Source organism: Streptomyces sp. NPDC050388 (assembly GCF_040655635.1).
Taxonomy (GTDB): Bacteria; Actinomycetota; Actinomycetes; order Streptomycetales; family Streptomycetaceae; genus Streptomyces.
The window spans coordinates 169,863-221,248 of record NZ_JBFAKH010000002.1 but is presented as its reverse complement, the minus strand read 5'-3'; the positions used below and the strand labels follow the sequence as shown (position 1 = coordinate 221,248).

Sequence of the window (51,386 nt, the reverse complement as noted above, 5' to 3'; positions counted from 1 at the left end):
GGTGTCTACCGCGGGGCGCGCGGGGGGGGGGGCGGGGGGGGGGGGGGGGGGGGCCCGCGCCCCCCCCCCCCCCGGCACCTGGGTCGACCGCCTCGGGGCGCCACCCGCGCGGTTCAGAGCGGCCGTACGGCGATCTTGTCGAGGCCCCCCAGGAGGCCCGGCAGTTCCGGCCCCCTGCCCACCGGGAGGACCTCCCCGGGTTCGTCGTCGAGCAGGACGAACGCGATGTCGTCGGTCCTGGCCACGAGCGACCAGCCGGGTCCGTCGGCACGCAGTGTGCGCGCCTCGCCCGGGGCGAAGGACGAGCGGACCCGGCCGAGCGGTGGTGGCGAGGTGAGGTAGGCGTGCGCCTCCGCCAGAGCGCGCCGGATACCGCTGTGGCCCGGCCGGCCGTCCGGCACATCGGACCTGGCGCCCTCGGAGGTCTCTCCGGAGCCGCCCGCAGCCGAGAACTCCGTGTCGTCGACCTGCTCCCGCCAGACCGCCCACTGGAGCGCGATCTCGTCGGCGCCCAGGCGCCGCTGCGCCGGCCCCCAGGCATCGGAATCGGGAGGCGTCAGCGCGGGCCCGTCAGTCGTGTCCGGATCCGGATCGTGCGGCGCGGGTACGTTCGGCGCCGCGACGGCGACCGCGAGGGGCCAGCCCGGCAGTGCGGCGACGACCGTGCGCTCGTCCGGCGACAGATCGTGCTCCATGCCGCAGTCCCAGGAAGCGATCGCGACGGCGACCAGCGACACGTCGTCGACGACGACGGTCCACCGGGCGCCCTCACCGTCCTGCCCGAGCACGAGCCCGTACCCGTCGGCGAGCGGGGCGAGGCCGAGCACCGCGCACGCCTCCGGATAGTCGTCGCCCAGCACGCTCGGGAACTTCGCCGGCGTCAGCAACGCCGCCGTGAGCACGTAGAGCGCGTCGTCCGCGGTGGTGGCTTCCTCGTCCGTCCCGGCCATGCCGGCCTCCCCGTCGTCTCGTTCACCGGCGCGCACCCTAATCCGACCCCGATCCCCTTGTCACGACCTCGAAGCCCTGCCCGGAGCGGCGGCTCTCCGCCCGGACGGGGCGAACCGGCCACCCGCGGCCGCGCGGACGCGCCCTCGGACGCCCCGGCGGGCCACCGTGACCCTCACCAGCCGTACGGCACCCGCCACGCACAGTAGGATCGGAGTCCGGCGGCAGAAGGGGGCGGCGCGGTGAAGCGCTTCGAGCGACTGGAACGCATCCGGCGGATGGACCCGCACCGGGACGCCACGGAGATCTACCGCCTCAGCGTGGCGTACGAATTCCCCTGGGACTTCACCCGGTCACTCGAACTCGCCCTGTACCGCACGTACGCCGTTCCCCGCATCGGCCGTCTGCTCGCCGAGACCGCGGAGCTCACGGACCGCACCCAGAAGCGCTACGACGACACCTCGCTCCTCCTGGACGCCGTCGTCGAGCACGGGTTCGGCAGCGACCGGGGCCGGACCGCGATCCGCCGCATCAACCGTATGCACCGCGGTTACGACATCCCCAACGACGACATGCGATACGTCCTGTGCACGTTCGTCGTGATGCCCAAGCGGTGGATCGACGCCTACGGGTGGCGCAGGATGTCTCGGCACGAGACCGTCGCCAGTGCCGTCCACTACCGGACACTCGGGCGGCACATGGGCATCCAGGACATCCCCGGCTCCTATGAGGAGTTCGAGAGCTGCCTCGACTCCTACGAGCAGGCCCACTTCGGCTGGGACGAGGGCGCGCGCCGGGTCTCGGACGCCACACTCGGTCTCATGACCTCCTGGTACCCGCGCCCGCTCGCCCCGCTGCTGCGCACCGCCACCCTCGCCCTGCTCGACGACCCCCTCCTGCGGGCCTTCCGGTACACCCCGCCGAGCGCCGCCACACGCGCGTGCGTACGCCGCGCGGTGCGGCTGCGCGGCCGCGCGGTCCGGCTGCTGCCGCCCCGGCGCGCCCCGCACTTCGCCCGGCAGAACTGGGAGATCAAGAGCTATCCGAACGGCTACCGGCTGGAGGACCTGGGCACCCACCCGGTGCCGGGCCTCGCCGGCTGCCCGGTGCGGCACCCGGACGCCACGCCCGCCGACTGAGCGCCGGGACGGCCGGAGAGGTCAGTCCTCCCGGACGGCCAGCGCCAGGAACCGCGCGTCCTCGTCGGCGTACGACGTCATGCGCCAGCCCGAACCGGCCAGCAGCGGACGGAGGTTGTGCTTCGCACGGAGGTCGTCCGGTGTGAGCGAGCGGCCCTGGCGCGCGGCGAGCGCGGCCCTGCCGATCGGGTGGAACAACGCGAGCACCCCACCGGGACGCACCACCCGCGCCAGCTCACGGAGATTTTCGGCCGGGTGGGGCAGATGCGCGATGAGGCCCGCCGCGAACACGGCGTCGAGCGACCCCGAGCGCAGGGGCAGCGCGGCGGCGTCGGTGAGCAGCAGCGTGCCGTCGTCGTCCCGTCCGGCGGCCGCGGCCTCCCGCAGCATGGCCGGCGTCAGATCCGCCCCGAGGACCGTGCCCGAGGGGCCCACCGCGGCACGCAGCGGCGGCAGGGCCCGTCCGGTGCCACAGCCCGCGTCGAGCACCCGGTCGCCCTCGCGCAGCCCGAGGTCGGCGACCGCGGCCGCGTAGGCCGGACCGTCGTCGGGGAAGCGGCGGTCCCAGCCGGCGGCCCGCGCGCTGAAGAACTCCTGGACGTGTGTGTGGTCGTCGCTCATGTCCCGCATGATCCCCCACCGGACGGCCCGGACCGCACCGTCCGGCGGTGGAGAGCTTGCCGGTGGGGTTCTGCGCGAGACGAACTCGGGACACTCTTCGTCGGTCAACTTCTGTCCCATGGCTCCTAACCTCCTTGTCCGGCGCCCGGTCGTGGGGAAGGCTGGCCAAGGGGATCTCCCCGTCAGGGGAAGCACCGCACGGGGGAAGCAAACGGAAAGGCGCACGGACAGGACCACGGGAACCATCACGGGGAAGAGCAAGGGGGAGATTCACGAAATGACGCAAAATCAGGGGCTCGACTGGCTGCTGGACGACCTGACCCAGCGTGTCGAGCAGGTGCGACACGCCCTGGTCCTGTCCAACGACGGGCTGGTGACCGGGACGAGCACGGGACTGCGCCGCGAGGACGCGGAGTACTTGGCGGCCGTCTCGTCCGGACTGCACAGCCTCGCCAAGGGATCCGGACAGCACTTCGGTGCGGGCGGAATGCGCCAGACGATGATCGAGTTCGACGACGCCATGCTCTTCGTCACCGCGGCGGGCGCCGGCAGCTGCCTGTGCGTGCTCAGCGGGGCCGAGGCCGATGTCGGGCGGGTCGCCTACGAGATGACCCTGCTGGTCAACCGGGTCGGAGAACATCTGGACGTGGACGCCCGCCGACCGGGCTCCAACGGTCTCACAGGGAACTGACCCGCACGTTCGTCGACCCCCGCGGAGTTGCCCACAGGGCTGTCGCGGAGAGTGACGGAGTAGATACGGTTTTCTCCGGGTCGGTGCACGCCGCGCCGACCGTGCACATCCCGCGGGGGAGACGAGCATGTCCGCGAACACCGCCATCCACACCATCACCACGACCGTGCCCGCCACGCCCGGCCCGCTGACCTACAACGCCCGGAACAGCCCCTCCTGGACGACGGACACCAGCATCCGCCCCGCACGGTCGTAGATCCGCCCGCGGGCCAGCCCCCGCCCGCCCGTGGCGATCGGTGACTCCTGGTCGTACAGGAACCACTCGTCCGCACGGAACGGGCGGTGGAACCACATGGCGTGGTCCAGCGACGCCATGTCGAAGCCCCGCGGGCCCCACAGCGGTTCCACCGGGATCCGGACGGCGTCCAGCAAGGTCATGTCGCTGGCGTAGGTCAGTGCGCACGTGTGCACCAGTGGATCGTCACCGAGCGGGCCGACCGCGCGCATCCACACCGCGCTGCGCGGCTCGGCGTCCTTGACGTCGTCACGGTTCCAGCGCAGCCGGTCCACGTAGCGGATGTCGAAGGGCTGACGGTGGGCCATCAGCTCCAACTGCTCCGGCAGCGTGCCCAGATGCTCGCGGATCTCGTCCGTGACCATCGGCAGCGACTCGGGGTCCGGCACCGCGCGGGCCGGCGGCAACTGGTGCTCGAAACTCCCCTGTTCAGGTCTGTGGAAGGAAGCGGTGAGATTGAAGATCGTGCGCCCCTGCTGCACGGCGGTGACCCGGCGGGTCGTGAACGACCGCCCGTCCCGCACCCGTTCCACCTCGTACACGATCGGCACCCCGGGGCGCCCCGGGCGCAGGAAGTACGCGTGCAGCGAGTGCACGGGGCGGTCGCCCTCGGTGGTGCGGCCCGCGGAGACCAGGGCCTGGCCGGCCACCTGGCCGCCGAAGACCCGCTGCAGCGACTCCTGCGGACTGCGGCCCCGGAAGATGTTGACCTCGATCTGCTCCAGATCGAGCAGGGCGACGAGGCTCTCGGTCGGATTCGTCATGGAAGGAACGCTCCTGTGCTCACAGCTGGCCGACGTCGGTGACCCGGACGACCGCGCGGCCCTCCGCGTCGGAGGCGGTGAGGTCGACCTGCGCGCTGATGCCCCAGTCGTGGTCGCCGTTCGGATCGTCGAAGATCTGCCGGACCCGCCACAGCCCGTCGGCCGGTTCCTCCTCGATCAGCAGCAGCTTGGGACCGCGGGCGTCGGGGCCGGTGCCGAGTTCCTCGTACTCGTCCCAGTACCCGTCCATCGCCTCGCCCCAGGCGTCCGCGTCCCAGCCGGCCTCGGCGTCCAGCTCGCCCAGCGCGTCGACCTGGTCCAGAGCGGCGAGCTCGACCCGGCGGAACATGGCGTTGCGGACCAGGACGCGGAAGGCACGCGCGTTGGCGGTGACCGGCTTGACCTGGTCGGCCTTCTCCTGGGCCTCCTCGGCGGTCATCTCCGCGGGGTTGGCCAGCTGCTCCCACTCGTCCAGCAGACTGGAGTCGACCTGACGCACCATCTCGCCCAGCCAGGCGATCAGGTCCTGGAGGTCCTCGGACTTCAGGTCGTCCGGGACCGTGTGCTCCAGGGCCTTGTAGGCGCTGGCCAGGTACCGCAGCACGATACCCTCGGTGCGGGCCAGCTCGTAGTGGGACACCAACTCCGTGAAGGACATCGCCCGTTCGTACATGTCCCGTACCACGGACTTCGGCGACAGCGGATGGTCGCCGACCCAGGGATGGCTCTTGCGGTAGGTGTTGTACGCGTGGAAGAGCAGCTCCTCCAACGGCTTCGGGTACGTGATGTCCTGGAGGCGCTCCATGCGCTCCTCGTACTCGACGCCGTCCGCCTTCATCGCGGCGACGGCCTCGCCGCGTGCCTTGTTCTGCTGGGCGGCGAGGATCTGGCGCGGGTCGTCCAGCGTGGACTCCACCACGGACACCATGTCGAGCGCGTACGACGGAGAGTCGGGATCCAGCAGTTCGAACGCGGCCAGTGCGAAGGTGGACAGCGGCTGGTTCAGCGCGAAGTCCTGCTGGAGATCCACGGTCAGCCGGACGATCCGGCCCTCGGCGTCCGGCGCGTCCAGCTTCTCGACGATGCCGCCGTCCAGCAGCGAGCGGTAGATGGCGATCGCCCGCCGGATGTGCCGCAACTGCTGCTTGCGCGGCTCGTGGTTGTCCTCGAGGAGGTGCCGCATCGCCTCGAAGGCGTTGCCGGGCCGGGCGATCACCGACAGCAGCATCGTGTGCGTCACCCGGAAACGGGAGGTCAGCGGCTCGGGGTCGGAGCCGATGAGCTTCTCGAAGCTCTGCTCCGACCAGGCGACGAATCCCTCGGGCGCCTTCTTGCGGACGACCTTGCGACGCTTCTTCGGGTCGTCGCCCGCCTTGGCCAGCGCCTTCTCGTTCTCGACCACATGCTCGGGGGCCTGGGCGACGACGAATCCCTCGGTGTCGAAGCCGGCCCGTCCGGCGCGGCCCGCGATCTGATGGAACTCACGGGCCCGCAGCGTGCGCACGCGGTTCCCGTCGTACTTGGTCAGGGCGGTGAACAGCACCGTGCGGATCGGGACGTTGACGCCCACGCCCAGCGTGTCCGTACCGCAGATGACCTTCAGCAGACCGGCCTGCGCGAGCTTCTCCACCAGCCGCCGGTACTTGGGCAGCATGCCGGCGTGGTGCACACCGATGCCGTGCCGGACGTAGCGGGAGAGGTTGCGGCCGAACTTGGTGGTGAAGCGGAAGTTGCCGATCAGATCGGCGATCCGGTCCTTCTCCTCGCGCGTGCACATGTTGATGCTCATCAGCGCCTGGGCCCGTTCCACCGCCTGCGCCTGCGTGAAGTGCACGATGTAGACCGGAGCCTGCCGGGCCGTCAGTAGATCCGTGAGCGTCTCGGTGAGCGGCGTGTAGCGGTATTCGTAGGACAGCGGCACCGGGCGGGTCGCCGAGCGGACCACCGAGGTGGGGCGGCCGGTGCGGCGGGCGAGGTCCTTCTCGAAGAAGGAGACGTCACCGAGCGTCGCCGACATCAGGACGAACTGCGCCTGCGGCAGTTCCAGCAGCGGGATCTGCCAGGCCCAGCCGCGGTCCGGCTCCGCGTAGAAGTGGAACTCGTCCATGACGACCTGGCCGACGTCGGCGTGCCTGCCGTCGCGCAGCGCGATCGACGCCAGTACCTCGGCGGTGCAGCAGATGACCGGGGCGTCGGCGTTGACGGACGCGTCGCCGGTCAGCATACCGACGTTCTCCGTGCCGAAGATCTTGCACAGCTCGAAGAACTTCTCCGACACCAGGGCTTTGATGGGGGCCGTGTAGAAGGTGACCTCGTCCCGCGCCAGCGCGGCGAAGTGGGCGGCCGCCGCGATCATGCTCTTGCCCGAGCCGGTGGGCGTCGAGACGATCACATTCGCCCCGGAGACCACCTCGATCAGCGCCTCCTCCTGGTGGGGGTAGAGCGTGAGACCGCGTTCCTCGGCCCACGACTCGAAGGCTTCGTACAGGGCGTCGGGGTCTGCGGTCGGTGGCAGCTGATCGATGAGGGTCACACCCCCCATCTTGCCTGCCGTCGGGCCCCGCGTGGGAATCGGATTCGGGAACGAAGATCGCGAAGGCTACGCTGTGGCGCCGAGGAGCGTCAGCGCACCTGGTCAACCGGACAGCTGTACACGAGCGATGGGGCGGGCAACGGGGATGATGGGACCAGCACACTCACTGTCGGGCGCCGCGGCCTGGCTCGGTGTCGGAGCGGCGACCGCCGCCGCGGGAAAACCGATGCCCTGGCCGGTGCTCCTGGTCGGCGCTCTCATCTGCGCCGGTGCGGCCCTCGCCCCGGACCTGGACCACAAGGCGGCGACGATATCCCGCTCCTTCGGGCCCGTCTCCCGGAGACTGTGCGAGATCGTCGACAAACTGTCGTCCGCCGTCTACAAGGCCACCAAGAAGCCGGGCGACCCGCGCCGCTCCGGCGGCCACCGCACCCTCACCCACACCTGGCTGTGGGCGGTCCTGATCGGTGGGGGCACCTCCGTCCTGGCGATCACCGGCGGCCGGTGGGCGGTGCTGGCCATCCTCTTCGTCCACATGGTGCTGGCCATCGAGGGCCTGTTGTGGCGGGCGGCCCGGGGTGCCAGCAGCGATGTACTGGTGTGGCTGCTCGCCGCGACCAGCGCGTGGATCCTCGCGGGCATCCTGGACCAGCCGGGCAACGGCGCCGCCTGGCTGTTCACGGCGCCGGGCCAGGAGTACCTGTGGCTGGGGCTGCCGATCGTCCTGGGCGCGCTGGTCCACGACATCGGGGACGCGCTGACCGTCTCCGGCTGTCCGATCCTGTGGCCCATACCGGTGGGCCGCAAGCGCTGGTACCCCGTGGGCCCGCCGAAGGCGATGCGGTTCAAGGCAGGCAGCTGGGTGGAGATCAAGGTGCTGATGCCGGCGTTCATGCTGCTCGGCGGAGTGGGCGGCGCGGTGGCGCTCAACGTGATCTGAGGCGGCGGCCCCGGCCCGTCCGGAGGCCTCACCCGGAGCCCTCACCGCCGTACCGGCGCTCGAAGCGGGCGACGCGCCCTTCCGTGTCCACGGTGCGTGCCTTGCCCGTGTAGAAGGGATGGCTCTCCGAGGAGATCTCCACCTCCACCACCGGGTAGGTCTCGCCGTCGTCCCATTCGATGGTCTGCTCGCTGGTCGCGGTGGACCGGGTGAGGAAGGCGTAACCGGCGGACCGGTCACGGAAGACGACGGGGTGGTAGTCGGGGTGCTTGTCCTGCTGCATGAAAGCTCCTCGTGCGACTCGTACGACGTGCTCCGCCCGGAGGGCGGTGGCAGGAGGGAACGGCGGGGTCACCCGGGCAGGGTGTCCTCGTCGACGACATGCATGGCGGCCTCCTCGGCCGAGGCCGCCGCCCCGTCGATACCGACGTCCGTGGCCACCAGGGCGGTCTCCTCGTCCTCGTGCGCCCCCTCGTCGGGAGCGACGAGCCGGCCGGAGCGCGCGGCACCGACCTCGTTGTCCAGGAGCTCGCCGTCGGTGCCCTCGCTGTCGCCGAGACCGTCGCCGTCGAAAGCCGCGGGTTCGGGCAGCTCCTCGGCGAGCCGCTGGTCCAGCGTCTCGCCCGCGTGGCCCTCCGCCGCCGTCACACCGCGGTGCTCCACGGCCCACGGCCGCTCGGGAGGGGACCAGCCCCGGTCGAGGGGGTCGCCCACACCGTCGTCCATGAGGGTGTCCTCGGCATCGAGCAGTCCGGCGTCGTCCTGAACCTCGGACTCGTCGGGCTGGTAGACGTCGTCTCCCCAACCGCCGGCACTGTTCACGGGTACCTCCAGGGGTGGCGACGGGCCCGTTCCCGCCGTGGCCCGCTGCGGGCCGCATATGCACGGAGCGCCGGCCCCACCCGCACCCCGGTCCTCCGGAGCCCCCGGATGTTCCCCGAGCCGGTGCCTGCCTCCAGCCTTCCACCCAGGTTCGACTCCGCGCAACGGCACGGCGTCCCCCTGGGCGGGCCGCCGCGGCCTCACCCGTGCCAGGAACGCCACAGCGCCGCGTACGCGCCGTCCACGGCGACCAGCTCGTCGTGGCTGCCCAGCTCGCTGATGCGGCCGTTCTCGACGACGGCGATGACATCCGCGTCATGGGCGGTGTGCAGGCGGTGGGCGATGGCGACGACGGTGCGACCGTCGAGGACGTGGGCCAGGGAGCGTTCCAGATGCCGCGCCGCGCGGGGGTCGAGCAGCGAGGTCGCCTCGTCCAGGACCAGCGTGTGCGGGTCGGCCAGCACCAGGCGGGCCAGCGCGATCTGCTGGGCCTGGGCCGGGGTGAGCGCGAGCCCTCCCGAACCGACCTCACTGTCGAGACCGTCGTCGAGCGCACGTGCCCAGCCGTCCGCGTCGACCGCGCCGAGCGCCGCCCACAGCTGCGCGTCCTCGGCGTCCGTCCGGGCGAGCCGCAGGTTGTCGCGCAGGGAGCCCACGAAGACGTGGTGCTCCTGGTTGACGAGAGCCACATGGCCACGGACCCGTTCCGCGGTCATCCGGGACAGCTCGGCGCTGCCCAGGGTCACCGTGCCGTCCCGGGGCGCGTAGATCCCGGCGAGCAGCCGGCCCAGAGTGGACTTGCCCGCGCCGGACGGGCCGACCAGCGCCAGCCGGGTGCCGGGGGAGACCTCGAGCGACACCTCGCGCAGCACGTCGACGCCCTCGCGGTAGCCGAAGCACACCTGCTCCGCGCGCACATGGCGTCCGTCGGGGGCCAGAGCGGTGTCACCGGCGTCGGGCTCGATCTCCCGGACCCCGACCAGCCGGGCCAGCGACACCTGGGCCACCTGCAACTCGTCGTACCAGCGCAGGATCAGCCCGACCGGGGTGACGAGCATCTGGGCGAGCAGCGTCCCGGCCGTCAGCTGACCGACACCGATCCAGCCCTGCAGGACGAACACACCACCGATCATCAGCACCGAGCCGATCACGGTCACGTGAGTGATGTTGACGACCGGGAAGAGCACCGACCGGAGCCAGAGCGTGTAACGCTCCCAGGCCGTCCACTCCCGTACCCGCTGGTCCGACAGTGCCACTCGGCGCTCGCCGAGACGGTGGGCCTCCACCGTCCGCCCCGCGTCCACGGTCTCCGCGAGTGCCGCGGCCACGGCGGCGTACCCGGCGGCCTCCGAGCGGTACGCCGCCGGCGCCCGCCGGAAGTACCAGCGGCAGCCCGCCACCAGCAGTGGAACGGCCACCAGCACGGCCGGCGCCAGTTCGGGCGCCGTGACGACCAGCCCGCCCAGCAGCAGTGCCACCCACACCACACCGATGACCAGCTGGGGCACGGCCTCGCGCATCGCGTTGCCGAGCCGGTCGATGTCGGTCGTGATCCGGGACAGCAGATCCCCGGTCCCGGCGCGCTCCAGCACTCCCGGCGGCAGCCCGACCGACCGCACCAGGAAGTCCTCGCGCAGATCGGCCAGCATCCGCTCCCCGAGTACGGCCCCCCGCAGGTGGACCTGCCGGACGAACACCGCCTGGACGACCAGCGCGAGCACGAACAGCCCGGCGGTGAGCCCCAGGTGGAGCTCCCGCGTCCGGTCCGACACCCGCTCCACCAGACCGCCCAGCAGATACGGGCCGACCATCGAGGAGACGACCGCGACGGTGTTCACCGTGATCAGCAGTGCGAAGGCCCGGCGGTGCCTGCGGAGCAGTTCGGCCACGTAGGCGCGTACGGTGGCGGGGGCGCCCACGGGCAGGGTGCCGGCCGTGGTGGAGGCCGCCGGGTCGTAGGCCGGTGGCGCCACGCCGATCATGCCGTCTCCTCGATCTCTTCGAGTTCTTCCAGGCCGCTCAGACCGTTCAGCCCGTTCAAGCTGTTCAGGTCTTCGACGTCCTTCAGGTCGTCGTGGTCTTCCCGTGCCACCACGGCCCGGTACCGGGGCTCGGTACGCACCAGCTCGCGGTGGCCGCCCACCGCCACGACCGCCCCGTCGTGCAGGAGGACCACCTGGTCCGCCCGGTCGAGCAGCAGCGGGGAGGAGGCGAACACCACGGTGGTGCGGCCCGCCCGCAGTTCGCACAGGCCCCGGGCGACACGGGCCTCGGTGTGCGAGTCGACGGCGGAGGTCGGCTCGTCCAGTACGAGTACCTCCGGGTCGGTGACCAGCGACCGGGCCAGGGAGAGCCGCTGGCGCTGACCGCCGGAGAGGGACCGTCCGCGTTCGGTGATCAGCGTGTCCATCGGGTCCGAGGCGCCTGGCGAACCCTGCACCAGTGCCGCCAGCACGTCCCCGCACTGCGCGGCCTCCAGGGCCTCGCGCGCTCCGACGGCACCGGACGCGGGTACGTCGAGCAGTTCGCGCAGTGTGCCGGACAGCAGCACCGGGTCCTTGTCCTGCACGAGGACGGCGCCGCGGGCGACGTCCAGCGGCAGTCCGTCGAGCGGCACCCCGCCGAGCAGCACCGAACCCTCCCGTGCGGCGGACGCCGCGTGCCCGCCGAGCCGTTCGGCCAGCCGTCCCGCCGCGTCCGGGTCCCCGCACACCACGGCGGTGAGCCGGCCCGCCGGGGCGAGCAGACCGGTCACCGGGTCGTACAGGTCACCGGTGGGGGTGACGGCAGGCGGCGCGCCCGAGGTGCCCGCGGCCCGCTCCAGCGACAGAACGCGCGCCGCACGAGCGGCCGAAGGCCGTGAGAAGGAGTACGCCATGGCGATCTCCTCGAAGTGCCGCAGCGGATAGGAGAGCAGCATGACCGAGCTGTAGACGGTGACCAGTTCCCCCACCGCGATGCGCCCCTCGCGGGCCAGGTGGACGCCGTAGCAGACCACGGTGATCAGCAGGATTCCCTGCAGCAGCACCTGGACCGCCGCGATGAGGGACCACATCCGGGCACTGTGCACGGCCGCGCGGCGGACGTCCTGGGACGCGCGCCGGTAGCGGTCGAGGAACAGTTCCTCACCGCCGATGCCGCGCAGCACACGCAACCCGGCGACGGTGTCCGAGGCGAGTTCCGTGGCCCGGCCGGCCTTCTCCCGCTGGGTGTCGGCCCTCCGGGTGGCGTGCGGCAGCAGGGGCAGTACCGCGAGCGCCAGCAGGGGCACCCCCACGGCGACGACCACGCCGAGCGCGGGCTGGAGGACGAGCAGGCCGACGCAGACCGCCACGGTGGTGACCGCCGCCGCGGTGAACCGCGACAGGGCCTCCACGAACCAGCCGATCTTCTCGACGTCACCGGTGGACACCGCCATCACCTCGCCGGCCGCGACACGCCGGGTCAGCACGGACCCCAGGGCCGCGGTCCTGCGGGCGAGCAACTGCTGGACGCGGGCGGCCGCAGTGATCCAGTTGGTGACGGCGGCCCGGTGCAGGAAGGTGTCACCGACGGCGTTCCCCGCGCATGCCAGCGCCATGAGTCCGCCGGCCAGGGCCAGCCGGGTGCCGGAACGGTCGACGGCGGCCTGGACGCCGATGCCCACACAGAACGGCAGCGAGGCGATGGCAGCGAAGTGCAGCAGTCCCCAGGCCAGGGACCTGAGCTGGCCGGAGAGCTGGTTCCGGAAGAGCCACCACAGGAATCGGGGGCCCGAGCGGGCATCGGGCACGCCCGGGTCGGGATACGGAAGGTCTTGGATCTGCATGACGTCCCAGTGACTCGCAAAGGCGGAGCCGTGCGTCGTCCGCGGACGACTGCGGCAGCAAACCGTGACAGGTTGACCCCGCTGCGTGTGGGAAGGCAAACGGTTTTCCACGAGACCGCACGGAACCGGCTGCCCGCGTCGCAGGGGTACGGCGCGACGGGCCGCATGACCCCCGTGCGACCCGTCGGACGGTCACGGGGCGAGGCTCCGGACGATCACGGCGCGCTGCCTCAGCAGGACGTGTCGCCCTGCTGCGGTGCGGCCGCCGTTCCGTCGATCAAGGTGTCCAGCAGCCCGCCGAGGGCCTCACGCTGTCGGTCCGTCAGCGGAGCCAGGATCTCCTCGGCGGCGGCCCGGCGCGCGGCGTGCAGCTCCCGCAGGGCGGTGTGCCCGTCGTCGGTGAGCTCGATCCGGATCACCCGCCGATTGGCCGGATCGGGCACCCGCCGTACCTTGCCGTTCGCCTCCAGTCCGTCGACCAGCGTCGTCACCGCTCGGGGCACCACCTCCAGCCGCTCGGCCAGGTCGGCCATGCGCGGCGGCGAGGCGTAGTGGGCGAGGGTGCGCAGCAACCGGGACTGGGCCGGGGTGATGCCCAGTTCGCGCCGCACCAGATGACGCTTCTGGATGCGGTGCACCCGGCGGGTCAGCCGAAGCAGCTGCTCGGCCAGCAGGCCGTCGGGGTCGGGGGTGGTCATGCGCGGAACAATATCAGGATGCCGTTCATTGTGAGTATAGGTAACAATGAGCTAGGCTCCGCTGATCCCGGCGTGCCCGGTGTCAGGCAGCCGTTCCCGGCTCCTTGTCGCCCCCTGTTCCCTGCTGCCAGTTCCCGAAGGAGACCATGCATCCCGACCGCGAACCCGTCTGGAGCGCACCCGCGGGCGCCGGGGAACAGCCCCGGCAGGTGCGCCGCATCCTGAAGCTGTTCCGTCCCTACCGGGGCCGTCTCGCGATCGTCGGCCTGCTCGTCGGGGCGGCGTCCCTCGTCTCGGTCGCCACCCCGTTCCTGCTGAAGGCGATCCTCGACGTGGCGATCCCCGAGGGCCGGACCGGGCTGCTCAGCCTGCTCGCCCTCGGCATGATCCTCAGCGCCGTCCTCACCAGCGTCTTCGGAGTGCTCCAGACGTTGATCTCCACGACCGTCGGTCAACGTGTCATGCACGATCTGCGCACCGCGGTCTACGACCGGCTCCAGCGCATGTCGCTCGCCTTCTTCACGCGCACCCGCACCGGCGAGGTCCAGTCCCGCATCGCCAACGACATCGGCGGTATGCAGGCCACCGTGACCTCGACGGCGACCTCGCTGGTCTCCAACCTCACCAGTGTCGTCGCCACCGTCGTCGCGATGCTCGCCCTCGACTGGCGGCTGACCGTCGTCTCGCTGGTCCTGCTGCCGGTGTTCGTGTGGATCAGCCGCCGCGTCGGCAACGAACGCAAGAAGATCACCACCCAGCGCCAGAAGCAGATGGCCTCGATGGCCGCCACGGTCACCGAGTCGCTGTCGGTCAGCGGCATCCTGCTGGGCCGCACCATGGGTCGCTCCGACTCTCTGACCAGCGCCTTCGCCGACGAGTCCGAACGCCTGGTGGACCTGGAGGTGCGGTCGAACATGGCCGGCCGCTGGCGCATGGCCGTCATCACGATCGTCATGGCCGCCATGCCCGCCGTCATCTACTGGACCGCGGGCATCGTCCTGCAGACGGGCGGGCCCGGCATCTCCATCGGGACGGTCGTCGCCTTCGTCTCGCTCCAGCAGGGCCTGTTCCGGCCGGCGGTGAGCCTGCTGTCGACCGGTGTCCAGGTCCAGGCGTCGCTCGCGCTGTTCCAGCGCATCTTCGAGTACCTCGACCTCCCCGTCGACATCACCGAACGCGCGGAACCGGTCCGTCTCGCCAAGGTCGGAGGCGAGGTCCGGTTCGAGAACGTCACCTTCGGCTACGACGGCAAGGGCGGTCCCGTCCTCGACGGCATCGACATCACCGTCCCCGCCGGCACCAGCCTCGCCGTGGTCGGTTCGACCGGCGCCGGCAAGTCCACGCTCGGCCACCTCGTGCCCCGGCTGTACGACGTCACCTCCGGCCGGGTCGCCCTCGACGGGGTGGATGTGCGCGACCTCGACTTCGACACCCTGGCGCGCGCGGTCGGCGTCGTCTCCCAGGAGACGTATCTCTTCCACGCCTCCGTCGCCGACAACCTGCGCTTCGCCAAGCCCGACGCCACCGACGAGGAACTCCACGCGGCGGCCCGCGCGGCGCAGATCCACGACCACATCGCCGCTCTGCCCGACGGGTACGACACGGTCGTGGGAGAGCGCGGCCACCGTTTCTCCGGTGGCGAGAAGCAGCGTCTGGCGCTCGCCCGGACCATCCTGCGCGACCCGCCGGTCCTCGTCCTCGACGAAGCGACCAGCGCGCTCGACACCCGTACCGAGGCCGCCGTCCAGCAGGCCATCGACGCGCTGTCGGCCGACCGCACCACGCTCACCATCGCCCACCGGCTGTCCACCGTCCGCGGCGCCGACCAGATCGTGGTGCTCGACGCGGGCCGGGTGGTCGAACGCGGCACGCACGAGGAACTGCTGGAGCTGGACGGACGTTACGCGGGTCTTGTCCGCAGGGACGCCCAACTGGAGCCGACAAGATGAAAATATGCCGGGTTTGTGACGTCATGGGCGTTACCGTGCCCGCATGCAGAAGAACACTCCGTCACGGAACGCGATCCGACTGACGCGCCGGGGCCGACTTGCCCTCGTCGCGACCGGGGCCGTCGTGGCCGGCACCGCCGTGGCGGTGCCCCTGCTGACCCTGGGCGACGACGACGATCCCCGCCCCACCACCCTGGTGATCCCGGAGGGCCACCGGGCGAGCCAGGTGTACGCGGCTGTCGACAAGGCCCTCCGACTGCCCGCGGGGAGCACGAAGAAGTCCCTCGCGAAGGCAGCCATCAAACTGCCGAACGATGCCGAGGGGAACCCGGAGGGCTATCTCTTCCCGGGGACCTATCCGCTGAAGGAGGGGACGACACCGGAGCAACTGCTGTCGCTGATGGTCGACAGCGCCAACAAGAAGTTCAACGGCGCCCCGACCGCCGCCGGTGCGCAGCGCAACGCGATGAACGTCTACCAGGCCGTCACCATCGCGAGCATCGTCCAGGCGGAGTCGTCCACCAAGGCCGACATGGGCAAGGTGGCCCGGGTGATCTTCAATCGGCTGGAGCGGGGGATGCCGCTGCAGATGGACTCGACGGTCGACTACGCCCTGGGCCGTTCGGCGCCGCGTACCGCCGAGGCGGACACCAAGGTCGACAGCCCCTACAACTCGTATACGCGCATGGGGCTGCCGCCCACCCCGATCGGCAACCCCGGCGAGGACGCGATGCGGGCGGCGATCACCCCGACGCCGGGCGACTGGCTGTACTTCGTCACGGTCACACCGGGCGACACCCGCTTCACCGCCGACTACAAGGAACACCAGGGCGACGTCGCCGAGTTCGACGCGCGGCAGAAGAAGGAGAAGGCGGAAAAGGCGAAGGAGTAGGGGGAGGGGCGCAGGAGGCGAGCGGCCGGCCCGAGAAACGACCCGGCCGGCACCGGCCACCGGCACCGCCGCCCGGGAGCGGCGTCAGGCCGCGGCGCGTTCCTCCGCCAGCAGGCGCCCGATGTCCCGTACCGCCGCCCGCCCGGCGCGGTTGGCCCCGACGGTGCTGGCCGAGGGGCCGTAGCCGACGAGGTGGACGCGGGGGTCGGCGACCGCCCGGGTGCCCTCGACGCGGATGCCGCCGCCCGGCTCCCGCAGTCGCAGCGGAGTGAGGTGGTCGATGGCGGGACGGAACCCGGTGGCCCACAGGATGACGTCGGCCGCCACTCGTCGCCTCTCCGTCCACTCCACTCCCTCCGGCGTGATCCGGTCGAACATCGGCTGCCGGTCCAGGACGCCGTCGGCGAGACCCCGGCGGATCGCGTCGTTCAGCGGCAGTCCCGTCACCGAGACGACGCTGCGCGGCGGCAGCCCCTGCCGCACCCGCTCCTCGACCAGTGCCACGGCTGCCCGTCCCGCCTCCTCGTCGAAGGGGCCCTCGTGGAAGACCGGGGGCCGCCGGGTCACCCAGGTGGTGTCCGCCGCGTGGGGGGCTATCTCCAGCAGATGCTGGGTGGCCGAGGCGCCTCCCCCCACCACGACCACCCGCTGACCGGCGAACGCCCCGGGGCCCGGGTACTGAGCGGTGTGCAGCTGCCGTCCCAGGAAGGTCTCCTGACCTTCGTAGCGCGGCCAGAACGGCCGGTTCCAGGTGCCGGTGGCGTTGATCAGCGTCCGTGTCGACCAGGCGCCCGCCGAGGTCTCCACGAGCAGCCGCCCGCCGGTTCCCTCCCGCACCGCCCGGACCTGCACCGGTCGCCGTACCCGCAGGTCGAACGTCCGCTCGTAGCGGTCGAAGTACTCCGTGATGACCTCGGAGGACGGACGGGCCGGATCGGCGTCCGTGAGTTCCATGCCGGGCAGCGAGTGCATCCCGTGCACCTTGCCGTACGTGAGTGAGGGCCAGCGGTACCGCCAGGCGCCACCGGGGCCGGGGTTGTGGTCGAGCACCACGAATTCGCGGTCCGGCTCGAACCCGGTGCGCCGCAGGTGATAGGCGCTGGACAGTCCTGCCTGCCCGGCGCCTATGACGACTGCCTGGACCTCGGCCACCTCAGCCCCGCTCATGTAGTTCATATTTCTACTAACGCCGCTAGGGGGACGCATCTTCCCGCGAACCGTTGCCGCCACTCGGAGGCCTCCTTCTTCGAAGACCCCGGGCCCATGGGCCAGGATGGAAACCATGTCAGATGCCTTCACCACCCGGATCCTGAACGTCGCCACCGGCTCCGCGGAGCGGGTCGCCGACATCACCGGCGACTGCGAGTCCTTCCTGCGGGAGGTGGCGGCCGGCCGCGACGGACTGCTCAACCTCTTCGTGCCGCACGCCACCGCCGGCATCGCCCTCATCGAGACCGGCGCCGGCAGCGACGACGACCTCCTGGCCGCCCTGCACACCCTGCTGCCGGCCGACGACCGCTGGCAGCACCGCCACGGCAGCCCCGGCCACGGCCGCGACCACGTCCTGCCCGCCCTCGTCCCGCCGCACGCCACCCTGCCCGTACTGGGCGGCCGGCTGGAGTTGGGCACCTGGCAGTCCGTGTGCCTGGTCGATACCAATAAGGACAATGTCAACCGTCAGGTGCGGCTGAGCTTCCTCGGCTGATGCGTCTGGCGGAACTGTAGCGTTGAATCCCGGCCGCACGGCATACCTCTTGGCCCGCGCGTAGGGGAGTGGGTTGGCTCCCAGCGAGACTCAACCCACGGCTGCTGAGTCCGCTTGGCCTGCACCGGGACCTGCACCATCTTCGTGACCCAGTGCTACGTCTGCTCACAGTTTCAGGCGCGTGTGTTACAGAAGGTGATATTCCTGACTGGCTGGCCGCCGGGCCTGTGCGCGCTGCCCTGGCTGAGTCCTGCCCTATCTGGGGATCGTCCGGTCTGATGCCATGGCTGAAAGACCGGATTGCGACACTACCGGGATGGGGGCGCTGTGGGGACATCCACGCGATGGAAGGGACCGAACGGCGACCGGTGGAGCTCCGCCGCGAGGCGGCTGGCGCGCTGGCGAGACGGCTCGCGAAACGCGGATCAGCGGCTGGAGGAAATCGCCGCAGACTATCTGCGTGCGCTGCACGAGACCCTCCGTGTCGATCGATCGGCTTTCGGGTTGTACGACACAGCTTGTGCGGCCGGTGAACGGCTCGCCGATGCTTTGGGCTCGCTGGCCGCCGAGGGCGTGGAGTCGGCAGACGTGCTCGTCGCACGTCTCGTCTCGGAGGTCGGCGGAGACGGTGGCACACTCGCCGACGCCGCGGTGCGCAGGGGGGGTGGCCGCGGCGATCCGCGATATCCGGGACATGCATCCCGAACTGGACGATGCCATGGACGGGGGTGCCGCGGGTGGCGGCTTCGCCTGGGACATCCTGTGCGATCTCTACCAGCTGTTCTTCGCCGACATGGTGGGGGAGTTCCTCCGGTCCGTTGTTGCCGAGCACGTCGCAGTGGCCGTGCCGGTGCTTATCGCGACTGATCCGGAAGGCAGGATTGCCGACTGGGTCGCGGAGACTGTCGTAAGCCTGGTGCCGAATCCCTGCGAGGAGTCCGCCGAAGCGACGGATCTCGCGCAGGCCGCGGACACCGCGCAGGATCCGTTGGCCGCTCTGCCCAGGACTGCCGAGTTACTGGTACCGAAGGCGGTCGGCAAGGTGCTCGGCCTGATCACCGATGAGGTCACCGGAGAGGGGGAGGCCGCGGCATGACCGGTCACGACTATTCCCTGTGGTGGCGTGGCCACCGTGGGGATCGGCCGCGCGGTGGCCACTGGAGGGAAATCGGCGAGGAAGCCTTCCAAGAGAAGGAACGCCGTGTCATCGGCCGGCATCATCTGCCCGGTCCGGTTCCCGACTGGGCCGAGGACCTGTTCCGCGTCGCCAGAGCCGCGTTCATCGCCGACAAGTACGTACGCCGGACCGGCGTCCGGGACCGCTGGACCCGCCGCATCAGCCTCGACGTGCCCGTCACGGAACATGAGCGGTGGCAGAGCGCGATTGTCCGTAGCCACCTCACCGTACTACTCCAGATCCTCACGGGGGACCTCTGGAATGTGGACTTCCGCCCCCTCACCGGTTATCAGGTTGAGGAAGCAATGATCTTCCCCGACGACCCGCGGGCCTCGGAAGTCGCACTGTTCTCCGGTGGACTGGACTCCCTCAGCTGGGCCGCCACACGCTCGCGCGCCGACGATCCCCGGCCGCTGCTGCTCGTGATGTTCCGTGAGATCGGCCTGCTGCGTCTCCAACAGCGGGTGTACAAGGCTGTTGAGCGGCTCGATGGACCACGGCGGGTGATGCTGCTACCGATGAGTCAAACCCCGGCGGGCGACGGCTCCCGTCTGCGGCTGGAGAGCTCCTCCCGCACCCGCGGCCTGCTGTACGCGGCCGGTGCGATCCGCGCCGCGGTCGCGCACGGAGTGGACACCGTCCACATCCCCGAGAACGGCCAGCTCGCGATTAACCCGCCCCTAACGCCAGCACGTTCGGCCGCCTGCTCCACCCGTTCCGTGCACCCGTGGACACTGAACCGTCTGAACGCCCTGATTGCCGCCGTGGGTGACGTTGGCAGCGCGGTACAGGTCGTCAACCCCTTGGCGCAACTGACCAAGGGCGAGGTGTGCCAGGTCGGCCGTGATGCGGGCCTTACCCCGTCCGACCTGGAATCCACCCTGAGCTGCGGCAAGCCGCCCGCCCGCCGCAGCGGCGGCCCTCCCATCGCAAACTGCGGCGTTTGCTTCCCGTGTCTGGTGCGCCGCTCCGGGCTACTTCACGCAAACGGCACCGACGACACCCGGTACGAGGCACTGCCATGGGCGGGCGACCTGCCCCCCGACCGGGGCGCCGACTGGCGCGCACTACAGCGATGGCTGCTCGGCCGATACACCCTTACGGACGTCCTCACTGATAACCCGCTGCCACAGGACTCGGACCCAGCCATGGTGTTCGATCTGATCAAACGCGGGCGGAAGGAACTGGCCCGGCTGCTCCAGTTCTCGCATCCGGCAAAAGCCGCTGCCGCGGCGTAGGTGACATTGATCTCGCACCAGGCCACTTTGGTGGTCATGGGCCGGTACCCATGACTCCGTCGGTGACGGTTGCGGCGGGGCAGCCTGTTGGGCCCTTCCTCTGTGCGGTGGACATGCCTCGAGGTGTTCCTACGTCTGACCCGACAGGTCGTCCACCAGAAGGTCGAGGGTGACCTCCTCATGGAGCGCAACGCCGAGGGCGGTCATGGCAGGGGCGAGATGCTGGTCCCAGGCTGCGCTGACGTGCTGGCCGTCGAGCGGCAGCTGTGGGATTCCCTCGCGCTGGCTGCGAGCGGCCAGGTGCTCGTAGTCCTCGGCGCCCATGCGCCATGGCTGGGCTCCGAAACGGCGGATGATCCGGTTCGCCAGAGCGATGCCCGGCCAGTCGAAGTCGCCGTGGTACGCGAAGCGGCAGCCGGCGGTGGCGAGAGCGTCGAGAAGTGTGAGTACCACGGTGGCGGCGCTGCCGGAGGTGCATACCAAGGGCCGGACGCAGGCAGCGTCCGCCGCGGCTTCCACCACGCGCGGGTTCTCGCAGATGTGGATCACTGTTCCGGCAGGCAGCCGCAGCTGCAGGTCATGCAGGTCCCGCAGTGTGAGATGGGCTTCGGCATGGTGGATGGCCCGCTCTCGCAGAGCCTGCTCCCGCCATCCCCCACCGACGGGCCGCAGTCCATAGGTCAGCACTGTGCTGGAGACCTCGTCCGGTGTGACGGACACCAGCCGCCACAGTGCGCGTCGGTCGGCCGCGTCGCCGGGGAACTCGGTGCCGTGGGCGAGGGCGATACCGCGTTGGACGAGGCGTGCGAGCCAGGTGCCGTCGTCCAGGCCGTGTGCGGACCCGGTTGCCATGGCGGCGAGTTCTCCTCGGCCTCGGGTGCCACCCTGCTCCGGGCCGAGCAGTACCGTCAGCACCGTGACTGCCTGTTGGAGCGTTCGTACCGCTGCTTCGGGTGGTACACCTCTCGGAACGCCGGTACGGCGCAGCAAGTCGTACCACTGTCGGGTCCAGTCCTGGCCGGCGAGCGGAGAGGCGTCCAGCGCCGAGCCGAGTGACGACCAGATGTGCTCGCGCCGTGCCGTGACGCCCGCACGGACGGCACGGCGGTCGGTGAGGGGAGGGCCGAGTTCTTTCATGACGTCCCTGAGACCGAGTCCGGCCGCCGAAGCGCGCAGCCGGGCGTCGAGCACATCAAGCCGCACGGTTACGGCAGCACCCGTGACAGGTTTGCCCAGCAGGAGTGAAAGGGCTTTGCGTTCCTGGGTGTCCACCGCAGTCAACCGGAGTGAACCGGTGGCCTGCACGCCGTTGCTCTCCAGGCGCTTGCGTACTGCCTCCCAGAGCCGGGTGAGCCCGGCCCCGGCGAGCCATTCCTGTGTGGCCGCGGGCAACTTGCTCATACGGACACCAGACGCCGGTGCCGGCCGTTCCAGGTGTAGTGCAGGGTGGCCACCCCGCGCACATGGGGATCACGGAGGCACTCGTAGATGTGCAGGGACGGCACCTCCGGCCAGTTGCCCATGAGCCGTTCACTGGTGAGGACGAAGTCGAGATCGAGATCGACGAGGATCCGTCCCAGCCGCCCGTGGGTGGGCTCGTCGACCTTGGCGAAGGCGTCGTCGAGCAGGATCAGCCGTGGCGCGTGGGGTGCCGACTCGGCGAGGCTGGTGAAGTGGGCGGCGGCCGCGGCGAAGAGCACGAGGTAGGAGAGCACCCGCTGCTCGCCCTGGCTGAGCCCGGTGCGGCCGGTCAGTTTCCGCCTGCGTCCCGGGGCGGCGTCCTCGACCACGAAAGTGTGGAAGCGGAACCAGTCGCGGTAGTCCAGCGCGGTCCGCAGGTGGGCGGCGTAACCGGCTGAGGCGTCGGCCCGTCGGGCATCCTCGATCCGGCGTTGCAGCACCTCGCGGAGCTGCTCGGTCTGCTCACGCGTGCGCAGGCTCGACGGACTGCGCAGCAGCTCCACGGCCGCCCGCACGTCCGCGTCCACGTCCTCGTCCAGCTTCCACAGCAGCTCCACGCCGAGACCGTGGGAGGTGCGCACGCTCCGCAGGGTGTCGTTGAGGGCCGCGACCAGGTTCGCCGCGGTGATGACCTGTGTCGAGAGATGGTCGCCCAGCTCGCCGGTCAAGAACCGCTGGAACACCTCGCGTTCGCGTTCGGTGAGCCGCCCGCGGGCCTCTGCCGCCTGGACGGCGATTCGCTCGCCCACGGCCGCGACATCGTGGGAGCCGTGGTCGTCGATCAGGCGGCACACCTTGATGCCGTCGCGCTCCTCCAGCTGAGCGTCGTAGCCGCCGGCCAGCTGGTCGCGCAGGTCGGTATGCCGGTTGAGCAGGGTGCTGTCCGACACCTCGCCCTTCGGTCGGCCGAGAGCCCGTTCCACGGCGTCAGCCAGCGCCCGCAGGGCCCGCAAACGGCTGCGGACGTCCGAGCCGGGGTCATCCGCCACGTCTTCGGGCAACGAGGACCGGTCCAGCCAGGCGCCGCGCACCACCTCTGGTCGGCCGAGTGCGCCGCGAAGGCTGCTGCCGGTTGCGATGACCGCCGTCTCCTGGCCGGCCAGATCTTCCCGCAGGCGTTTCTCCTCCTCTTCCGCGCGCACGCGCAAGTCGTGGAGGTCGTTCCGGGTCCGTTGTGCCGCCGGGACGGCCTGGGCGGCGTGCGCGATGCGTTGCCTGGCTTCCTGCTCGCGGGTGAGGATCTCTTCTTCGGTCAACCCGATGGCCTCCTCACGGGTGCGCAGATCCTGTTGCGCGGTACGCAGCTCGGTGAGGCGGAGCCGGTAGTTCTCCTCTGCTGCCAGGCGGTCCTTCCGGGCGCGTTCGTATCGTTCGGCATCGGCATGATGGGCGCCGAGCCGCTCGCCCGTGCTGCCGCTCGCCCTGCGAAGACGCCCGATGCCGGTGAGAAGGGCAGCCAGCGCGGTGCGTACGCGTTCCAGCTCGACGGGGTTACTGGGCAGGTCATGGGCGGTGGCGGCGGCGTCCGCCTCGGCGCGTGCGGCTACGGCGAGAGCGCGGGCCTCCTCGGCCGACCGGGCCGCACGGGTTGCCTTGGCAGTCAGGTCACGCAGTGTCCTCTCGTCCGTCCCAACCCTGCTCCAGGCGTCGGCGAGACCTCGTGCCCGGGGGAAGTCCTGCTCCGCGAGCCTGAGAGACCGGCGTCGGCCATCGGTCTCGGTGAGTTCGTGACGGGCGTCGGCCAACCGCTGTTCCGTCTGTGTGAGCTGCTCCTCCAGCTCGGCGAGGATGCGCCGCCGGGTCTCGGCGCGTACGGCGGCTCCCACGTACTCGGCGTCGGTTTTGTGGTGTCGGCCGCTGAGGATGCCCAGACGCCAGCTTCCGTCGTAGTACACCGCGTCATGAGCAGTCGTTTCCGCGGCCGGCGCGAGCGCGATGGTCGTCAGCAGGTGTTCCACCTGTTCGGCCGTGACCCCGCACCCCGGTTGCGGCGCAGGGCGCAGGACCGAGGCGAGGGTGGGTCCGTCCGGCAGCGCGTGGCCGGGACGTAGCAGAGTGTCACGAGTGCCGGGATCGACAAGGGCGCCGTCCGCGCCGACCCACGCGTCCAGGATCCCGCTGGCTTCGAGTGCCGCTTCCAGACCGGCCCGGTCGGCGGGCGTCAGGTCGTCCGTGAAGTCCACCAGCCGGTAGACGGGTGCTCCGCTGCCCGGTGTCCTCTCGGCGACGCGGTGATAGGGGATCGGCGGTTCGGGGTCGGTACGTCGCTCCCAGTCCCGTTTCTGACGTGCCACGCGGTCGTGCTTTTCGCCGAGCCGGCCGACGGTGAGCGCCAGGGCATCCCGGCGCGCGGTGAGTTCTTCGCCGTACGGCTCCAGTGCGGCATGGGCGGCCTGCCACGCTTGGCCGTCGATGTCGGGCGGGAGCGTGCGGTCCGCGAACGGGGTGTCGGCGGAGCTCTCGCAGGCGACCGCTGTGTGGACGGCGATCAGCGGCGGGCAGTCGGACCCGACGGCGGTCTGCGTGCGTGCTACCCACTCGGCGACCCGGCGGGCATAGGCACCGCTTTCCTCTGCGACCTTTTCGCGGTCGGCCTCGAGACGGCCGGCGGCCTCTTCCGCCTCGACCTCCCACCGTTCCCGCTCGGTGTCGGCCTGCACCGCCCGGCTCCGGGCCTCCTCGGCCCGCGTGGTGAGGCGCGTCACCTCCTGGACCATCCGGGTCCGGTTCTTCACGACCGTCTCGGCGTCCTCCAGCTGCCCCTGCCAGGACAGCAGTCCGTCCTGCACCGTGGCCGTGTCCACGCGGACGGCCGACCGGTGCTGCACGATGTGCGTCTCCCCGTCCGGAGCGGTCAGCTGCGTCTCGACGGCCTGGGAACGGACCGTGCGGGGCAGGGCGACTGCCTCGCCGAGATGGCCGGGGGGAAGCCCGGCCTTCTCCGCCTGCGTCAGCAGCTCCCGGTGTTCGGTGCCCAGTTCGGCGAGCCGGCTCCCGAGGTGTTCGACACCGTCGGCCAGCCGCTCGGCCGCGCCCTCCTCCGCGTCGTGTGCGTTGCTGAGGGCGGTGAAGGCGGCCCCGGCGGCGGTGTGCAGCGCCTCCACCGTGCTGCGGCGTTCCGACAGTTCGCGCAGACTGCGGTAAGCGTGGCTGGCGTGCAGGGCGGCGAGGCCGGTCCGGGCGGCTTCTTCCTCTTCGCGCAGGGTTTCCAGCCGGGCTTCCGACTCCTCCTCCTGCGTTCTCAGCTCGCCGGTCCGCTGTGCGGCGTCTCCGGCCGCCCGGCGTCGCTGCGCGAGGATTTCCAGCTCCCGGCTCACCGCCTGCGCCGAGGTGCGCAGGACACCGGACAGGTAGCCGCGGTAACTGGTGAGGAAGGTACGCAGTGCCGTATCGGTGCGCTCCAGACGGCCGAGTTCGTCGCGTACGGCGTCGAGGTCGTGGAGGTTGCGCGCGACCTTCTCGACCACGTCCTCGTCGAGTCCCGGCAGGGTCTCGCTCAGCAGGGAGGCGAGTCCTCCGTGCTCGATGCGGTCCCCGACCGTGGGCCGCCGCAGCCGGTGGAGGAGCTGGGTGAGGTTGCGGTAGCGGGTCGCGTCGGTGATGCCGAACAGCTCCCGGGCCACCCGCGAACGGTGGACGACCGCGCGGTCGGTGACGTTGTCGGAGCCGACGATCTCCTTGAGCCGGTCGACCGGCAGGGGCCTTCCGCCCTCGACCAGGTGCAGGTCCTCACCGACGCGCAGCGGGGTGACGAAGAATGTCGGCAGCGCCTTCTGCGTCGACTTCGAGGCGCGGATGGCGGCGCCGAGGGTGAGGTGGCGGTGGCCGCCGCCGTCGGTCGTGCCCCGGAATTCCCCCCACAGGTAGCCGAGACGGTTGGTCTGCTCGAACCCGTCCAGCATCAGCCAGGCGAGGGTGGTCCGACCGGTGCCTGTCGCGTCCAGTGCTCTTGAGTCGCCGTCCAGCAGATACGGGAGGAGCATTTCCAGGGCCTTGGACTTGCCCGCGCCGTTCTTGCCGCGGAGCAGCAGTCGTCCGTCGCCGAAGGCGAACTCCTGCTCGTCGTACTGCCAGACGTTCTGGATGCCCGCGCGGTGCAGCCGGAAGCGGGTGCCGGCGGTCGTCGCGGGGCCGGAACGCGGCAGCGGGACGAGGCCACGCGCATCGGTGGTCACAGCGGCAACTCCTCCTGGACGTCGGCGCCCTTTCGGGCTGCGGTGGCCGGGCGCATGGTCACGTGGGTGGCGTAGCGTGCCGCCGCGGCCAGCAGCACCCAGCCGTCGCCGCGGGGACGTGCTCCGCGGACATCGGTCACGGTGCGTCCTTCCGGTGCATCTTCGGCGTACCCCTCCGGCAGGCCGTCTCCCTTGGCACGCAGCCGGTCGGTCCGGGCCATCAGCCGCATGCGGGCCAGCAGGTCCAGCACGGCCTCCCGCAAGGCCGGGATGTCCTCCAGGTAGCCGCGCTGCCAGTTGCTGCGCTGTCCGTATTCGGCGACCAGTTCGGCCAGCAGCTCGTCCATGAGGCCATCCGGGACAGCCACCCCGATGACGAGCGTCCCTCCGGTCGCCGGGTGTCCGGGCTCCTGCGGCCGAAGCCGCTCCACGAGTCGTTCCACCAGCAGCAGCGCGGCCTGCGCGACCGTCCCGGTGCCCGGCAGGTGCAGATCCGTCAACTCGTCCTCGGGGTCCACCAGCGCCACTCCCTCGGCGCGGATCTCCATCTCCAGGCCCAGAAGTTCGGAGAACGCCTGCGCTTCGCGGCGCTGCCGGGTGCGCAGCCAGTCGCGTTCGGCGTCGGTCAGCTCGTCGAGGTAGACGACGGGTGTCTCGACGAGCATCCGGCGCACATAGGTGCGAGGTCCGCCGAATCCCGGGTCCGCTGCCCGCCGGACCAGGTCGGCGCCGTCACGGGCCTGGGCGAGCGGGCCGGCGACGGCGACGCGGGCCAGCTCGCGGTTCACTGTGATCAGGGCCTCTCCGCCCGAATCCTGCGCGAGCGCGGCCACATGGCCTTCGGTTTCGATCAGGACGCCCCACTCGACGAGCTGCCGCAGAGCTGCGACCAGGGTCCGTTTCCCGGCGGCCCTCCCTGTCCCCTCCAGCTCGATCTCCGCGTCGGCCGCGGCGGCCTTGATGTCGGCCACCAGCTGTGACAGCAGCAGTTGTTCGGGTGCGGTCACCAGCACGGACAGGGCCAGCGCGAGGCAGGCGTACGTGTGCGGGGTGAAGGGGGTGCCGGTGGAGCGCTCCAGCCGGTGGCCCGCGCCTGCTCCCAGCCCCGCCTTGAGCAGCCGGGCGTAGGAACTGTCGACCAGCAGGCGGTAGCCGAGCACCTGCTGGAACCGCTTGCCCAGCCAGTCGGCATGCCTGCGGATCAGCGGGAAGAGGTCGGAGTGCGGGCCGTCCGAGGTGACCAGCGGGTGGGCGAGCAGCAGCCGGGCGGCGCTGCGGCGCTCGGCGGCCAGGGCGACGTCGTGTGTCGAGGGGAGGGTCATGACACGCTCACCTCCGCATCACTGTCGGCCGCGTTGGCGGAGGTACGGCCGACGTCCAGTTCCAGGTCGTCCAGCAGCAGGTTGCCGTCGGCCGAGTGCAGGACGCACTGTGCGCCTGCTGTGCGTCGCACGGTGAGCCGGATGCCTAGCTCGGCGTTCTCGCTGTGCGCCTGGTCGAGGCCGAATTCCGTCGCGTCCGTTCCGTTCGTGCCGGCGCGACGCCTCAGCTGCGCGTTCCCGAGTGCGGTGGCCAGCAGTTCCAGGAGCAGACCGAGCGCTGCGGAGGTGAGGCGTACCTCGGCGAACCGGCCGGATGCGCTGCGCAGTTCGTCCGCCGCCGCTGCCCGGGCCGCCGCCCGCTCACGGGCGGCCTCCCGCAGCCGCCGCTTCTGCGCGGAGTGGTCCTCCACCGCGGACGTCCGGCCCCGCTGGGCGCGGCTGCCCCTTTCCCGCAGGGCCACCGGAACCTCGACCACCGGGCCGGTCCACCAGCTCGTGTAGGCGGGCACCACCTCGTCGGTGGCCGGGGGTATGCCCAGATGGCGGGCGCCGTAGAGCCCGAAGGCGGCGACGGCGATGTCGTGCGCGTCCTGCGGCGCCGCTTCATCGAACCAACGGGCCAGCCGCAGCAGGTCCTTGCGCCGGGACATCTCCCCGGTGGCCGACCGCAGCATCCGTTTGGCGTTGGCGAGCAGCGACTGCAACGCACGCAGGGTGGCGTCCCGTAGTTGATCGACCTGGCTGCCCTGCCCGTCGGTGTCGCTGAACCAGCCGCGCAGGCCCTCCCAGTCCGCGTACTCGCGCCCACGGCTGCGCTGCACCCGTATCTCCAGGCGGCCCTCGCCCTGCGGCGAAAGCCCGGTGAGGCCCTGCGCATGGGTGTCCAGCCGGCCCAGTAGGCCCGGAAGGTGCGGCCACAGCGTGTCCAGTGCCGCCGAGATCCGGGGTGCGCGGAACGCCACGTCCTCTGTGATCGCCTCGACGTAGTCGAGCAGCAGCTCCTTGAAGCCCTGGTACTCGGCGCTGTCCAGGTCGTACCGGGCCAGCACCTGACCGAGGTAGGCGTAGAAGTCCCGCACGGAGTCCGCAAACTCGGTGAACTGCACGAACAGCGTGCTGACCCGCTCCAGCCCGTCCTGCGGTTCGATACCGCCCGGCGCGGTCACGAGGCCGGCCAGCTCCCTGAGCCCGCGCTCGACCAGCGCGAGCAGCTCGTTGCTCACCTCGCGGGCGGCGTCGACCTCGGCCAGGACCCCGTCGGCGTCCCGCTGAATGCGCTCGCCCAGCTTCGACAGCTGGTAGCGCGCACGGGACCGCTGGTACTCGCTGATGCTGGACGCCTTCACAGTGTGGCTACTGCGCAGCAGGTTGCCCCACCGCACCAGCTGTTCCAGCCGGATAGTGAGGGTATCGGCGTCAAGCCCAGTGCCAGGGCCCCCGGCGTGGCGCAGCTTCGCCAGGACGTCCGGGACGGCCAGGTCCGCCAGCAGGGTCCCGCAGAAGACCCGCATGATCGCGACGTGCTCCAGCCGCTCGGGCGCGCTGAGGTACGTGTACGCGTCCAGCCGCCTCCGCGCTCCGTCGTCGTCAGGGGCCGACGATGCGCCGGGTGCTGGTGCCTTCATATCGGCGATATTACGTGGGGTGTTCGGCCATCGCCGGTGTGTTGCTGTAGATGCTCCTGGGTTGTGCGGAAGCGGCTTCCGTATCCTCCTGACGGCCGGGGGGACATAGAAGCTGCCTCTACTTCCCTGCTGCCGCGGATACGGGCCGACGGCTGGTCAGGTCCGTCGGCACTGTTCGTGGGTTCGGCTACTTGTGCGGAGGCGTGGGCCAGGGTGTCCCGTTCGCGGCCGCGTCGAGGAGATCGCCGAGACGGAGCCAGGCAGTGGGTCCCGCGTAGCTGGCTGGGCTTGTCGCGAACCGCTGCCATGCTTCGGCGCGGTCGCCAAGGGCTGTGCGTACGACCGAGGTGACCGCTGGGTGCGCTGCCTGGCCGCGGGGTCCTCTGGCTTTGAGGGCGGTCCAGGCAGGCAGAGCGCGGATGAGCTCGGAATCGTCCGTTGGCAGGCTCAGCACGGTGCTTACCCAAGCCTCCCGGAGGTTCGGGCCGCCACCCAGGTGTCGGCGGAGGTTCCGGGTGAGGTCCAGCAGTGCACGCTGCGGGTCTGAGTGACGCTTCAGCACGTCGGCGAAGGACAAGTCACGGTGGTACGCACGGGACGCGAAGGACAGCAGGGCCTTCTCCACAACAGCATCGTCGCCTTCATGCCGTCGCAAGTACTCGTCGAGCACAGCGTCCGGAGCGTCCGCGAGATTCCGCACGGTGATCTGGTCCGGCTTGCCGAGGGATGCTGCGCGTGCCGGACCAGGATCCGGGAACGGCTCGGCGGTCATCCGCTCGACGCCGTCGAGGAGTTCACGAGCTTGCTGCGCGTCCGAGTCCAGCCCGTACCTGCCGTGGTCCCCACGCCCGGCCAGCCCTCGTTTCGCCTCCCGGCAGATCAGACGGGCCTTCTCCTTCACCTGCGGGGTAATTATCGGCAGGTGCTGCAACAGGTCGTGCACCCAGCGAAGCTCTCTTGCCGAGCGGACCGGCGACTTGGGGTCGGGTTCCCACAGCTCCAGCGCCACGGCCGCGTGCTCGGCGAAGTTTTGGGCCAGGGAGGTCAACTGGTCCGCGGAGGCTCGCCACGAACGAGGCTTCCCGTAGTGCCGTGCCAGGTCGGGGTTGAGGATGTACCGCCACCTGCCGTCTGCTGCAAGCGCAGCGCTGGATATGGCAGCCCGGCAGCCGTAGCGCAGACCGTACTTGTCATTCGTCAGGAGCTCGTCGATGTGCTCGCGCTGCCGGGGAGCGACTTCAGCCAGGTCATTCGCGAAGTGCTCTCGTACCTCTTGCTCCGTTGCCCCGTCCCGACGCATGCGGCACATCCGGGTGGTGAGTACGGAGAGCGGAAAGGACGCGAGGTCGTCCTGGGCGATCTCCTCAAGCAGTTCCGGCTCAACGTCCCAGGGGAAGCTGCCCAGCAAATGCTCTCGGATGACGTATCCGGCATCCTTGTCGTCGGACCAGTTGACGAGGAGCCGGTGGTGTTCGGGATGCGCGGTCAAGACCTGCTTCCACATGGTGCGCCAGGCCTGCTCGGCGGCTTTCAGCCGCTTCAGCCAAGTCGACGTGTCCTCACCGTCTTTCTCGTCGACGAGAGGGTAGGACGGCAGCAGATCGAGAGCTGCACTGATGACGGTGCTGTGCAGTCCCTGTTGCCGCAAGACCAGTTGGGCGTCCTTCGGCGTGTCGAGGAGCTCGACCGTCATGGGTCGCTGATGCGGCTTCCGCTCGCGCAGTGCCTCGGCGACAGCGTCAGCCAAGAGGTCGCTCGCCTGCGCCGAGCCGAGGCGGCCGAGCTGGACGGCGGTACAACGCCCCAGCGACTCATGCCGCAATTGCGGTGAGCAGGAGGCGTGTGAGAGAGCCAGTAGCGCCAGATCCATGGGTGGTCCGTAGAACGGATCCGACTGCGGCGGCATCCGGGCCAAGTCACTGTCAATCGCGGCTTTCAGCAGCCACCACGGGGCAGAGTCGCCGTAAGGGCCGCGCAACAGCGCTTCCAGCAACTGTCGTCGCTCCAGTCCCTCCTCCATCGACCGGGCTCGCTCGGCGGCCATCAGCGCGGGCGGGTCGTCTGCCCCGCTGTCCGCTGCGAGCGCGCACAGGAAGTTCAGGGGGAGACTGGGGGCGGATCCACCGCTGTCCATGAGGCTCCGATCCGTGTACGAGAAGTTGTCTGAGGGCTCGTCCGAGTCCCCGTCTGAGTGACTGACCGCCTTCTGATCGAAACGAGAGCCGCAGTACTTCGGGACGGGAGCGTCTCCTCATGGTGCAGCAGGGCACTGACAACGACGTCATCTACGGTCGATGCAGGCCGTACAGAGGTGAACCGTCCCGGGTGAGGTGGAGGCTCGATCCCATGTAAGGATCAGAGTCATGGCGCGTCTTTCCGCGCCCAGGGTGCAATGCCTACCGTGGGCGTCGCTTCGGCGGCACTGGACCGGGAATGACGTCGAGGTTCATGTGCTCCTTGAACAGATGCACCAGGTTCGCCCCGTCCAAGAGTTCCAGCCGCCCGTGCTCGTTGGCGAACGCCTCGCTGGCCCGGTCGAACCAGGAAGTCGTCACCAGGATGCCCCTTGGCCGCACGCTTGTGCTCCACCACGCCGGCGAGCGCGGAGACGGTAGCGCACCACCCTCATGCCCGCCGCAACGGCGGCCGACAGCGGTATCGCCCGCGGACTGCTGGAGGACAGCGAGCTTTTCTCTCTTCCCACAGTGAACGGGACAGCTACGCGGCACGGCTGGAGGAGCTGCTGGCTGGGCTGGAGTGGGCAGGCTTTGATCTGCCGGAGGCGTGGGACACCGACTTCGATCCGGAGCAGGGCGTGCAACTGTTCGCCATCCTCTGGCGGGGGGACGTGCGCTGGTTGTTCAGTACAGCCCTCATCAAGGTGTTCTGGCTCTGCAGCCCTTCGAGGACGTGATGGGAGACTGGTTCGAGTCCTACTCCCTGTTGGAGGAGGCCGTCGAGATACCCGGTGGGCCCCGGGCAGGAGGGCGTCACCGCTGTTGAGGCCGCTGCCGGGAAGGAGGGCTGCTGGAAGCTGCCCATGTGCGGGTTGCCGAGACGGCACCGCCTGAGGCCAAGCAGGAGTTCACACTGCGCAGGATCCACCGGATCTTCCAGCCGGCGGCAGCTTTCAGGGGTCTGCCGCTCACCGATGTGCTCCGGGAAGTCACCGAGAACGAACAATTGGGCAGCTACCTGCAGTGGGTGGTTGGCATGGCCGCCGTGATGTCGCGCCCGATGTCGTGCCCGCCGCAGCCGCTCTGGGCGTGGCCGCCTGGTGCTGGCGCAACAACACCGCGGTGGAAGCTCACTACCTGGAAACAGACGTACTGATGGCGCGCGTCAACATTGCCGTCACCCGCATCACCCAGCAGCACGTCTGCCCTGTCGAAGGCATCCACTGGGACGCCATCAAGGACGCTCTGACGGACCCGAAGTGGACTCTTCCCGACGGCACTTTGATCCGTTCCCTGTTCGGCGAGGGCTGGGCGGAAGTAGCCTCCACCGTCACAGCTGAACTCGATCGCTGGCGCAGGCTCGACCAGGAGGTACTCGGCCCCGAGACCACGTTGATCCTGATAAGCATCGGCGGCTCCACCAGCTACACCGGCTCCTGGTGGGGGCAGGGACGATGGCACAGCATGTGCTCTCGCGTCATCGACGACGCTCTCGCTGCCGGGCTGCCTTTGCCGGCGCCCTACGACCAGCGCGGCCGGGATGCTCTCATCCCGACCTCGACGAAGCGCCGGACCGGCTCCCTGACGCCGTCCTCGACTGGCTCATCGACCTCCCGGACGCCGGCATCGACGGGCCCTGCGGTTTGCGCATGAACGAGGTGACACGACCGCCCCAGCACTGCTGGGATCCCTACTGGCTCCCTGAGGGAGCCCTCTGAAGCTGAGGTTGCCCGACTGGTTCCGGGGCGACTTGCACCGCAGGTCCCCCACCTGGCTGTGATGACGGGCCTGTAGACGCTTGTTGTACTGTCCGAAGGCGGGTCTGTCCACGTCCCGGCACCGGTGCCCACTCGGCTTCCTGGCGTATCCGGCCTTGGGGAAGCCGCAGCCCGGCGGCTTCTGTCTCGGGCCCATGCCGGGCCTGACGAAGCACATCAAGGGGCGGTGCCACCGTTCTCGAAGAAGGAGTGCAAAGCCGCATCACCGACACCTGCAGGGCACCGCCCCTCAGGCCGGTACAGGTACCGAGACTCACCGAAGGACCCCTGAATGAGTGAGCACCCCCGACACTCTGCCCCCGCGGTGGCCTGTCCCTCTCGCCGCGCCCGCCCATGACCGCGCCCTGTTCGCGCGGGCGATGCGGGACATGCTCCTGACTTGGCATGCCCGCGGAATGCTGGCTGAACATGCCGTTGGCTACGTCCCTGGGCAGGGCACGGACAGGCGTGCTCCCCGGGAGGGCGCGGGTTGTGCAGCAGGGCGGTTGAAAGCTCCGGAATCACCTGGATCGCCTGCGCTCAGGATAGTTGGTGCGACAACGGCGCAGGCGCGAGAGAAATGATTGTCAGGGTGTCTCTATCGTCTTGGCCGAACGTAGTCGGCTCTGTGCCCCGCGTCCGTCAGCCGCCAGTGAGCAGGCGTTCGCGCTCGGCCGCCACGATTTCCCGCGCCAGTTCAGCGTCCGTGATATCGAACGCTTCCGGGGCGCTGTCGGCGGTTTCGGAGACGCGGGCGAACTCCGCGAAGAGTTGATTCTTGCGCGCCAGTATCTCGATGATGCGTTGGTCGACGCCTTCTTCGGAGAGCAGGCGGTGTACTTGTACCGAATTGAGCTGCCCCATCCTGTGGGAGCGGCCGATTGCTTGCCATTCGGTCGTCGGCTTGAGCTGGGGTTCGCAGATCACGACGACTGATGCCGCCTGGATGTTCAGACCTACGCCGCCCGCCACGATCTGGGTGACGAGGACGGCCCCGTGGGGGGCCTGGGAGAACTCGTCGACCATGCTCTGTCGCTTCGCGGCGGATACGGAACCGGTCAGGGGCCCGAAAACCTTCCCCGGGAGGACCGACGCCACTTCGTCGAGGACATTACGGAAGTACGAGAAGACCAGCACCTTGCGCTCGTTGTCCTCCGCCTCCTGGACGATGTCGATGAGGCGCTGCATCTTCTCGGATTTGACGCCGGCGAGCAAAGCGGCCTGGCGCATGGCCGCGAAATTGCCTTCGATGACAGCCGCTCGGTAGCGCTGCTCGTCGGCGCTGGACATCGGCATCCACTCGTCGACCTCGACCCGCTCCGGAAGTTCGGTGAGGACGTCTTCCTGGTTGCGCCGCAGGTAAGCCGGGGCCACCTGCTTCCGGAACTGGCGAGGAGCGAGCTCCGAGGCACTGATCGACAGGTCCGGCCGGAGGTAGCCGACGAGATTGCGGAATTCCTCAATCCTGTTCTCCAGCGGGGTGCCGGTCAGGAGGACTGCTCGCTCCGACATGTGGATGAGGGCCGTGGAGCGCCGGGTGCGCCGGGCATCCGGATTCTTGATGTAGTGCGCTTCGTCGAACACCAGGCATGCGGGTGCGGCGCGTTCGGGTATCCGTCCCTCCATCCAACCGAGGGTGTCGTAGGTGGTGACCGCGACTCCGCCGTTGCGGATCCAGGATTTCAGTGCGTCGTCGCGACCTGGCCCGTGCAGGCGGTACGCGCGCAGATCGGACTTCATCCGGACTTCGCGCACCCAGTTGGTCACAACGGCGGCGGGACACACCACCAGGAAATGGGAGGAGCCCTTGGCGTGCAAGTGGGCGAGCACGGCGAGTGATTCGACCGTTTTCCCCAAGCCCATCTCGTCGCCGATGATGACCTTCCGCTGCACGATCGCGAAGCGTGCGCCGAATGACTGGTACCCGCGGAGAGACGCCTTGAGATGGCTAGTGTCGAGCTTGAGGTCCCTGACCGCGGCGACGATCTCGGCCGGCAGGTCCCCTTGGCTCTTCTCGGCGTCGTCCGCCAGGAATCCGAGCTCCGCGAGCATCGCGAAGTAATCGGCCGGCCGGGCGCTGAAGTCCTCCCAGGGATCACCGTCTGCGACGTCAGCCCCACCGTCGAGCACCGCCCCGCGGCGCTCGACGGCCGCCAGCGCGGCACGCAACTCGGCGACGGTCCGGGCCTGGGGGACAAGAACCACGTTGGAGGTCCGGGGATCGAGACCCTGGAGGAGCGGTCGTACCGCGTCGGCGGCGGCGAGGTCCGCTGTCGCGCTGCGGATCGAGCGTGCCGCGTCCCACGCCCGCAGCGCCGTGAGGAGCTTCGTGGTGGCCTGGGACCGGTTCTTGATGTCGATGCGGACCGGCATCTCGTCCAGCGTGGTCTGCCAGATGGTCCGCGCGGCGCCGACCATCCGGTTGCCCGTCGTCTCACCGACTTTGGGAAGCGATCGAATCCGTGATCTCTGGTCGAGGACCTGCTGCACGTTCCCGATCCCGGCATCGATCAGCGCGTTGATGCGCAGCTGGCCGCTGGTTGCGTCCTTGAGCCGCTCGACGGGCATTTCGGCGAGCAGCTTGCGCACCTCAGCCTGCCGGACGGCATTGCCGGCGGCGCTGACTGCCGTCCTGAACTCGTTCTCGCGGTGCAGGGCCCGGTCCATCGCGGCGAGCGCGGTCCTGGCGGCGTCCAGTTCATGCCGTTCGACGAGTTCGGCCCGGGCGCCGAGGCGGTGGCCGAAGCCGACGGCGTCATCGAGGACGGCCGGGAGTCCGACCGAGGGGAAGGCACTTCCGCCCCGAGCCGCCAGGCTTTCCAGCTCGGTGACGAGCCGGGTGCTCGCAACCTGCTCGTGAAGCGAGACCAGGTAGGCCGCAGCCTGCCCCGCTTCGTTCTTGCGGCTCTTGCCCGAGAACATCCGGCGGGCACCGAACAGCGCCCGGACGGCCGTCAGCGCCCGGTCGGCGTCGCCGGTCAACTGGTGGATGCCCTGCTGGACAGGGGCACTGAGCTCCGGAAGAGCCCGGCGTCGGGCCAGGGAGGTCACCAGGTCGGCATCGGACGGCGTGAGCTGCAGTACGTGCCATGCGGTGCTGCTCCCGGTCCCGAGTGACGTCACGCGCCCGAGGAGCCGCCTGGCGGCGTCCTCCGCCGCTCTCTCGACCGGCTCACGCTGCTCGACGATCTGCACCGCGAGCTTGCGCCACCCGCTGATCTCCTCCACCACACCACGCAGGTGCTGACGTGCTTCTCGCTCCATTACCCCCGCCACTCGCACGACCTCTGGGAAGATTAGCGACCCCGGTTGACGAAGTCGACGGGACCAGGGAACCGCCGGAACGTCCGAGTAGCGTTCGCCGGCCGCCAAGCAGGAGGTTGTGTACGTGCTGCTCGAGGAGCTCAAGCCGGGACTGCGGATCAGCGGACTCATACCGGCGGAGGCAGTCACGGTCATCGCCGCCCAGTGGCACGGTGCGAACGCGGTCGAGCTGACCTACAAGACCGCCGGGGGCGGCCTCGACCAGCGGGTCGTCTTCCGCAAGGACGAGGACAGGTTGAGCGTGACGCACAGCGGCAGCCGCGCCTTCGACATGTCCGCCGGCGACTTCAGACTGGCCGCGGAAGCCCAGCGGATCTCACTGGCCGGCCTGTTCGACCCGATGCTCGCCGTGGCGACCAGCGACGTTCAGCCGCTTCCGCACCAGATCCGCGCCGTGTACGGCGAGCTCCTGCCCCGTACACCGTTGCGCTTCCTGCTCGCCGACGATCCGGGCGCGGGAAAGACGATCATGGCTGGCCTCTACATCAAGGAACTCTTGCTACGCGATGACGTCAAACAATGCCTGATCGTGGCCCCGGGAGGCTTGGTTGATCAGTGGCAGGACGAGCTCTTCTTCAAGTTCGGCCTCCGTTTCGACCTGCTCACGAACCAGCTCATCGACTCCCAGCCGCATGTCAACGTCTTCGAGACCCACTCGCTGCTGATCGCCCGCATGGATCAGCTCTCCCGTAACGAGCAGCTGAAGGCACAGCTCCAGGAGACGGAGTGGGACCTGATCGTCGTCGACGAGGCGCACCGCATGGGTGCCCGCTACTTCGGTGGCAAGGTGGAGAAGACCAAGCGGTTCCAGCTCGGCGAGATCTTCGGCGAGATCACTCGTCACCTGCTCCTGATGACGGCGACCCCGCACTCGGGGAAGGAGGAGGACTTCCAGCTCTTCCTCACCCTGCTGGACCGTGACCGGTTCGAGGGCAGGCAGGGGAGAAGCGCCGACGTCAGCGGGATCATGCGGCGCATGATCAAGGAGGACCTGCTCACCTTCGAGGGCAGGAAGCTCTTCCCCGAGCGCATCGCGGAGACCGTCCCCTACGAGCTCACGGCACTCGAGTACGACCTGTACGAGGACGTCACCCACTATGTCCGCGAGGGGATGAACCGCGCCGGCCGCATCGGCGGCAAGCGCAGGAACACGGTCGGTTTCGCGCTCACCGTCCTGCAGCGACGTCTGGCCTCCAGCCCGGAGGCGATCTACCGGAGCCTCGTGCGGCGTACCGAGCGCCTGCAGCGCAAGAGGCAGGAGATCCTTCACGGGACCTACCGCGAGAGCATGCCCGCCATAGATCCCGCCGACTTGGACACTGATGAGCTGAATGCCGAAGAGATCGAAGAGCTGGAGGAGGAACTGCTCGATGCCGCGACGGCGGCGGAGACGGTCGAGGAACTCGACGTCGAACTCATCGAGCTGAGGGCGTTGGTGAAGACGGCGCAGCGGGTCCGGGAGGCAGGTACGGACCGCAAGTGGACCGAGCTGTCCGCCCTCCTCCGCGACCACGCGCTGGTGACGGACGCCAACGGCCGGCCCCGGAAACTCATCATCTTCACCGAGCACCGCGACACCCTCAGCTATCTGCAGGACAAGATCGGGTCGCTGCTGGGCGAGCCTGGTGCCGTCAGGGCCATCCACGGCGGCGTACGCCGGGCGGAGCGGCGGCAGATTACCGATGAGTTCACCAAGAACCGTGATGTGCGGATTCTGCTGGCCACCGACGCCGCCGGCGAGGGACTCAACCTGCAGGCCGCTCACCTGATGGTCAACTACGATCTGCCCTGGAACCCCAACCGCATCGAGCAGCGCTTCGGCCGCATCCACCGCATCGGCCAGGAGGAGGTCTGCCGGCTTTGGAACCTCGTCGCCTCCAACACTCGCGAGGGTGAGGTCTTCACGCGCCTGCTGGAGAAGCTTGACCAGATGCGCGAGACGTACGGCGGGAAGGTCTTCGACGTCCTGGGGCAGGCGTTCGCCGAGACCCCGCTGCGGGACCTGCTCCTCGACGCCGTCCAGTACGGTGAGCAGCCGGCTGTCAGGAATCGGATGTACGAGGTCATCGACAGCACTGTCGGAGACGGCCTCAAGGGCCTCCTGGACGAGCGTGCGCTCGCTGTGGAGCACTTCTCGGACGCCGATCTCCGCGCCCTGCGTGCCGAGATGGACGAAGCCCGCGCCCGACGTCTTCAGCCCCACGACATCGCATCGGCCTTCAAGGGCGCCTTCACCCGGCTCGGCGGCCGGATCGTCGCGCGCGAACAGGGGCGCCACGAGATAGCCCACGTGCCGCAGCGCGTCCGTTCGGCAGGCAACGGGCCCATCGCCACCAGCTACGATCACATCACCTTCGACCTCGACCATGTCCGGCCCGACGCCCGTGCCCACGTCGACCTGCTCGTCCCCGGCCACCCGCTGCACGACGCCGTCATGGCCGAGACCATCCGGACCTTCGAGGGCGCACTCAACCGGGGCACCGTCCTCGTCTCGGCCACCCTCGAAGAACCGCACCTCCTCGTCGGGATGGTCGAAGAGGTCGCGGATGCCACCGGTGCGTCGGTGGCCCGACGGTTTGCCTACGTCTACGTCGACAGCCGCGGCACTGTGCGGCCGGCCGGCCCCGCGCCCTACCTCGACTGCGCCGATGCGCCCGACGGCGCGTCGGCTGACATCGCGTGCGGTCTTCCCTGGCTCGCGGATGCCGAGGCCAAGGCGACCAGCTGGATCATTGCCAACCGACTTCCCGCGTATCTGGCCGAGGTCCAGCCCCGTCGCCTGGCAGAGTTGGTCAGGACCCGTGAACTGGTGACCAAGCGCCTGACCTCCGAGAAGGAGCGGCTGCTCCTCGACGCTGCGGCGGCCTCCGAGAAGGAACGGAGGGGCGAGAAGCCCAAGGAGTCCTCCGCGAGCCTCCACCGCAAGGCTGCCGGGCTCGATGTACGGCTCCGGAAGCGTCTCGCGCTGCTCGACCAGCAGCAGTCGATGTCGACGAAGCCGCCGCAGATACTCGCCGCGGCGCTTGTGCTGAGCGTCCCTGGTCCGCCCTCTCGCAAGTGGTGATCGCTCGTGTGTGATCACGGGACGGCGTGAAGCGCGGCGGAGATGCGATTCGGGCTGATCCGCAACAGGTTGAGCACCCGCCGGCGCTCACCGGTTCCCGCGTGCTGAGCCGCCCACCAGGACGGGGCCTGGTGAGGCCTGGCTATGCTGCGGGTTGTCTTAACGGAGTTTGGCGGACACCAACCGCGACAATCCCGACCGCCGAATCCGGCTGAGCTTCCTCGGCGGCCGGTAGACCGATGGCCCGGCAGGCCGGCGACCGACGGAGCGGGCCCTACGCGGAATCGGCACCGCCCGATTCGACGAAGCGGGCCGGATGCGCCGACGCCCGGCGAGCACCCGCTTTGTTGCCGGCGACGGGTACGGCGTCGGGGACGCCCTCGTGGATCACCAGGACGGCGGTGCCGCCGTCATCGGTGTCGGTGAGCGTGGTGGACGTGGTCATCGTCCCGCGCAGCGTGGGGCCCTCGGTCTCGAACTCGAGCATCTCCGCCACCTGTTCATCCGGCACGAGCCTCGCGAAGTTGCCGTGGTAGATGTCGGTGCGCTCGGCGGACTTGCCCGGCGCGTCCGGTGCGTCGCACGTGAGCGAGCCCTGGAACCGGCCGCCCTCGCGCGCATCGAACTCGTGCACCTCGCCCCGCACACCCGGCGGCACCCGCCACCGCGCGATCGCCTCCGCACTCACCAGCGCCCGGTGGTCCACCGGGCGGGGCGCGTTCAGCAGACGGGAGACCCGCGTCGTGTACACGGTCCCATCGTGCCGTCGAGGTGCCCGGACGCCATCACGTCCGACGGCACCGTCCCCGGTCGGTCACTGCTCGCCGCGGACGACGGTGACGGGGCAGTCGGCGTGGTGGAGCAGGGCCTGGCTCACCGAGCCCAGCAGCATCCCGGTGAAGCCGCCGTGCCCCCGGGCCCCGGTCACCAGCAACTGGGCCTCCCTGCTGGCGTCCAGCAGTGCGTGGCGCACCCGGGACCGCTCCACGAGCAGTTCCACGGACACCTCCGGATGAGCGGCCCGCCAAGGAGCCAGGGCCTCCTCCAGCCGGTGCCGGTGCTTCTCGCGGAGTTGGTCCAGGTCCACCACCACGTTCAGCGGGGCGCCAGGCCCCTCGTAGGGTGTCGGCTCGTTCAAGGTGTTCCACACGTGCAGGGCGACCAGCCGGGCCCCGCGCAGCGCCGCCTCGACGAAGGCGAATTCGGCCGCCGCCGCACCGGCCGCCGAGCCGTCCGCGGCAAGGAGCACGGGCCCCTGCGGATCGGGGCGTCCCCGAACCACCATGACCGGGCAATGCCCGTGGGCGGCCAACTGCACGACCGTCGAGCCCAGCAGCAGATCCCCGAACCCGCTGCGGCCCCGTCCGCCGAGCACCGCCAGCACCGCGTGGCGCGACTCGCTCCGCAGCACCGTCAGGGCGCCCCCGGACACCACGGTCCTGGTCACCTCCAGTCCCGGCGCCACGACGGCGGCCCGCTGTTCCGCCTGCGCCAGGGCGCCGCGGATCGTCGGGTCCAGGTCGGAGTGACGACTGAAGGCGTGCACGATCCGCAGCTGTGCGCCGCGCAGCCGGGCTTCACGGGCCGCGACGTCCGCCGCGGCGAGACTGGACGGCGATCCGTCCACTCCGGCGATCACCGTGTCATCCACTGCTCACTCCCGTCCGGGCCGGGACACCCCGTGCGGATGCGTCGCCGGTACGGTGCCCGGCCCGCACGCACCGAGTACCCACGGGCCGGAGCCCGTACCGGCCCGAAAGCCCGAAAGCCCGGAAGCCCTAAAGGGGGAGCGGCTACGCGTCCTTCTCCGCCTTCCCGCTGTCGCCGCGGACGACGGCCACCGGGCAGTGGGCGTGGTGCAGCATCGCCTGGCTGACCGAGCCGAGCAGCAGCCCGGTGAAGCCGCCCCGCCCCCGGGCCCCGACCACCAGCAACCGCGCCGTACGGCTCGCTTCGATGAGCGCTTCGCGGGTGCCGCCGTGCACGAGCTCGTGCCGGACCTTCACCCCGGGGTACCGCTCCTGGTGCCCGGCCAGCGCCTCGGACAGCAGACGCTCCTCGCCGGCCCGCAGATCGCCGGGCTCGCTCGCGTAGGGAGCCTCCTCGTCCTGCGGGGCCGGGGCCGGCGCGTTCCAGGTGGTCCAGGAGTGCAGCGCGACCAGTTCGGCGCCGCGCAGGGACGCCTCGGCGAAGGCGAAGTCGATCGCCTCCGCGCCCGCCGGGGAACCGTCGACTCCGACCACGACCGGCCCGTCCGCCGCCCCCGGCTCACGCACGACCAGGACCGGGCACCGCCCGTGAGCCGCCAGGTGCACCGCCGTCGACCCCACCAGAAGCCCGACGAAGCCCCCCATCCCGCGGGATCCGACGACCACGAGTTCCGCGGAGGCGGACTGCGCCTCCAGCACGGTCAGCGGTTCCCCCGTCACCACGGTGTGCGAGACGCCCACGTCCGGTGCCACCGACCTGGCGTGCTCCACCGCCTCGGCCACCAGCTGATCGGCCATGGCCTGCAGACCGCCCCCGGGCGGACCCACCGGCGAAGGGCCCAGCGGCACATGCATGGCAGGCCAGAGGAACGCGTGCACCACCCGCAGCTCGGCCTTGCGCCGCTGGGCCTCCTCGGCCGCAGCACCCACCGCGGCCAGGCTCGAGGCCGATCCATCGACTCCCACAACGACCAGACGACTCATGACGCCTCCCCAATCGGTATGTCACCACCATGATCCCATTGCGGAAGCCCGTAGCCATGGGCCCAACGGGCCACACCTCCGGAGGATCAGGGCCCTCCGGTGGTCCGCCCTCGTGAGGGTCGATTCCGTCGGGATCGTTTGTCCATCCGTGACACCACCCACCCTCTCGACGACATGGCGGGATGACACCATGTCCCCCACGGGGGCCGACCATCAGCGGGACGGCGGGACCCCGCCCAGAACGACGGATGACCAGAAGAGACCGGGAAGGGGACGGGCTGTGCCTGCTCCACGGATGAGCACCACGCCACTGCCGGGCATCGGCGTGAAGTACGACCTCACCACGCGTGAGCGCCAGCACCTTTCCGTGATCGCGCACCGGGACGGCGCACGCACGGTCAACATCTACCGATCCGACGACCCGGACGCCTGCGCCCAGTCGCTGCGACTGAACGTCGCCGAGTCGGCCGCCCTGATCGACGCGCTGACGCCCGCCCACCACAGCCCGAACCTGCTGCACACGACCGACCTGGGCCTGGTCGCGGAGCGCATCGAGCTGTCCGCCGCCTCCCACTGGAACGGCAGGGTGCTGGGCGAGACCAGGATGCGCACCGACACCGGAGCCTCGATCGTGGCCGTGCTGCGGCGGGCCGAGGCGATCCCGTCCCCGACGCCGGACTTCCGGCTTGCGGGCGGTGACACACTCATCGTCATCGGCACCCGCGAGGGCATCGAGACCGCCGCCGAGATCCTTGGACGGGAGTGAGCGCGCGCACTCCTCCGTGAGCTTCCGTCACCGCGCTGACGAAGGTGGCCACCGGCCGGCGGGCCGCTCGACGGGCAGGGCATCTCCAGGCCGTACCGCCGGTGCGCGGCAAGCGCGGCCGGCCCGGCTCAGCGGGCCCGCAGTCCCGTGCGGTCGTCGCGGAGCGGTTTGGAGGTCAGACCCGCCAGCCCGACGCTGACGAGCGTGACGGCACAGGCGACGAGTACGACTGCGGCACCTTCGAGGTCGACGAATGTGCCGAGCACATTGTTCATGAGCAACAAGGCCAGGCTCTGGACGAGCACGAGAACCGCCTGGACGCGGGACAGGTGGCTTTCCGGTGCTGCTGCCAGGACCAACGGCGCGATGTGCGCGGAGAAGATTCCGTTGCCGATACCGATGACCGAGCCGGCGGCCACCGCCCCCGCCGTGCCCGGTGCCAACGCCAGGGCGAGTACCCCCGCACCGGCCAGCACGAGCGCGCTCGCCGACAGCAGACCGGGCCGTCCCAGCGGACCGCGCTTCACCACCACCAGGGTGATCGCCACCATGCCCACGCCCTGCGCTCCGATCACGAGCCCTGCGGCTCCCGCGCCCCATTCCCGCTCACGGGCGAGCAGGGGGACCAGGAGCGACAGCACGGGCAACAGGAAGCCGGCCGCGAAACCAGTGAGGCAAAGACCCGGACGCAGCACCGGATGGGCGAAGGCCACGCGCACGCCGTCCACGGCCTCCTTGAGTAGACCGGTTGCTCCGGGGGACTGCGTTGCTTCATACCGCGGGCGGATGATCGCCAGGACGATCAGCGTGAAGGCGAAGGTGGCGGCGTTGAACACGGCCGCGCCCGCGAGACCGGCAAGGCCCACCAGGACGCCGCCCAGAGGTCCGCCACCCATGTTGATCACTTGGCCGCCGGCCTGTCGCAGGGACAACGCCCGCGGTAACTGTGCCCTGGCCACCAGCCGACGAGGCATGGACCCCGAGGCGGGCAGATAGAAGGCATCGACGACACCGACCGCAATGCCTGTCGTGATGAGCAACCAGGGCGGCGCTCCCAGGTGGTAGGCGAGGGCTGCCAGACCGAGCGAGGCGACCAGCATCGCCGCATCGCCGACGATCAGCACGCGACGCGCGCTGACCCGGTCGCTCACCGCGCCCCCGAGGAGAAGGAGCAGAACGCGGGGAAGCGTGATCGCGCTCAGCACCAAGCCCGCGACGCCCCCGCCGTACGCGCCGGCAGCCCAGCCGAGAGCAAAGTAGAAGACCGCGTTGCCCACGAGCGAGACCAGGATCCCGACGAGCCACCACAGGTAGGACCGAGGCAGCCGCTCCCGGGCCTGCGGGTGCCGCTCGTCACCTTGCGCGGACGGGACACCACGAACTGCCGCAGGAGACTCCGCGGTCTCATCACCGGTCGGCATCAGAACCCCTGACCAATGCCGTACCGGCCTCGGGACGAACGGTCCCAGCCACGCCTCACCCACCCATGTCGAGTCATCAGTTCATTCCGTCAGGGGTTCTCAGGGCCGTAGCACCTTGGCGCTACGGCGCGAGCCCGGTCCCCGCGGCTCAGGCCTGGCTGTCCAGCCGGACCGGCATCAGCAGCGAGAAGGTGTCCTCGTCGTCGGGCCGGCGGATCGCGAGCGGTGCCGTGGAGGCGCCGAACTCCAGGGCCAGCCGGTCGCGGGCCCCGGCGTCGAGGGCGTGCAGCAGGAACTCGCGGTTGACGGCGACCCGGTCCTGACCGTCGTCACCGTCCTCGCAGAGGACCACCGTGCCGTCGTCGGCCACCCCGAGCACGCTGACCTCGTAGGGCACCCCGTCCTGCTCGCGCACCTCGCCGGTACGGACGGGACCCGCCTCCACCGCCTTCCGGAAGGCCGCCACGTCGACGAGGGTCCGACGCCCGGCCGGCAGGTGGACCAGGCGCCGGTAGTCCGGGAACTCGTGGTCGAGGCACTGACCGGCCACCTGACGGCCGCTCTCGGTCTCCAGCGCCACCCGGTCACCGTCCACGGCGAGCCGGACGGGTTCGGCGCCGCCGACCAGTGCCCGCATCGCGTCGACGAGCGGCAGGGGCACGGTCACCTGCACCCGGGGCCCGCCGTGCCCGGTGACCGCGGCCCGCGCGACGGCCAGCCGGTACCGGTCGGTCGCCACGAGACGCAGGGCGTCGCCCTCGATGTCGAACAGGACCCCGCCGAGCATCGGCAGTTCGGGGTCCGTACCGGCGGCGAAACGGACCGCGTCCAACGCGGCGGCCAGCTCGGGCGAGGCAAGGGCCGGGTGGGCCGAGGAGGTACGGAGCGAGGTCATGGGTTTCTCCCTGTCGTCGAGTAGGGCTCGGAGCGTGGAGAACTCACCGCGGGCATCGGACAACCCCTGTTCCAGCCGACGCAGGTGCGCCTCCAGGAGCTGCCGTACGAGATCGGTGTCCGGTCCGGCCCACCCGGCCAGCACCAGCCGGATGTCGGCCAGCGGCATCCCGGCCCGGCGCAATCGTGCCAGCAGCCTGGCCTCGTCCGACTGCTCGGGCGCGTACCAGCGGTAGCCGCTGACCGGGTCCACCCAGTCGGGGACCAGCACCCCCGCACGGTCGTAGAACCGCAGGGCGCTCACGCTCAGGCCGCTGTCCCGGGCCATCTCACCAATGCTGCGCATCTCGCTCTCCACACCCGAGACCCTGCCGCCTCGACAAGGTCGAGGGTCAACCGGTGGCATGGCCAAGGCTCGTCCGCGTCACCTGGAGTGACGCGGACGAGCCCCTTGTCGCGATCAGGAACTTCAGTGCGCTACACGGCCATGAGCGCCACGAATGCGGCCCACTCGTTCCGGTCGACCCGCAGCACGGGCCCGTCGCCCACGGCCTTCGAGTCCCGTACGTACACGGCGTCCGAGCCGACAGCCACCTCTACGCAGTCGCCGCCGCTCGTTCCGCTGTAGCTGCTCTTGAACCAAGCGAGTTGACTGGACTGCTCGATGCCCTGATCGGTGCTCATAGCTCCCCTGCCATGCGCTCGATGAGACGGGAGGACTCCTCGGTGTTGAGGGCCTGTGTGCGCAGCATTCCATACCGCAGCCAGAACTCGCTGACCTCGTTCCGGTCGGACCTGACGCTTACGACGTCCTGTGCCTCGATGTAGACGAACTGCTTGCGGTCGGTCGACTCGGTCAGCACCATCGGCCCGTTGAGTCCGCTGTGGGCACCGCGGATCGTGGGCATGATCTGGAGTTCGACGTTGCGCATCTTCGAGCACATCAGCAGATGCTCCAACTGTCCTTGCATGACGGCAGTGCTGCGCACCACTCGCAGGATCGCTGCCTCCTCCACGACGAACACAAAGACCATGGGCGGGCTCTTGCGGCTCAGCAGCGCCTGACGCGCAAGGCGGGCCGCCACCCTTTGTTCGACGATCTCATCGGGCAGAGGCGGAAAGTGCGCTTCAAGCAGCGCCTGTGCGTATGCCTCGGTCTGGAGCAACCCTGGCACCAGCATCGGGTCGTACGAGAAGCGGCTGACCGCCTCGGCCTCCAGCAGGGCGAAGTCCTGGAAGAAGAAGGGAAGTTTGGCCCGGTCCACGTCCTCCTGGAGCACCCGCAGCGCCCCGCCCGCCTCCAGTACCCGCTCCGCGGCCTCCGTGAAGGCCGTCTTCGCCGGTCTGCGGCCCTGTTCGACGGAGGCGACCTGTTCCAGCGAGTAGTCGATCGCCTCGGCGAGGGCCTGCTGGGTGAGGCCCGCGCGTTCGCGGAAGAGGCGGACGAGCTTGCCGTAGGCGCTCCACGCCGCCGGACGTTCCTTGTCCGGCCCGCGTCGGCCGGTGGTTCCGCAGTCCCGCTGGGTCGTCCTGCTCATCGTGCCCCCGTTCTGTGCAGTGGTCCGTCGTGACGGCAACGACCGGTGAGCCGTTCCGGCCACGGACTTCGGCCCGTACACCTGCCGTACGAACCCGTACAGCGGCCGTACCGCGTGGCCGGGTACGGAAGTCCGACCTCGCCAGGCTATATGCGTGACGAGGCGGTTACTCCATGGAGTCGTCGAATGTCACCGCTGAACCCAGTACCCGCGTCCCGCAGTTCACCATGCGCCTCAGCAGCACCAGAAGCGGAGCCCATCGCGCACGACGCCTGGCCTCTCAGCAGCTTGGGTCCCGGGGAATCCCGTACGGCTCTGAGACGTCACGGTCCGTCGCGCTCGTCACGGCCGAGTCGGCGGCCAACGCCATCACCCACGGCCACACCCCCCCCAAAAAATTCGGCGAGAGCTGCTGACGCGGGAGGGCTTCGGTGGCCACACCCCGGGACTGAGCGTGGCGCCATAGGGCTTGAACGACAAGGTTGGAGCTGTGTCACATCTCTCCGATGGTCACGGTGCGGGTCCCGGGAGCGAAGTCGTCGAAGGACTGTCTCCAGGACTCGCCGGGCCAGTAGTAGGTCACCCGGCCCTCGGAGGGCCGGTAATGGGCGGTGTAGACCGTTCCCAACCCCTCGTCGTACCCGTACTGATACAGCGGCGGCTTCAGCATCGCCGCCACGTCCGTGCCCGCTGCGCGAACGGCGTTCAGCCGTTCCTGGGTCCGGGAGGACTGCTCCTGTTCGTCAGGCACCGGCATGTACTGGTGGTTGGCAGCGCACGCGTCCGGTGCCTTGGTCAGAGGGATGTCCGGCCCAGTGAACACCGTCACCGCCTTCTCGGAATCGACAAGGGTGACGTTCTGCGGGATGGCGATCGGTATGGATCGCAGCTTGCCGATCGCCTCGTCGACGGTGCTGCACGTCTCCAGCAGGTAGCGCAGCACGATGAGGATGGCGAAGCCGGGGCCGTGAACGAATCGCCCACCGAAGGTGAGCGAGACCGCGAGCCCGGCATCGTTCATCCCGTCCAACAAGCCCCAGGCAGCATCCTGCATCCCGATCACCGGGCGGAGAAAGTGGGAGGAGACAATGGTGCCCTCGCACTCGTCGGGGCTGAAGTCATAGTTGCGCAGCAGAGTGCCGCTGCCGCCGACCTGGGTGCAGCCCGAGAAGAACGGTCGCAAGGTTGCGAGGGTGAGAAAGGTTTCCCCTTCGGGCCGATCGAGCTGACCGGCGAGCCGGTCGAGCACCGGGACCAGCTCCGGCATATGGGCCTCGAACAACTTCCGAGCACGGTCCGCGCCCTCCGGGGTCCGGCTCTCTTCGGTCATCCACCCCTCCGCGAGCGGCCACAGGGCCTGTGTATGGGTGGCCCATCGTCCGTCGCTGCCGTCACCGACCTCGATGGCACGGAAGATCTTCTGCTGCTGGCTCATGGCTGCCGCTCCCTTGTGGACATCGGTGCAGATGGTGGCAACCTAGCTAATTTCGCAGGTAATTCACCAGATCAGGCAGGACTGTGGGAAGCGTTGAGGTACTCGCGGATCATCTCGAACGGCATGGCAGGGGTGTTCGTGGCGCTCCTTGCTGCGAAGGGCCGTGACGCAGCGGCTGACCTGTACCGAAGTCCCTTGCCGACGTGTCAGGATCAGGCACAGCTTCTTACGGTGGCCCAGCGGCTTGCGGCGATCCGCACGCCCGACGGCGCCGCTGGCACCGTGTGGTTCCGAGGGACCGCCGGACGCCCCCCGAGGCCACGGTGATGCTCGACGTGGGTTCGAGGCTGCCGCCGGGGCCGCCGCCAAGAACTGCTGGCCATGACATACGCGGCCCGTTCGTATCCAGCACTGACCCGGGCTCGCGTGGCGGCCGCGGAGCGGGGGTGCGGACGCACGTGGTGGTCGAGACGCCGGCCGGTGCCAGGGGATTGATCTCGGGCCGAGAACCCGCCGACGCGTTCGAGTCGGTTCCCGCCCTGCGCCCCTGGCACTGGGCGCGTGATCCCGCCCGGGCCCACTCACGACAGCACGCCGAACTCGCGGTCGCCGACCGCCGGACGCTCTTGCTGGGCAGCGCGAACCTGACCGAGTCCGCCGCACACCGCACCATGGAAGCGGGAGTTCTGGTCACCGGTGGCGAAGCACCGCGGCGGGCGGCGGAGCACATCGTGGAACTGCAGCGCCTGGGAGTACTGCGGCCGCTCCGCCCGTAGAGGAGATCACCTCGACGAGGCACTCACCAGCCGCCCGGCTCCGCCGGTTCCGTGCCGGTCGGGGTCAGGACGGCGAGGGTGCCGGTGGCTGTGCGCAGGGCCTGTTCGAGGGTGGTGGGGCAGTGCAGGGTGCCGGTGCCGTCCGGGGGGACGAGCCATTCCAGGCGGCCGGTGGGGCGGTACGGCGGGGGTACCGCCACCCAGGAGCCACGGCTGACGTGCCGCACGCCGAACCCGATCCACTCGCCGGCCGGGTCGGGCGGCAGGAAGAACCCGACTCTGCGTGCCGTGACATCCACCAGGGTGGGTCCGGGCACCTTCAGCGGATCGCTCCACAGGAGGTCCAGGGCGAGCAGTCCGAGCCGGTCGGGAACGCTCAGCACGTCCCAGTACCGTCCTGCGGCGAGCAGCGCCGTCCCCGTGCCGTGGTCCCATTCCCGTTTGCACTGCCGGGGGTCCCTGGCCGCCGCGGCCAGCCATTCGACGGCTTGTTTCCATCTGGCGCTCCGCATGTCCCACCCCGCGCACGGTCGGCTGCGCCGCTGGGGGCGCGTGCTGGTCACGGGCCGACGGCCGCACGGTCGTCCGCGCGCCGACCCGGCGTGCAGCCATGGTCGTAGATATTTCTATGTGCCGGAAGGGGTAGGGCAGGCTCGCGTTCCGTCGATATCGCGTCACGCGGGGTCGCGTGCGTACGAGAACACCCCCGCGGGGAAAGCCCGTGCGGGGGTGTTCGGGGTCGTTCGAGGGTGTTCGGTGGTGAGGAAAGGCGCGGTGGGGATCGGCCGATCAGCCGTTGCGCTTCGCGCGCTCCTCGTTCCGCTGCCGGATGCGCTCCGCCTCCTTGCGGACCTCCGCCTGCGTGGCCTGCTCCCGCTCCAGCCACTCGGGACGCTCCTCCCGGAGAGCCTTGATCTGCTCCGTGGTGAGGGGCTCGGTGATCCCGCCGCGGGCGAGACCCGAGATGGAGATGCCCAGCCTGGCCGCGACCACCGGGCGGGGGTGCGGGCCGTTGCGCCGCAGGTCCTGCAGCCACTGGGGCGGGTTCGCCTGGAGTGCGTTCAGCTCGGCGCGTGAGACGACACCCTCCCGGAATTCGGCGGGGGTGGCCTCGAGGTACACACCCAGCTTCTTCGCCGCGGTCGCGGGCTTCATCGTCTGGGTGCTCTGGTGCGACGTCATGGTGTCCAGGGTATCGACCGTGTGCGCGACCGCTGACCACGATCGGTGGGCGAGGCCGGTAGCCTGGCCGGGTGACAGGCTCGGATGTGTCCCCATCGTTCCGGCTCGTGTACGCACCCGGGGTGATGCCCGGCAAGTGGGCACGCGTCTGGAACGAGCGACTGCCCGGTGTCCCGCTGACCCTCACCCAGGTGCCCGCCGCGGAAGCGGCTGACCTGTTGCTGAACGGGGACGCCGACGCGGGCCTCGTCCGGCTGCCCGTCGACCGGACGGTGTTCAGCGCGATTCCCCTCTACACCGAGCAGACGGTCGTCGTGGTTCCCAAGGACCACCTCGTGACGGCGGTCGACGAGGTGGCCCCCGAGGACCTGGACGACGAGATCGTGCTGCACCCCCTCGACGACGTCCTCGGGTGGGCGACCCTGCCCGGGAGGCCCGCCCTCGAACGGCCCGCGACCACGGCCGACGCCATTCAGCTCGTCGCGGCCGGGATCGGCGTGCTCGTCGTGCCGCTGTCCCTGGCGCGGCTGCACCACCGCAAGGACCTCACCCACCGGCCGCTCAAGGACGCCCCCGAGTCGAGCGTGGCGCTGGCGTGGCCCGAGGCAGCGACCACCGACCTGGTGGAGGACTTCATCGGGATCGTCCGCGGCCGGACCGTCAACAGCACCCGGGGCCGCACCCGGCCCCAGCCTTCCGCGCAGGAGAAACAGGAGAAGCCCAGGCGGGCCGCCGAGAAGGGCGGTGCCCGCCGGCAGCAGACGGCGGGCGGACCGGTCGGCCGCGGGCGGCGGAAGGGCACCGGCGGCACACCGAAGAACCCGCGCCGGGGTAAACCCCGCCGCGGGTCCTGACGCCCGCCCCCGGGCTCCGGGGCGCCTACTTCACCGTCGCGCCGGGGGTCGGCGCCGGGGAGACCGTGTTGAGGTCCTTCAGCTCCTCGGGGATCTCGAGCACCAGCACCGGGGCGCCCGCCTGCGGGGCCGGCGGCGTCACCTGCTCCCGGGGCAGCTTGGGCGGGCTGGTCTGCTGGAAGTTGACCTGCTCGTGATTGACCAGTCCGGTCTTCTCCAGGACCGTGATGTGGTCGAGCACGGTGTCGTTGGCCTGGTCCGCCAGCTGCCGCACCAGGGTGTTCCTGGTGTTGGCCCGGACCTTGGCGATCACCGAGAAGATCTGGCCGTGCGTCACCCGCATGATGTTCACGGCCGTGGTGTCGAACTCCTTGTCGTTGGTGGCCTTGATGGTCTCGACGAACTGCTCCTGCTGGGGCGAAGCCTGGTTGGGCAGGGTGATGCCCAGCTCGAGGGAGATCCTGCGGCAGCTCTCGTCGAGCCGTCCGTGCCCCACGACCAGGTGTTCTCCCACCTCCTTCATCTCCGGCGTCGTGCCCCGCTCCATCGACAGCAGGCCCAGGGGGTGCTCCCACAGTCCGGCGGCGCGCACCTTGACCACGAAGTCGCGGTCGGCCTCGGTCAGTTGGCCGTACTGAGTGTTGGCGACGACCCGGTCCTGGGTGGTCGATGTGTTCTGCACGCCCAGCATGGTGGGGTAGG

At 70.1% G+C, this 51,386-nt stretch carries 42 protein-coding genes (1 of these 42 only partly in view); 14 read left to right on the top strand and 28 right to left on the bottom strand.

The window, feature by feature from the left end; translation table 11 throughout:
* Positions 1 to 113: 113 nt before the first annotated feature.
* Positions 114 to 950 carry a hypothetical protein gene (locus AB0I73_RS02470; protein WP_363032943.1) on the bottom strand — a complete coding sequence of 279 codons (837 nt, stop codon included), beginning with the start codon at positions 948 to 950 and terminating at the stop codon, positions 114 to 116.
* A gap of 240 nt (positions 951 to 1,190) precedes the next feature.
* Between AB0I73_RS02470 and AB0I73_RS02465 the strand changes: the two genes are divergently transcribed.
* Positions 1,191 to 2,087 carry an oxygenase MpaB family protein gene (locus tag AB0I73_RS02465; protein WP_363032941.1) on the top strand — a complete coding sequence of 299 codons (897 nt, stop codon included), beginning with the start codon at positions 1,191 to 1,193 and terminating at the stop codon, positions 2,085 to 2,087.
* 21 nt (positions 2,088 to 2,108) lie between these two features.
* Here the strand turns inward: AB0I73_RS02465 and AB0I73_RS02460 are convergent, their stop codons facing one another.
* On the bottom strand, positions 2,109 to 2,708 hold the full coding sequence (locus tag AB0I73_RS02460) for a class I SAM-dependent methyltransferase (protein WP_363032939.1): 600 nt from the start codon (positions 2,706 to 2,708) through the stop codon (positions 2,109 to 2,111).
* 277 nt (positions 2,709 to 2,985) lie between these two features.
* On the opposite strand from AB0I73_RS02460, the gene AB0I73_RS02455 reads away from it, so the two are divergent.
* Positions 2,986 to 3,399: a roadblock/LC7 domain-containing protein gene (locus AB0I73_RS02455; RefSeq protein WP_109380707.1), complete on the top strand. Its 414-nt coding sequence runs from the start codon at positions 2,986 to 2,988 to the stop codon at positions 3,397 to 3,399.
* A gap of 192 nt (positions 3,400 to 3,591) precedes the next feature.
* On the opposite strand, the gene AB0I73_RS02450 is transcribed toward AB0I73_RS02455, so the two are convergent.
* Positions 3,592 to 4,458 (bottom strand): acyl-CoA thioesterase II, encoded by an 867-nt coding sequence (locus AB0I73_RS02450; RefSeq protein WP_363032936.1) that lies wholly within the window; start codon positions 4,456 to 4,458, stop codon positions 3,592 to 3,594.
* Between the two features lie 19 nt (positions 4,459 to 4,477).
* Positions 4,478 to 7,000 carry a DUF3516 domain-containing protein gene (locus AB0I73_RS02445; RefSeq protein ID WP_363032934.1) on the bottom strand — a complete coding sequence of 841 codons (2,523 nt, stop codon included), beginning with the start codon at positions 6,998 to 7,000 and terminating at the stop codon, positions 4,478 to 4,480.
* A 136-nt stretch (positions 7,001 to 7,136) separates the two neighbouring features.
* On the opposite strand from AB0I73_RS02445, the gene AB0I73_RS02440 reads away from it, so the two are divergent.
* Complete coding sequence (locus AB0I73_RS02440) at positions 7,137 to 7,931, top strand: metal-dependent hydrolase (protein WP_363032932.1); 795 nt, start codon at positions 7,137 to 7,139, stop codon at positions 7,929 to 7,931.
* A gap of 28 nt (positions 7,932 to 7,959) precedes the next feature.
* Here the strand turns inward: AB0I73_RS02440 and AB0I73_RS02435 are convergent, their stop codons facing one another.
* The 5 genes from AB0I73_RS02435 to AB0I73_RS02415 form a co-directional block, all read right to left on the bottom strand.
* Positions 7,960 to 8,214 carry a type B 50S ribosomal protein L31 gene (locus tag AB0I73_RS02435; RefSeq protein ID WP_109380703.1) on the bottom strand — a complete coding sequence of 85 codons (255 nt, stop codon included), beginning with the start codon at positions 8,212 to 8,214 and terminating at the stop codon, positions 7,960 to 7,962.
* A gap of 68 nt (positions 8,215 to 8,282) precedes the next feature.
* Complete coding sequence (locus tag AB0I73_RS02430) at positions 8,283 to 8,753, bottom strand: DUF5709 domain-containing protein (RefSeq protein ID WP_363032929.1); 471 nt, start codon at positions 8,751 to 8,753, stop codon at positions 8,283 to 8,285.
* 200 nt (positions 8,754 to 8,953) lie between these two features.
* Positions 8,954 to 10,735: an ABC transporter ATP-binding protein gene (locus AB0I73_RS02425; RefSeq protein ID WP_363032927.1), complete on the bottom strand. Its 1,782-nt coding sequence runs from the start codon at positions 10,733 to 10,735 to the stop codon at positions 8,954 to 8,956.
* Entirely contained in the window at positions 10,732 to 12,561 is a 1,830-nt protein-coding gene (locus tag AB0I73_RS02420; protein WP_363032925.1) for an ABC transporter ATP-binding protein, read from the bottom strand. Before AB0I73_RS02420 ends, AB0I73_RS02425 begins: the two co-directional genes overlap by 4 nt.
* Positions 12,562 to 12,791: 230 nt before the next feature.
* On the bottom strand, positions 12,792 to 13,259 hold the full coding sequence (locus tag AB0I73_RS02415; RefSeq protein WP_363032923.1) for a MarR family transcriptional regulator: 468 nt from the start codon (positions 13,257 to 13,259) through the stop codon (positions 12,792 to 12,794).
* Positions 13,260 to 13,405: 146 nt separating this feature from the next.
* Here AB0I73_RS02415 and AB0I73_RS02410 point away from each other — a divergent pair, with 146 nt between their 5' ends.
* Positions 13,406 to 15,208, top strand: coding sequence for an ABC transporter ATP-binding protein (locus tag AB0I73_RS02410; protein WP_363032921.1), 1,803 nt, complete (start codon positions 13,406 to 13,408; stop codon positions 15,206 to 15,208).
* A gap of 43 nt (positions 15,209 to 15,251) precedes the next feature.
* A complete protein-coding gene (mltG, locus tag AB0I73_RS02405; RefSeq protein ID WP_363032919.1) occupies positions 15,252 to 16,100 on the top strand; it encodes an endolytic transglycosylase MltG in 849 nt (282 codons plus the stop codon).
* 84 nt (positions 16,101 to 16,184) lie between these two features.
* Here mltG and AB0I73_RS02400 read toward each other — a convergent pair whose 3' ends face one another.
* A complete protein-coding gene (locus tag AB0I73_RS02400; RefSeq protein WP_363032917.1) occupies positions 16,185 to 17,267 on the bottom strand; it encodes an NAD(P)-binding domain-containing protein in 1,083 nt (360 codons plus the stop codon).
* A gap of 115 nt (positions 17,268 to 17,382) precedes the next feature.
* Here AB0I73_RS02400 and AB0I73_RS02395 point away from each other — a divergent pair, with 115 nt between their 5' ends.
* The 3 genes from AB0I73_RS02395 (at position 17,383) to AB0I73_RS02385 (ending at position 20,220) form a co-directional block, all read left to right on the top strand.
* Entirely contained in the window at positions 17,383 to 17,805 is a 423-nt protein-coding gene (locus AB0I73_RS02395) for a YjbQ family protein (protein ID WP_363032915.1), read from the top strand.
* 664 nt (positions 17,806 to 18,469) lie between these two features.
* Positions 18,470 to 18,901, top strand: coding sequence for a hypothetical protein (locus AB0I73_RS02390; protein ID WP_363032913.1), 432 nt, complete (start codon positions 18,470 to 18,472; stop codon positions 18,899 to 18,901).
* Complete coding sequence (locus tag AB0I73_RS02385) at positions 18,898 to 20,220, top strand: 7-cyano-7-deazaguanine synthase (RefSeq protein WP_363032911.1); 1,323 nt, start codon at positions 18,898 to 18,900, stop codon at positions 20,218 to 20,220. Before AB0I73_RS02390 ends, AB0I73_RS02385 begins: the two co-directional genes overlap by 4 nt.
* Before the next feature lie 129 nt (positions 20,221 to 20,349).
* Here the strand turns inward: AB0I73_RS02385 and AB0I73_RS02380 are convergent, their stop codons facing one another.
* The 6 genes from AB0I73_RS02380 to AB0I73_RS02355 form a co-directional block, all read right to left on the bottom strand.
* Positions 20,350 to 21,621, bottom strand: a complete 1,272-nt coding sequence (locus AB0I73_RS02380; RefSeq protein WP_363032909.1) for a TIGR02679 family protein — start codon at positions 21,619 to 21,621, stop codon at positions 20,350 to 20,352.
* Positions 21,618 to 25,856: a TIGR02680 family protein gene (locus tag AB0I73_RS02375; RefSeq protein WP_363032907.1), complete on the bottom strand. Its 4,239-nt coding sequence runs from the start codon at positions 25,854 to 25,856 to the stop codon at positions 21,618 to 21,620. The genes AB0I73_RS02380 and AB0I73_RS02375 overlap by 4 nt, the downstream gene beginning before the upstream one ends.
* Positions 25,853 to 27,178 (bottom strand): TIGR02678 family protein, encoded by a 1,326-nt coding sequence (locus AB0I73_RS02370; RefSeq protein ID WP_363032905.1) that lies wholly within the window; start codon positions 27,176 to 27,178, stop codon positions 25,853 to 25,855. The genes AB0I73_RS02375 and AB0I73_RS02370 overlap by 4 nt, the downstream gene beginning before the upstream one ends.
* Complete coding sequence (locus AB0I73_RS02365; RefSeq protein ID WP_363032903.1) at positions 27,175 to 28,803, bottom strand: TIGR02677 family protein; 1,629 nt, start codon at positions 28,801 to 28,803, stop codon at positions 27,175 to 27,177. The genes AB0I73_RS02370 and AB0I73_RS02365 overlap by 4 nt, the downstream gene beginning before the upstream one ends.
* A gap of 187 nt (positions 28,804 to 28,990) precedes the next feature.
* Positions 28,991 to 30,937, bottom strand: coding sequence for a hypothetical protein (locus AB0I73_RS02360; RefSeq protein WP_363032901.1), 1,947 nt, complete (start codon positions 30,935 to 30,937; stop codon positions 28,991 to 28,993).
* Between the two features lie 262 nt (positions 30,938 to 31,199).
* Positions 31,200 to 31,358 (bottom strand): hypothetical protein, encoded by a 159-nt coding sequence (locus AB0I73_RS02355; RefSeq protein WP_363032899.1) that lies wholly within the window; start codon positions 31,356 to 31,358, stop codon positions 31,200 to 31,202.
* Between the two features lie 11 nt (positions 31,359 to 31,369).
* Between AB0I73_RS02355 and AB0I73_RS02350 the strand changes: the two genes are divergently transcribed.
* Together AB0I73_RS02350 and AB0I73_RS02345 are read left to right on the top strand one after the other, a co-directional pair.
* A complete protein-coding gene (locus tag AB0I73_RS02350; protein ID WP_363032897.1) occupies positions 31,370 to 31,717 on the top strand; it encodes a hypothetical protein in 348 nt (115 codons plus the stop codon).
* A gap of 286 nt (positions 31,718 to 32,003) precedes the next feature.
* Complete coding sequence (locus AB0I73_RS02345; RefSeq protein ID WP_363032895.1) at positions 32,004 to 32,633, top strand: hypothetical protein; 630 nt, start codon at positions 32,004 to 32,006, stop codon at positions 32,631 to 32,633.
* A 746-nt stretch (positions 32,634 to 33,379) separates the two neighbouring features.
* Here the strand turns inward: AB0I73_RS02345 and AB0I73_RS02340 are convergent.
* Positions 33,380 to 35,968: a DEAD/DEAH box helicase gene (locus AB0I73_RS02340; RefSeq protein ID WP_363032893.1), complete on the bottom strand. Its 2,589-nt coding sequence runs from the start codon at positions 35,966 to 35,968 to the stop codon at positions 33,380 to 33,382.
* A 157-nt stretch (positions 35,969 to 36,125) separates the two neighbouring features.
* Between AB0I73_RS02340 and AB0I73_RS02335 the strand changes: the two genes are divergently transcribed.
* Entirely contained in the window at positions 36,126 to 39,125 is a 3,000-nt protein-coding gene (locus AB0I73_RS02335; RefSeq protein WP_363032891.1) for a helicase-related protein, read from the top strand.
* A 274-nt stretch (positions 39,126 to 39,399) separates the two neighbouring features.
* On the opposite strand, the gene AB0I73_RS02330 is transcribed toward AB0I73_RS02335, so the two are convergent.
* The 3 genes from AB0I73_RS02330 to AB0I73_RS02320 form a co-directional block, all read right to left on the bottom strand.
* A complete protein-coding gene (locus AB0I73_RS02330) occupies positions 39,400 to 39,876 on the bottom strand; it encodes an SRPBCC domain-containing protein (RefSeq protein ID WP_363032889.1) in 477 nt (158 codons plus the stop codon).
* A gap of 63 nt (positions 39,877 to 39,939) precedes the next feature.
* The gene (locus AB0I73_RS02325; protein ID WP_363032887.1) at positions 39,940 to 40,776 is read right to left on the bottom strand and encodes a universal stress protein; all 837 of its coding nucleotides are present in this window, start codon (positions 40,774 to 40,776) and stop codon (positions 39,940 to 39,942) included.
* A gap of 142 nt (positions 40,777 to 40,918) precedes the next feature.
* A complete protein-coding gene (locus tag AB0I73_RS02320; RefSeq protein WP_363032885.1) occupies positions 40,919 to 41,818 on the bottom strand; it encodes a universal stress protein in 900 nt (299 codons plus the stop codon).
* Between the two features lie 295 nt (positions 41,819 to 42,113).
* Between AB0I73_RS02320 and AB0I73_RS02315 the strand changes: the two genes are divergently transcribed.
* A complete protein-coding gene (locus AB0I73_RS02315; RefSeq protein ID WP_363032883.1) occupies positions 42,114 to 42,584 on the top strand; it encodes a TrkA C-terminal domain-containing protein in 471 nt (156 codons plus the stop codon).
* A 128-nt stretch (positions 42,585 to 42,712) separates the two neighbouring features.
* Here AB0I73_RS02315 and AB0I73_RS02310 read toward each other — a convergent pair whose 3' ends face one another.
* The 5 genes from AB0I73_RS02310 to AB0I73_RS02290 form a co-directional block, all read right to left on the bottom strand.
* Positions 42,713 to 44,005: an MFS transporter gene (locus tag AB0I73_RS02310; RefSeq protein ID WP_363032881.1), complete on the bottom strand. Its 1,293-nt coding sequence runs from the start codon at positions 44,003 to 44,005 to the stop codon at positions 42,713 to 42,715.
* 148 nt (positions 44,006 to 44,153) lie between these two features.
* Entirely contained in the window at positions 44,154 to 45,245 is a 1,092-nt protein-coding gene (locus tag AB0I73_RS02305; protein WP_363032879.1) for a MerR family transcriptional regulator, read from the bottom strand.
* Positions 45,246 to 45,376: 131 nt separating this feature from the next.
* The gene (locus AB0I73_RS02300) at positions 45,377 to 45,583 is read right to left on the bottom strand and encodes a DUF397 domain-containing protein (protein WP_363032877.1); all 207 of its coding nucleotides are present in this window, start codon (positions 45,581 to 45,583) and stop codon (positions 45,377 to 45,379) included.
* The gene (locus AB0I73_RS02295) at positions 45,580 to 46,437 is read right to left on the bottom strand and encodes a helix-turn-helix transcriptional regulator (protein ID WP_363032875.1); all 858 of its coding nucleotides are present in this window, start codon (positions 46,435 to 46,437) and stop codon (positions 45,580 to 45,582) included. The genes AB0I73_RS02300 and AB0I73_RS02295 overlap by 4 nt, the downstream gene beginning before the upstream one ends.
* 493 nt (positions 46,438 to 46,930) lie before the next feature.
* Positions 46,931 to 47,872 carry a C45 family peptidase gene (locus tag AB0I73_RS02290; RefSeq protein WP_363032873.1) on the bottom strand — a complete coding sequence of 314 codons (942 nt, stop codon included), beginning with the start codon at positions 47,870 to 47,872 and terminating at the stop codon, positions 46,931 to 46,933.
* 446 nt (positions 47,873 to 48,318) lie between these two features.
* Between AB0I73_RS02290 and AB0I73_RS02285 the strand changes: the two genes are divergently transcribed.
* Complete coding sequence (locus AB0I73_RS02285; RefSeq protein WP_363032871.1) at positions 48,319 to 48,648, top strand: phospholipase D-like domain-containing protein; 330 nt, start codon at positions 48,319 to 48,321, stop codon at positions 48,646 to 48,648.
* A 23-nt stretch (positions 48,649 to 48,671) separates the two neighbouring features.
* On the opposite strand, the gene AB0I73_RS02280 is transcribed toward AB0I73_RS02285, so the two are convergent.
* Together AB0I73_RS02280 and AB0I73_RS02275 are read right to left on the bottom strand one after the other, a co-directional pair.
* Positions 48,672 to 49,160, bottom strand: a complete 489-nt coding sequence (locus AB0I73_RS02280) for a hypothetical protein (protein ID WP_363032869.1) — start codon at positions 49,158 to 49,160, stop codon at positions 48,672 to 48,674.
* A gap of 277 nt (positions 49,161 to 49,437) precedes the next feature.
* Positions 49,438 to 49,830, bottom strand: a complete 393-nt coding sequence (locus AB0I73_RS02275; RefSeq protein WP_109380686.1) for a DUF5997 family protein — start codon at positions 49,828 to 49,830, stop codon at positions 49,438 to 49,440.
* A 71-nt stretch (positions 49,831 to 49,901) separates the two neighbouring features.
* On the opposite strand from AB0I73_RS02275, the gene AB0I73_RS02270 reads away from it, so the two are divergent.
* The gene (locus AB0I73_RS02270; RefSeq protein ID WP_363032867.1) at positions 49,902 to 50,684 is read left to right on the top strand and encodes a LysR family transcriptional regulator substrate-binding protein; all 783 of its coding nucleotides are present in this window, start codon (positions 49,902 to 49,904) and stop codon (positions 50,682 to 50,684) included.
* A 25-nt stretch (positions 50,685 to 50,709) separates the two neighbouring features.
* On the opposite strand, the gene AB0I73_RS02265 is transcribed toward AB0I73_RS02270, so the two are convergent.
* On the bottom strand, positions 50,710 to 51,386 hold the 3' portion of the coding sequence (locus tag AB0I73_RS02265; protein ID WP_363032865.1) for a DUF4142 domain-containing protein. Its footprint extends 73 nt past the window's final position; 677 of the gene's 750 nt are visible here — the last part of the coding sequence; its start codon lies off the right edge, out of view; the stop codon is at positions 50,710 to 50,712.

Bases quoted from the DNA above. Each gene is read 5' to 3' on its own strand.
- AB0I73_RS02460 (WP_363032939.1), bottom strand. From the start codon at position 2,708: ATGAGCGACGACCACACACACGTCCAGGAGTTCTTCAGCGCGCGGGCC.
- AB0I73_RS02415 (WP_363032923.1), bottom strand. From the start codon at position 13,259: ATGACCACCCCCGACCCCGACGGCCTGCTGGCCGAGCAGCTGCTTCGG.
- mltG (WP_363032919.1), top strand. From the start codon at position 15,252: ATGCAGAAGAACACTCCGTCACGGAACGCGATCCGACTGACGCGCCGG.
- AB0I73_RS02420 (WP_363032925.1), bottom strand. From the start codon at position 12,561: ATGCAGATCCAAGACCTTCCGTATCCCGACCCGGGCGTGCCCGATGCC.
- AB0I73_RS02470 (WP_363032943.1), bottom strand. From the start codon at position 950: ATGGCCGGGACGGACGAGGAAGCCACCACCGCGGACGACGCGCTCTAC.
- AB0I73_RS02385 (WP_363032911.1), top strand. From the start codon at position 18,898: ATGACCGGTCACGACTATTCCCTGTGGTGGCGTGGCCACCGTGGGGAT.
- AB0I73_RS02290 (WP_363032873.1), bottom strand. From the start codon at position 47,872: ATGAGCCAGCAGCAGAAGATCTTCCGTGCCATCGAGGTCGGTGACGGC.
- AB0I73_RS02360 (WP_363032901.1), bottom strand. From the start codon at position 30,937: ATGGACAGCGGTGGATCCGCCCCCAGTCTCCCCCTGAACTTCCTGTGC.
- AB0I73_RS02295 (WP_363032875.1), bottom strand. From the start codon at position 46,437: ATGAGCAGGACGACCCAGCGGGACTGCGGAACCACCGGCCGACGCGGG.
- AB0I73_RS02310 (WP_363032881.1), bottom strand. From the start codon at position 44,005: ATGCCGACCGGTGATGAGACCGCGGAGTCTCCTGCGGCAGTTCGTGGT.
- AB0I73_RS02280 (WP_363032869.1), bottom strand. From the start codon at position 49,160: ATGCGGAGCGCCAGATGGAAACAAGCCGTCGAATGGCTGGCCGCGGCG.
- AB0I73_RS02275 (WP_109380686.1), bottom strand. From the start codon at position 49,830: ATGACGTCGCACCAGAGCACCCAGACGATGAAGCCCGCGACCGCGGCG.
- AB0I73_RS02300 (WP_363032877.1), bottom strand. From the start codon at position 45,583: ATGAGCACCGATCAGGGCATCGAGCAGTCCAGTCAACTCGCTTGGTTC.
- AB0I73_RS02320 (WP_363032885.1), bottom strand. From the start codon at position 41,818: ATGAGTCGTCTGGTCGTTGTGGGAGTCGATGGATCGGCCTCGAGCCTG.
- AB0I73_RS02440 (WP_363032932.1), top strand. From the start codon at position 7,137: ATGATGGGACCAGCACACTCACTGTCGGGCGCCGCGGCCTGGCTCGGT.
- AB0I73_RS02370 (WP_363032905.1), bottom strand. From the start codon at position 27,178: ATGACCCTCCCCTCGACACACGACGTCGCCCTGGCCGCCGAGCGCCGC.
- AB0I73_RS02435 (WP_109380703.1), bottom strand. From the start codon at position 8,214: ATGCAGCAGGACAAGCACCCCGACTACCACCCCGTCGTCTTCCGTGAC.
- AB0I73_RS02380 (WP_363032909.1), bottom strand. From the start codon at position 21,621: ATGAGCAAGTTGCCCGCGGCCACACAGGAATGGCTCGCCGGGGCCGGG.
- AB0I73_RS02365 (WP_363032903.1), bottom strand. From the start codon at position 28,803: ATGAAGGCACCAGCACCCGGCGCATCGTCGGCCCCTGACGACGACGGA.
- AB0I73_RS02400 (WP_363032917.1), bottom strand. From the start codon at position 17,267: ATGAGCGGGGCTGAGGTGGCCGAGGTCCAGGCAGTCGTCATAGGCGCC.
- AB0I73_RS02305 (WP_363032879.1), bottom strand. From the start codon at position 45,245: ATGCGCAGCATTGGTGAGATGGCCCGGGACAGCGGCCTGAGCGTGAGC.
- AB0I73_RS02315 (WP_363032883.1), top strand. From the start codon at position 42,114: ATGAGCACCACGCCACTGCCGGGCATCGGCGTGAAGTACGACCTCACC.
- AB0I73_RS02410 (WP_363032921.1), top strand. From the start codon at position 13,406: ATGCATCCCGACCGCGAACCCGTCTGGAGCGCACCCGCGGGCGCCGGG.
- AB0I73_RS02425 (WP_363032927.1), bottom strand. From the start codon at position 10,735: ATGATCGGCGTGGCGCCACCGGCCTACGACCCGGCGGCCTCCACCACG.
- AB0I73_RS02455 (WP_109380707.1), top strand. From the start codon at position 2,986: ATGACGCAAAATCAGGGGCTCGACTGGCTGCTGGACGACCTGACCCAG.
- AB0I73_RS02445 (WP_363032934.1), bottom strand. From the start codon at position 7,000: ATGGGGGGTGTGACCCTCATCGATCAGCTGCCACCGACCGCAGACCCC.
- AB0I73_RS02395 (WP_363032915.1), top strand. From the start codon at position 17,383: ATGTCAGATGCCTTCACCACCCGGATCCTGAACGTCGCCACCGGCTCC.
- AB0I73_RS02450 (WP_363032936.1), bottom strand. From the start codon at position 4,458: ATGACGAATCCGACCGAGAGCCTCGTCGCCCTGCTCGATCTGGAGCAG.